Origin of the sequence: Amycolatopsis sp. NPDC051128 (assembly GCF_040682715.1) — a bacterium.
In the GTDB taxonomy this organism is placed as follows: domain Bacteria; phylum Actinomycetota; class Actinomycetes; order Mycobacteriales; family Pseudonocardiaceae; genus Amycolatopsis.
Genome location: NZ_JBFBBN010000051.1, coordinates 1 through 46,640, shown reverse-complemented (window position 1 = coordinate 46,640; position 46,640 = coordinate 1). Strand labels below are relative to the sequence as shown.

Annotated in this window: 37 protein-coding genes, 1 tRNA gene and 2 pseudogenes; 26 read left to right on the top strand and 14 right to left on the bottom strand. The window is 71.6% G+C overall.

All coding sequences use genetic code 11. The features are described 5' to 3' along the window. A pseudogene (locus AB0M82_RS36510) lies at positions 1–185 on the bottom strand (2-oxo acid dehydrogenase subunit E2); the annotation flags it as partial. 471 nt (positions 186–656) lie between these two features. On the opposite strand from AB0M82_RS36510, the pseudogene AB0M82_RS36505 reads away from it, so the two are divergent. The 4 genes and pseudogenes from AB0M82_RS36505 to AB0M82_RS36490 all read left to right on the top strand — a co-directional run. After that, positions 657–1,112 (top strand): annotated as a pseudogene (locus tag AB0M82_RS36505) (AMP-binding protein); the annotation flags it as partial. 58 nt (positions 1,113–1,170) lie between these two features. Continuing rightward, entirely contained in the window at positions 1,171–1,791 is a 621-nt protein-coding gene (locus tag AB0M82_RS36500; RefSeq protein ID WP_364732073.1) for a TauD/TfdA family dioxygenase, read from the top strand. Further along, positions 1,788–2,408, top strand: a complete 621-nt coding sequence (locus tag AB0M82_RS36495) for an NAD(P)H-dependent oxidoreductase (RefSeq protein WP_364732167.1) — start codon at positions 1,788–1,790, stop codon at positions 2,406–2,408. The genes AB0M82_RS36500 and AB0M82_RS36495 overlap by 4 nt, the downstream gene beginning before the upstream one ends. A gap of 85 nt (positions 2,409–2,493) precedes the next feature. Then, on the top strand, positions 2,494–2,826 hold the full coding sequence (locus tag AB0M82_RS36490; RefSeq protein ID WP_364732070.1) for an antibiotic biosynthesis monooxygenase: 333 nt from the start codon (positions 2,494–2,496) through the stop codon (positions 2,824–2,826). Positions 2,827–2,930: 104 nt separating this feature from the next. On the opposite strand, the gene AB0M82_RS36485 is transcribed toward AB0M82_RS36490, so the two are convergent. Further along, on the bottom strand, positions 2,931–3,497 hold the full coding sequence (locus AB0M82_RS36485) for an isochorismatase family protein (protein ID WP_364732067.1): 567 nt from the start codon (positions 3,495–3,497) through the stop codon (positions 2,931–2,933). A 52-nt stretch (positions 3,498–3,549) separates the two neighbouring features. Between AB0M82_RS36485 and AB0M82_RS36480 the strand changes: the two genes are divergently transcribed. Then, a complete protein-coding gene (locus AB0M82_RS36480) occupies positions 3,550–3,840 on the top strand; it encodes a hypothetical protein (RefSeq protein ID WP_364732065.1) in 291 nt (96 codons plus the stop codon). Here AB0M82_RS36480 and AB0M82_RS36475 read toward each other — a convergent pair. Further along, positions 3,837–4,049, bottom strand: a complete 213-nt coding sequence (locus AB0M82_RS36475) for a DUF2795 domain-containing protein (protein WP_364732062.1) — start codon at positions 4,047–4,049, stop codon at positions 3,837–3,839. The genes AB0M82_RS36480 and AB0M82_RS36475 overlap by 4 nt on opposite strands. A gap of 59 nt (positions 4,050–4,108) precedes the next feature. Continuing rightward, positions 4,109–5,101 carry a selenide, water dikinase SelD gene (gene selD / locus AB0M82_RS36470; RefSeq protein WP_364732059.1) on the bottom strand — a complete coding sequence of 331 codons (993 nt, stop codon included), beginning with the start codon at positions 5,099–5,101 and terminating at the stop codon, positions 4,109–4,111. A 54-nt stretch (positions 5,102–5,155) separates the two neighbouring features. Between selD and AB0M82_RS36465 the strand changes: the two genes are divergently transcribed. The 3 genes from AB0M82_RS36465 (at position 5,156) to AB0M82_RS36455 (ending at position 8,263) form a co-directional block, all read left to right on the top strand. Further along, positions 5,156–5,250, top strand: a tRNA-Sec gene (locus tag AB0M82_RS36465). After that, positions 5,250–6,533: an L-seryl-tRNA(Sec) selenium transferase gene (gene selA, locus AB0M82_RS36460; protein ID WP_364732057.1), complete on the top strand. Its 1,284-nt coding sequence runs from the start codon at positions 5,250–5,252 to the stop codon at positions 6,531–6,533. Before AB0M82_RS36465 ends, selA begins: the two co-directional genes overlap by 1 nt. Then, positions 6,524–8,263 (top strand): SelB C-terminal domain-containing protein, encoded by a 1,740-nt coding sequence (locus tag AB0M82_RS36455; RefSeq protein WP_364732054.1) that lies wholly within the window; start codon positions 6,524–6,526, stop codon positions 8,261–8,263. The genes selA and AB0M82_RS36455 overlap by 10 nt, the downstream gene beginning before the upstream one ends. Before the next feature lie 29 nt (positions 8,264–8,292). On the opposite strand, the gene AB0M82_RS36450 is transcribed toward AB0M82_RS36455, so the two are convergent. The 3 genes from AB0M82_RS36450 to AB0M82_RS36440 form a co-directional block, all read right to left on the bottom strand. Continuing rightward, complete coding sequence (locus tag AB0M82_RS36450) at positions 8,293–9,177, bottom strand: alpha/beta hydrolase (protein ID WP_364732051.1); 885 nt, start codon at positions 9,175–9,177, stop codon at positions 8,293–8,295. 61 nt (positions 9,178–9,238) lie between these two features. Beyond that, positions 9,239–9,421, bottom strand: a complete 183-nt coding sequence (locus AB0M82_RS36445) for a CsbD family protein (protein WP_364732048.1) — start codon at positions 9,419–9,421, stop codon at positions 9,239–9,241. A gap of 94 nt (positions 9,422–9,515) precedes the next feature. Further along, a complete protein-coding gene (locus AB0M82_RS36440) occupies positions 9,516–10,778 on the bottom strand; it encodes a cation:proton antiporter (protein ID WP_364732046.1) in 1,263 nt (420 codons plus the stop codon). Positions 10,779–10,945: 167 nt separating this feature from the next. Here AB0M82_RS36440 and AB0M82_RS36435 point away from each other — a divergent pair, with 167 nt between their 5' ends. From AB0M82_RS36435 to AB0M82_RS36410, 6 genes are all read left to right on the top strand, one after another. Beyond that, complete coding sequence (locus AB0M82_RS36435; RefSeq protein ID WP_364732044.1) at positions 10,946–11,290, top strand: hypothetical protein; 345 nt, start codon at positions 10,946–10,948, stop codon at positions 11,288–11,290. Positions 11,291–11,330: 40 nt separating this feature from the next. Then, a complete protein-coding gene (locus AB0M82_RS36430) occupies positions 11,331–12,668 on the top strand; it encodes a cytochrome P450 (RefSeq protein WP_364732042.1) in 1,338 nt (445 codons plus the stop codon). A gap of 243 nt (positions 12,669–12,911) precedes the next feature. Further along, positions 12,912–15,497 carry a glycosyltransferase gene (locus AB0M82_RS36425; protein WP_364732041.1) on the top strand — a complete coding sequence of 862 codons (2,586 nt, stop codon included), beginning with the start codon at positions 12,912–12,914 and terminating at the stop codon, positions 15,495–15,497. Further along, complete coding sequence (locus AB0M82_RS36420) at positions 15,497–16,945, top strand: radical SAM protein (RefSeq protein WP_364732039.1); 1,449 nt, start codon at positions 15,497–15,499, stop codon at positions 16,943–16,945. Before AB0M82_RS36425 ends, AB0M82_RS36420 begins: the two co-directional genes overlap by 1 nt. A 392-nt stretch (positions 16,946–17,337) precedes the next feature. Further along, positions 17,338–18,609 carry a GDSL-type esterase/lipase family protein gene (locus AB0M82_RS36415; protein WP_364732037.1) on the top strand — a complete coding sequence of 424 codons (1,272 nt, stop codon included), beginning with the start codon at positions 17,338–17,340 and terminating at the stop codon, positions 18,607–18,609. 56 nt (positions 18,610–18,665) lie between these two features. Then, entirely contained in the window at positions 18,666–19,079 is a 414-nt protein-coding gene (locus AB0M82_RS36410) for a hypothetical protein (protein WP_364732164.1), read from the top strand. A gap of 148 nt (positions 19,080–19,227) precedes the next feature. Here the strand turns inward: AB0M82_RS36410 and AB0M82_RS36405 are convergent, their stop codons facing one another. Both AB0M82_RS36405 and AB0M82_RS36400 read right to left on the bottom strand, forming a co-directional pair. Further along, positions 19,228–20,046: an SAM-dependent methyltransferase gene (locus AB0M82_RS36405; RefSeq protein WP_364732035.1), complete on the bottom strand. Its 819-nt coding sequence runs from the start codon at positions 20,044–20,046 to the stop codon at positions 19,228–19,230. A gap of 252 nt (positions 20,047–20,298) precedes the next feature. Then, entirely contained in the window at positions 20,299–22,173 is a 1,875-nt protein-coding gene (locus AB0M82_RS36400; RefSeq protein WP_364732033.1) for a Calx-beta domain-containing protein, read from the bottom strand. A 506-nt stretch (positions 22,174–22,679) separates the two neighbouring features. Here AB0M82_RS36400 and AB0M82_RS36395 point away from each other — a divergent pair. From AB0M82_RS36395 to AB0M82_RS36345, 11 genes are all read left to right on the top strand, one after another. Then, entirely contained in the window at positions 22,680–23,852 is a 1,173-nt protein-coding gene (locus AB0M82_RS36395) for an ROK family transcriptional regulator (RefSeq protein WP_364732161.1), read from the top strand. 202 nt (positions 23,853–24,054) lie between these two features. Then, a complete protein-coding gene (locus AB0M82_RS36390; RefSeq protein WP_364732032.1) occupies positions 24,055–25,248 on the top strand; it encodes an ROK family transcriptional regulator in 1,194 nt (397 codons plus the stop codon). A gap of 73 nt (positions 25,249–25,321) precedes the next feature. Further along, positions 25,322–26,821 carry a sugar ABC transporter ATP-binding protein gene (locus tag AB0M82_RS36385; RefSeq protein WP_364732030.1) on the top strand — a complete coding sequence of 500 codons (1,500 nt, stop codon included), beginning with the start codon at positions 25,322–25,324 and terminating at the stop codon, positions 26,819–26,821. Beyond that, a complete protein-coding gene (locus AB0M82_RS36380; RefSeq protein ID WP_364732029.1) occupies positions 26,818–27,825 on the top strand; it encodes an ABC transporter permease in 1,008 nt (335 codons plus the stop codon). Before AB0M82_RS36385 ends, AB0M82_RS36380 begins: the two co-directional genes overlap by 4 nt. 24 nt (positions 27,826–27,849) lie before the next feature. Next, on the top strand, positions 27,850–28,905 hold the full coding sequence (locus AB0M82_RS36375) for a substrate-binding domain-containing protein (protein WP_364732027.1): 1,056 nt from the start codon (positions 27,850–27,852) through the stop codon (positions 28,903–28,905). A 31-nt stretch (positions 28,906–28,936) separates the two neighbouring features. Next, entirely contained in the window at positions 28,937–30,082 is a 1,146-nt protein-coding gene (locus AB0M82_RS36370) for a Gfo/Idh/MocA family oxidoreductase (protein WP_364732026.1), read from the top strand. Beyond that, positions 30,079–31,083, top strand: a complete 1,005-nt coding sequence (locus AB0M82_RS36365) for a sugar phosphate isomerase/epimerase family protein (protein WP_364732025.1) — start codon at positions 30,079–30,081, stop codon at positions 31,081–31,083. The genes AB0M82_RS36370 and AB0M82_RS36365 overlap by 4 nt, the downstream gene beginning before the upstream one ends. Positions 31,084–31,092: 9 nt before the next feature. Further along, complete coding sequence (locus AB0M82_RS36360) at positions 31,093–31,944, top strand: sugar phosphate isomerase/epimerase (RefSeq protein ID WP_364732023.1); 852 nt, start codon at positions 31,093–31,095, stop codon at positions 31,942–31,944. 19 nt (positions 31,945–31,963) lie between these two features. Further along, positions 31,964–32,953 (top strand): multicopper oxidase domain-containing protein, encoded by a 990-nt coding sequence (locus tag AB0M82_RS36355; protein ID WP_364732022.1) that lies wholly within the window; start codon positions 31,964–31,966, stop codon positions 32,951–32,953. Next, the gene (locus AB0M82_RS36350; protein WP_364732021.1) at positions 32,950–36,894 is read left to right on the top strand and encodes a ThuA domain-containing protein; all 3,945 of its coding nucleotides are present in this window, start codon (positions 32,950–32,952) and stop codon (positions 36,892–36,894) included. Before AB0M82_RS36355 ends, AB0M82_RS36350 begins: the two co-directional genes overlap by 4 nt. Before the next feature lie 57 nt (positions 36,895–36,951). After that, complete coding sequence (locus tag AB0M82_RS36345) at positions 36,952–38,769, top strand: copper-binding protein (RefSeq protein ID WP_364732020.1); 1,818 nt, start codon at positions 36,952–36,954, stop codon at positions 38,767–38,769. 57 nt (positions 38,770–38,826) lie between these two features. Here AB0M82_RS36345 and AB0M82_RS36340 read toward each other — a convergent pair whose 3' ends face one another. The 3 genes from AB0M82_RS36340 to AB0M82_RS36330 all read right to left on the bottom strand — a co-directional run bounded on the left by AB0M82_RS36340 (position 38,827) and on the right by AB0M82_RS36330 (position 40,240). After that, positions 38,827–39,309, bottom strand: a complete 483-nt coding sequence (locus tag AB0M82_RS36340) for a penicillin acylase family protein (protein WP_364732018.1) — start codon at positions 39,307–39,309, stop codon at positions 38,827–38,829. 201 nt (positions 39,310–39,510) lie between these two features. Then, the gene (locus AB0M82_RS36335) at positions 39,511–39,738 is read right to left on the bottom strand and encodes a hypothetical protein (RefSeq protein WP_364732017.1); all 228 of its coding nucleotides are present in this window, start codon (positions 39,736–39,738) and stop codon (positions 39,511–39,513) included. 151 nt (positions 39,739–39,889) lie between these two features. Next, the gene (locus AB0M82_RS36330) at positions 39,890–40,240 is read right to left on the bottom strand and encodes a hypothetical protein (protein WP_364732015.1); all 351 of its coding nucleotides are present in this window, start codon (positions 40,238–40,240) and stop codon (positions 39,890–39,892) included. A gap of 81 nt (positions 40,241–40,321) precedes the next feature. Here AB0M82_RS36330 and AB0M82_RS36325 point away from each other — a divergent pair, with 81 nt between their 5' ends. Then, on the top strand, positions 40,322–43,135 hold the full coding sequence (locus AB0M82_RS36325; RefSeq protein ID WP_364732013.1) for a BTAD domain-containing putative transcriptional regulator: 2,814 nt from the start codon (positions 40,322–40,324) through the stop codon (positions 43,133–43,135). A 418-nt stretch (positions 43,136–43,553) separates the two neighbouring features. On the opposite strand, the gene AB0M82_RS36320 is transcribed toward AB0M82_RS36325, so the two are convergent. Both AB0M82_RS36320 and AB0M82_RS36315 read right to left on the bottom strand, forming a co-directional pair. Next, positions 43,554–44,735, bottom strand: coding sequence for a cytochrome P450 (locus AB0M82_RS36320; protein WP_364732010.1), 1,182 nt, complete (start codon positions 44,733–44,735; stop codon positions 43,554–43,556). 4 nt (positions 44,736–44,739) lie between these two features. After that, on the bottom strand, positions 44,740–46,113 hold the full coding sequence (locus tag AB0M82_RS36315) for a glutamate decarboxylase (RefSeq protein ID WP_364732009.1): 1,374 nt from the start codon (positions 46,111–46,113) through the stop codon (positions 44,740–44,742). Positions 46,114–46,640: the final 527 nt, after the last annotated feature.

Here is a 46,640-nt window from a genome sequence, read left to right as displayed (position 1 = left end):
GCGTAGGACGCACCGAACGCCACGTTGGGTGTGCTGGACGCGCCGAACGCCACATTGGGTGCGCTGGACGCGCCGAACGCCACATTGGGTGCGCTGGACGCGCCGAACGCCACATTGGGTGCGCTGGACGCACCGAACGCCACATTGGGTGCGCTGGACGCACCGAACGCCACATTGGGGCGCATGAGTCTGGCGCCAGCGTAGGCGCCCCTGGCCCCGGCCCGGCCCGGCCCGGCCCACCTTCGTGGCTGCGCGAAGCGGGCGCGCCACTCTGGATCGATTTCGTGAAAACGTCACTACCGGACGTGGTTCGACATAATCCGCGAATCGGTTGTCGGTGAATATCCGACCGGCTGGAAATACCCTTTTCGTATTGTCACTTCCCGTAGTCGGTCGAGTGATTACGGTGGTCATGAACGCGGCATAGGGTCGGACTCGAAGCCGTCGTTCGCTGGATGACGTGGCAACTTGCTGCTTCTGCTCCAGGATCGACAGGTCATCCGGCACAACTCTGCGGATTGCGTAGTCAAAGTCGGCGTCGTGAGCCTTAACCTTGCGTGATTCTTCACCTTGAATCGCACTGGGGAGTGAATGAAGCCGACGTCACCACCTTGGTTCCCGCGCGCCCAATCGCCGTCGGGAGTCGACTTCCGGCGATGACGCGAGCCGGCTGCATCAGACGTTTCGAAGAAATCGCCCAAAAGTCGCCCAAGCGGATCGCCGTCGTCGAGCACGACTCGGCGGTGACCTACGCCGCGCTGGCCGCACTGGCCGGCGGGTACGCCGCCCGGCTGCTCGACGCCGGGGTCCGGCCGGGCGAGTTCGTCGGCCTGGTCACCGGGCACGGCACGCGGGCGATCGCCGCGATCCTCGGCACCCTGTCCGCCGGGTGCGCCTACGTCCCGCTGGACCCGACGTTCCCGCGGGACCGCCTGGCCCACCAGGTCGCGGCGGCCAGCGTGTCGGCCGTGCTCGCCGACCCCGAGCACGCCGGCCTCGCGGAGATGTTGTGCCGCACCGGGTCCGCGCGCGTCGTCCGGACCGGTGCGGACACCGCGCCGCTGCCGGTGCCCGATCCGGACCCCGACGCGCCGGCCTACGTGCTGTTCACCTCCGGGTCCACCGGCACGCCGAAGGCGGTCGCCCAGACCCACCGCAACCTTGCTGCACGTGGTGGACAACCAGATCGCGACCCTCGGCATCACCGCCGCCGACCGGGTCAGCCTGCTGGCCTCCTTCGGCTTCGACGCGGCGATCCCCGACCTCTACCCGGCGCTGCTGACCGGCGCCGCCGTCGTGCCGGTCGACGTGCGCGCCCACGGCGTCGCCCACGCGGCGCGCGAACTCGCCCGGCACGAGGTGACCGTCTACCACTCGACGCCGACGGTCGTCGAGGACTACTGCGCGCGCAACGGCCAAACCTTCGAGTGGACCGAAGAGGGCCTGCGCACGCGGCACGTCCGGCCGTCCTTCGTGGACGAGCCGCACACGGGTGCCACCGTGTGGTTCAACCAGGCCAACCTCTTCCACGTCTCGAGCCTCGGCGAGGAGGTGAGCGAGGTGTTGCTGGAGCTGTACCCGGAGGCCGACCTGCCGCGCAACGCCTACTTCGCCGACGGCAGCCCGATCCCGGTCGCCGACCTCGACAAGATCCGGGAGGTCTACGACGAGGTGAGCTACGCGTTCCCGTGGCAGGATGGGGACATCATGGTGATCAACAACATGCTGATGGCCCACGGCCGCGAGCCGTTCACCGGCAAGCGGCGCATTCTCGTCGCGATGACGGGATGACCGCCTCCGTCGTGGTCCTGCTGGCTCACCCCCGGCCCGGGAGCTTCAACCACGCGCTCGCCGAGCGGGTGCGCGAGACGCTGACCGGCGCCGGGTTCCCGGTGCGGTTCCACGACCTGTACGCCGAAGGCTTCGACCCGGTGCTCACCGCGGAAGAGGCGTACACCAGCGGCGGCCAGGCCGAGGAGTTCCTCGCCGCCGAAGCGGATCCACTGGTGCGGCGGCACCGCGACGAGCTGCGGGACGCCGGCGGCCTCGTGGCGATTCACCCGAACTGGTGGGGCAAGCCGCCCGCGATCCTCAGCGGCTGGCTCGACCGGATCCTCGTCCCCGGCGTGGCGTACCGCCTCGACGACGCCGGAGGCGCTCCGGAGTCGTTGCTCGGGCTGCGGCGGTTGCTGGTGGTGAACACCTCCGACACCACCGAGGAGCGCGAGCGGACGCTGTTCGGCGACCCGCTCGACGCCATCTGGCGGCGTTGCCTGGCGCCGTACCTCGGCGAACCGGAGGTGCGCCGCCTGGTGCTGCGGGTGGTGGCCGACGCCGGCGTGCAGGAGCGTGCGGCGTGGCTCGACGACACCGAAACGGAGGTGCGACGGCTTTTCGGTGGTCATTGACCGGTTCCGGCCACTTGCGCGACCACCTGCGCGGCGCGTGAGAAAACCGGTTGGGGCCGGGGATCCGGCGACCTAGGCTCGGGCGGTGTCCTTCACCAGACCCGAGCCGCCGTACTACGCGGTGATCGTCAGCAGCGCCCTCGACGCCGACCACCTCGACGGCTACGCGGAGATGGACTCGCGGATGGCCTCGCTGGGCCGGGCCCAGCCCGGATACCTGGGCCGCGAGTCCAAAACCGACGCCGACGGCCGTGAGCTGACGGTGCTGTACTACCGGGACGCCGAGGCGATCGCGGCGTGGAAGCAGCATCCGGAGCACCTTGAGGCGCAGCGGCGCGGCCGGGACCAGTGGTACGCGGACTACCACATCGAGGTGGCGAAGGTGGAGCGCGCGTACGGCTTCAAGCGGCCGGAATAACGGCATCCGCCTCTCGCCGACGAGAGGGATCGGCCGTCGCGAATGACTCATTCGCGACCTCCGAAAGCCGACACCCGCCCGGCGACGAACCAGCCGGAGGCCGCTCAGGCCGGAGCCTTCACCCCGAAGTCCACGTCGGCGGTCTGGACCGTGCCCGCGGTCCGGCCCGGCGCGGTCTGGTACTGCCAATACAAGTTCGTGTGCGCGATGACCTGGCCGGGCGGCGGGGCGCCGTACGCCGACAGGTCCTCCGTCGTGTGCGCGTCGGCCACCAGGACCGCGTCGTAGCCGCGGGCCAGCGCGCCGTGCAGGGTCGAGCGGATGCACGCGTCCGTCTGGGCTCCCGCGACCACCAGCCTGCCGATGCCGCGCGTGGCCAGCACCGGCTCGAGGTCGGTGGCCTCGAACGAGTCGCCGTACTCCTTGTGCACCAGCGGTTCCGGTTCGCGGCGCACGAGTTCGGGCACGTACTGCCAGGTTTCGCTGCCGCGGGGCAGCTCGTCGCTGGTGTGCTGGACCCACACCACCTCGGTGCCGGTCGCGCGGGCCTTCTCCACCAGCGTCGCGACGTTGGCGACGATGGCGTCGCGGTCGTGGGCTGTCTCCATCACGCCGTTCTGGACGTCGACGACGAGCAGGGCGGTGTTCGGACGGTCGGTCAACGTGGTCATGGCGCCACGATAACCGGCACCACCGACATTTTCGGACGTAGCATCAGCCACCATGGACTACGGGATGCTGTTGCTCGGTGTCGTCGTGCTCGTCGTGGTCGTCGCCCTGGGTTCGTCGGCCACGGACCGGCGGCTCACCCGGGTGGACCGCCACCTTTCGCGGGTGGAACGGAAACTGGACGCCAGCGCCGACCGGCTCGGGGTCGTCGTGACCGAGCCGGAACTGGCCGAGGTGACCGCGTTGCTGCGGCAGGGCAAGAAGATCCAGGCGATCAAGGCCTATCGCGAAAGCACGGGCGCGGACCTGAGGGAGGCACGCGACGCCGTGGAGCGGCTCGCCTAGGGCGCCCCGCCGATGTGCTTCGCGGACACCGCTTCCCACACCGCGTCGAAGTCGTTGTACCGGTCGCTGTGCGGCAGGCCGCCGAGCGAGCCGAGCACGGAGTCGCCGCCGCCGGCCGCGGCCGCGCGCCGCAGGAGCTCGTCCCGGCCGCAGGGGTACTCGGTCCCGTCCAGGTGCTGTCGCAGGCTGTCCCGGTCCGGATCAGACATCGCACACCTCCTGTTCGATCTCTCCCGGGCGGCGTACCCGGCGTGCCCGGCGCGGAAACTCAGCCGGCGACGATCGTGTGGTCCGACCGCGGCAGCAGCTCGCCGATCACCGGGTGCCCCGGCAGTTCCCCGGCGACCAGCAGGCCACCCGACGTCTGCGCGTCGGCCAGCAGCAGTGCCTCGTCCTCGGCGATCCGGGACAGGTCGGCGTGCGGGCGCACCCAGTCGAGGTTGCGGTGGGTGCCGCCGCTGACGTACCCGTCGCGCAGGGCTTCGCGCGCGCCGTCGAGGTACGGCACGGCCGCCGGGTCGAGGCGGGCGGTCACGCCGCTCGCCCTGGCCAGCTTGTGCAGGTGGCCGAGCAGGCCGAAGCCGGTGACGTCGGTGGCGCAGACCGCTCCGGCGGCGAGCGCGGCACGGGCGGCGGCGTCGTTCAGCGTCGTCATGACGTCGATCGCCTGCCCGAACCGTTCGCCGGTGGCCTTGTGCCGCGAGTTGAGCACGCCGACGCCGAGCGGCTTGGTGAGCGTCAGCGGCAGGCCGGCGCGGCCGGCGTCGTTGCGCAGCAGCCGCGAAGGGTCGGCGACCCCGGTGACGGCCAGGCCGTACTTGGGCTCGGGGTCGTCGATGCTGTGCCCGCCCGCGAGGTGGCAGCCCGCCCGGCCGCAGACGTCGAGGCCACCGCGCAGCACTTCGGCGGCGAGCTCGAACGGCAGCACCTCCCGCGGCCAGCCGAGCAGGTTGACCGCCACCACCGGCGTGCCGCCCATGGCGTAGACGTCGGAGAGCGCGTTGGCGGCGGCGATCCGGCCCCAGTCGTAGGCGTCGTCGACGACCGGGGTGAAGAAGTCCGTGGTGAGGATGAGCGCGGTGCCGCCGGTGATCCGGACCGCGGCCGCGTCGTCGCCGGTGTCGAGGCCCACCAGCAGCTCGCCGGCCGGCTCGGCGGGCGAGCCGCCGGTGAGGCCGCGGACGGCCGCTTCCAGCTCGCCGGGCGGGATCTTGCAGGCACAGCCGCCGCCGTGCGCGTACTGCGTCAGTCGGTAACCCACCGGTTCATCGTGCCCGCCGCCCGCGTCCTTGGCAGGATGGCTCCCATGGCGCAGGGAGGCGTATCCGGTCTGGTGACCGGCACGGTCTTCAACACCGTCGAGCGGCAGGTTCTGCCACTGGCGGGTTCGATTCCCGTCCGCCTCCGCCATGCCTGACCCCCGCCGCGCGATTCCGCGCACCGACGCGCTCCTGTCCGAGCCCCGGATCGCCGGGTTCACCGGGACACTCGGGCGTGACCTGGTCAAGTCGGTGATCCAGGACGCCCAGCGCGCCGCGCGGGCGGGTGAAATCGCCCCGGACGGCGTCGTCGACGCCGTCCTCGCGCGGCTCCCGGCGAGCGCGTCCTCGCTGCGCCCGGTCGTGAACGCGACCGGTGTCGTCGTGCACACCAACCTCGGCCGGGCCCCGCTCTCGGCCGCCGCGCTCGACGCGCTGACCGCCGCCGGCGGGGCCACCGACGTCGAATTCGACCTCGCGACCGGCGACCGCGCCCGCCGCGGCCGGGGCGCCCTGTCCGCGCTGGCCGCGGCCGTGCCCGACGCGGGCGCGGTGCACGTGGTCAACAACAACGCGGCCGCCCTGCTGCTCTGCGCGCTCGCACTGGCCCCGGGCCGGGAGATCGTCGTCAGCCGGGGCGAGCTGGTCGAGATCGGCGACGGGTTCCGCATCCCCGGCCTGCTGGAGTCGGCCGGCTCGCGGCTGCGCGAGGTCGGCACCACGAACCGGACGTCGGCCAGGGACTACGCCGAGGCGATCGGCCCGGACACCGGATTCGTGCTCAAGGTGCACCCGTCGAACTACCGCGTCACCGGGTTCACCTCGGAAGCGGCCGTCGGCGAGCTGGCGGGCCTCGGCGTGCCGCTCGTCGCCGACATCGGGTCCGGCCTGCTCGCCCCGCACCCGCTCCTGCTGGCCGAACCGGACGCCGCGAGCGCGCTGCGAGCGGGCGCCACGGTCGTCACCGCCAGCGGCGACAAGCTGCTCGGCGGCCCCCAGGCCGGCCTGCTGCTCGGCGACGCCGACGTCGTCGAACGGCTGCGGCGGCACCCGGCCGCGCGGGCCCTGCGGGTCGACAAGCTCACGCTCGCCGCCCTCGAAGCGACGCTGCGCGGGCCGGAACCACCCGTCCGCGCGGCCCTCGAGGCTTCCGTCGAGAGTCTCCGGCTCCGGGCCGAAACCCTGGTCAGGGGCCTGGAAGGCGTGGACGCCCACGTGGTCGGGTCGGTGGCGGCCGTCGGCGGCGGGGGAGCACCCGGCGTGGAGCTGCCCAGCGCCGCGGTGAGCCTGCCCGCCCGGTACGCAGTGGCGCTGCGGACGGGTCACCCCGCGGTGGCCGGCCGGGTCGTGCGCGACCGCTGCCTGCTCGACCTGCGGGCCGTGCGGCCGGAGGAAGACGCGAAGCTGCTGGAAGCCGTCCGCCGATGCGGGTGATCGTCACCGCCGGGCACGTCGACCACGGGAAGTCCACGCTGGTGCGGCGGCTGACCGGGATGGAGCCGGACCGGTGGGCCGAGGAGCGCCGCCGCGGGCTCACCATCGACCTCGGGTTCGCGTGGACCCGGATCGGCGGCGAGGACGTCGCGTTCGTCGACGTGCCGGGTCACGAACGGTTCGTGCCGAACATGCTGGCCGGCGCGGGCCCGGTGCCGGCGGTGCTGTTCGTCGTCGCCGCGGACGAGGGCTGGATGCCCCAGTCGGCCGAGCACCTCGCCGCGCTGGACGCGTTCGGGGTCCGGCACGGCCTGCTCGTCGTCACCAAGGCCGACCGGGCCGATCCGGCGGCCGCGACCGCCGTCGCGCTGCGGGAAATCGAGGCGACGTCGCTGGGCGCCGTGCCGAGCGTCGCCGTCAGCGGGATCACGGGCGCGGGCCTCGACGGGCTGCGCGCGGCGATCGGCGAGCTGACCGGTGGCCTGCCACCGCCCGACCCGGGCGCCGACCTCCGGCTGTGGATCGACCGCGCCTTCACCGTCGCGGGCGCCGGCACGGTCGTCACGGGCACCCTCGCCGCCGGGACGATCGCCGTGGGCGACGAGCTGGAGCTGGGCACGGCGCGGGTGAAGGTCCGCGGCCTGCAGGCGCTCGGCGCACCCCGCGACCGCGTCGGCGCCGTGGCCAGGGTGGCGGTGAACCTGCGCGGCACCGCGCGCGGCGACGTCCGGCGCGGCGACGTCCTGCTCACGCCCGGGCGGTGGCGCGCCACGGCCGGGTTCGACGTCCGGCTGCGCGGCGCGGCCGCCGCCGACCTGCACCGGGACCTGGTGCTGCACCTGGGCACGGCGGCGGTGCCGGTGCGGGTCCGCCCACTGGGGACGGACACCGCGCGGCTCACCACGGCCACCCCGCTGCCGCTGCGCGTGGGTGATCGCGGGCTGGTGCGCGACCCGGGTGAGCACCGGATCGCCGCCGGGTTCGACGTCCTCGACGTCCGCCCGCCACCGCTGTCCCGCCGCGGCGCGGCCCGGGCGCGGGCGAGCGAGCTCGAAGAACCGGACCTCGCCCGGACCTACCTGCGTCGCAACGGTTTCGTCCGGATCGAGGACTTCGCCGCGATGGGCCTGCCCGAGACGGGCGAGCGGCTGGGCGGCTGGCTCGCCGACCCGGAGCGGTTCGCCGGGCTGCGCGCGGAGGCCGAAGAGCTGGTGCGCGGCTGGGACAGCGTCGCCGCGGGCATGCCGGTGGAGGCGCTGCGGCAGCGGCTCGGCCTGCCCGCGGCCGAGCTGGTCGTCCCCCTGCTGAGTACCGGCTTCGAGGTCGCGGGCGGCCTCGTCCGGCGGCCCGGCGCCGGGCTCGCCCCGGCGGTGGAGAAGGCCCTGGAGACGGTGGAGAAGCAGCTCGCGGAGCACCCGTTCCGCGCGCCGGAAGCGGACCAGCTGCGCGCGCTGGGCCTGGGGCGGAAGGAGCTGGCCGCCGCCGTCCGCGTCGGCCGGCTGACGGCGGTCGCGGAGGGCGTCGTGCTCGGCCCGGACGTGGAAGAGCGGGCGGCCGCCGAACTGCGCGGGCTGCCGCAGCCGTTCACGGTTTCGGAGGCGCGCCAAGCCCTCGGCAGCACCCGGCGGGTGATGATCCCGCTGCTGGAACGCCTCGACGCGGCGGGCCGCACGGAATCCCTGGGCGACGGAACCCGCCGCGCGAGTGATGGCGTCCACAAAGGACCCTGAGCACGTCGTGGTCCCGCGGCGGGAACGGCTCAGTCGCCGGGGAGGCCGCTGAAGAAGTCGCCGAGCGCCGACGCCAGTGCTTCCGGGTTGTCCTCCGCCATGTGGTGCCCGGACTTGATGGCGTAGGCGTCGCGCAGGTCCGTGGTCCAGTCGCGCCAGATGGCCGGGATGTCCCCGTGCATCTGCTCGAGGTCGTCGAGGCTCGACCAGAGGATCAGGACGGGGCAGGTGATCCGTCGTCCGGCGGCCTTGTCGGCGTCGTCGTGGGCGCGGTCGACGCCGAGGCCCGCCCGGTAGTCCTCCAGCATCGCGGTGACGGTGGCCGGGTTGTGGATCGCGCGGTGGAAGTCGGCGAAATTCTCCTCGCCGAGCCGCTCCGGCGTGTTCTTCGTGCCGACGTTGTACCAGGCGTCGGGATCCGCGTTGATCGCCCGCTCCGGCCGGTCCGGCTGGGCGAAGAAGAACCAGTGGTACCAGGCCTGGGCGAACTCGGCGTGGACGCGGGCCAAGCTCTCGCCGACCGGGATCGAGTCGAGGATCGCCGCGCCGCGGACCACGTCCGGGTGGTCGAGGGCGAGACGCGTCGCGACCAGCGCACCGCGGTCGTGGCCGGCCACGAAGAACCGCTCGTGCCCCAGCTGCCGCATCAGCGCGACGCAGTCGGCCGCCATGACGCGCTTGCTGTAGGGCGTGTGGTCGTCGTCCGTCGGCGGCTTCGTGGACTCCCCGTAGCCGCGGGTGTCCGGGCAGACGACCGTGAACCGCTCCGCGAGCCGCGGGGCGACGCGGTACCACGTCGTGTGCGTGCGCGGATGCCCGTGCAGCAGCAGGACCGGCGGTCCCGACCCGCCGTGGCGGACCCGCAGGGTGACGTCCCCGACCTCGACGCGGTCGAGTGTGAATCCTTCGAACACGGATTACCCCCAGAGGAGCTGCCGCGCCCCCGGATCCGGTGGCGCGGCAGCGGCGGACGCGTCAGTTCTTGTCCGTGACGCCCTTGACGGCGTCCTTGATCTTCTCGCCTGCCTGCTTCAACGAGCCCTTGGCCTGCTCGGACTTGCCCTCGGCCTGCCACTGCTCGTTGTCGGTGGCGTTACCGACGGCTTCCTTGGCCCGGCCCTTGAGCTCTTCACCCTTGTTCTCGAACTTGTCGTTCATCGGTGCACCTTTCGTCGCGAGGCGACATTTCAGGATCGGCCAGTCGCCAAAAGGGCCTTACCGGTCGGTTACCCCCTCGCTTCGCGCCTACACATCAGCGAGCCGGCAGATGCCCGCCCAGCTGTTCGATCCGCTGGATCGCCGGCTCCGCGAGGATGCCGTGCACCAGCACCGACACGGCGACGGCGAGCGCGCCGACCCGCCACAGCACGTCCTGCTGGGGCATCGGGAGCCGGTTGAGCGCGAAGGCGAGGTAGTAGAGCGTGCCGATGCCGCGGACGCCGAAGAACGCGATCGCCGCGGTGGCCGGCCGCCCGGGTGACGGGGCGCCGAGCAGGCAGAGCCAGCCGACCACCGGCCGGACCACCAGCACCGCGACGACGGCGATCACCACTTCGAGGGGGCGCAGGCCGGCCAGCAGCCCGTCGCCGACGGCCAGCCCGAGCCCGAGCAGGGCGAGCGGGACGAACAGCCGTTCCAGCTGGTGGCCGAACGCGTGCAGGACGCCGTGGTACTCGTGCTCCCGCTCCTGCGTGCGGACCGCGACCGCCGCGACGAACACGGCGACGAACCCGTTGCCGTGGACGACCTCCGAGAGCGCGTAGGGCAGGAAGGCGAGGGCGAGCAGGACCAGCCCGTCGGCGTACTCGGCCAGCCGGATCCGGTCCGACGCCGTCCGGAAGATCGCCCAGCCGAGCAGCCGCCCGGACGCGAGGCCGACCGCGACCCCGATCGCCAGGGGCAGCAGCAGGTCCACGAGCACCCAGGACACGTCCAGTTCGGGCTCGCTGCCCGCCAGCGCCAGGCCGAGCAGGACGAACGGCATGGCCAGGCCGTCGTTGAGGCCGGCTTCCGTGGTCAGCGTGAAGCGGATCTCGTTGTCCCTGGCCAGTTCCGGCTCGACGTCGGGGTGCGGCACGCCGACGTCGCCCGCCAGCACCGGGTCGGTCGGCGCCAGCGCCGAGGCCAGCACCAGCGCCACGCCGGGGGCGAGCGCGAGCCACCAGTGCCCGAGCGCGGCGATCGCCAGGATGGACAGCGGCATGGTCAGCGCGAGCAGCCGCCACGTCGAGCTCCACCGCCGCAGGCCGAACGGCCGGTCGACGGACAGGCCCGCCCCGGCGAGCGAGACCAGGATGCCCAGCTGGGTGAAGGATTCGACGCCGTGCAGGTGGGCGGCCGGGTCGCCCCAGCCGTTGCCGTACGGGGCCGGCAGCGGCAGCAGCCCGAGCACGATCCCGGCGACGAGCATCACCAGCGGCACCGAAAACGGCCGGTCGGCGACGAGCTTCGGCACGATCGCCGCGGCGAGCGCGAGCAGGCCCGCCACGCCGAACAGCACAGTCAACGACGACAACGGGTTTCCTCCTGCCCGCTCGGGCCGCGCCATCGCGGGCGAGGCGAGCGTAAGCCGGGGTTCCGCCGGGCGCAGCGCGATCGCCGGGCGCCACGGGGCCGGGTAGCGTGACGGGAGAAAGGCCTTCCGGTGGTTCCGGCGGGCCGGAAACCCGTGAGGAGGCCGCGGTGACGGGGACGAACGGGGCCGGCGGGGCCTGCCGGTTCTGCGGCGGCAGGCGGGATCCCCGCGTGCCGGGCCGGAACGGGCCGATCTGCGTGGAGTGCGTGCGGGCGGGCCTGCGCGTCGTGCGGGACGGCGCGGACCGGGAGACTGGGACCGGCGACGTGCTGGCGGCGGTGACGTCGCCGCTGGCCGCGGTCTGCGGGTTCTGCGGCCGCCGGGAGCGCCGCACGTTCCTCGGGCTCCGGCGCCCGCTGCTGCGCGTCAGCTGCGCCGCGCGGGACGCGGTGATCTGCGCGGACTGCCTCGACCACGCCGGGGACGCGCTGAACGTCGCGCTGCGCCGCTGAGGGCGTTTCCGGCCCGGTCCGGACGGGTAGCCGGATGCGCATGACGTCCACTCAGGGAAACCTCAAGCGGACCGAACCCGTCACCGCGTCGGTGGTCGAGACCGTCCGGGTCGCGGTCGAGGTGGCACTGCCCACGCTGGCCGGCGGGGTGATCAAGCGACGTCCCACCGCGATGGCGGTGGCGGAGAAGCTGCGGTTCGACCGCCCCGCCGTGAAGCTGCTGGCGCGGCTGCGGGACCGGCACGACGGGCGGCCGCTCAGGCTGCGCGTGCCCGGCCGGCCGGTGGAGCTGGCTCTCGCCGCCGAAGACGTCGGGACGCTGCTGGCCGGGGCGCCGACGCCGTTCAGTCCGTCCACAGTGGAAAAGCGCGCCGCGCTGGGGCACTTCCAGCCTCACGGCGTGCTGATCTCGGACGCCGGCGACCGCCGTCCGCGCCGCCGGTTCACCGAAGCCGTGCTGGAGCCGGGCCGTCCGCTGCACGAGCTCGCGGCGCCGTTCGCGAGGGCGATCGCGGACGAGGCCGCCGTCGTGCTGAGCGAAGCCACGCACGACGGCGAGCTGAGCTGGGACGCCTTCAACGTCGCGTGGTGGCGGCTCGTCCGCCGCGTCGTGCTCGGCGACCAGGCGCGCGACGACGACACGGTCACCGACCAGCTGGCTCGTCTGCGGCTCGACGCGAACTGGGCCTACGTGCACCCCCGGCGCAAGCAGCTGCGCGCCCGGTTCCACGAACGGGTGACCGCGCACCTCGGCCGGGCCGAGCCCGGCAGCCTCGCCGCCGTGATCGCCGAACTCGGCGCCGACGGCAAGGTCAGCCCGGCCGACCAGGTGGCGCACTGGCTGTTCGCGTTCGACGCGGCGGGCATGGTGACGTTCCGGACGCTGGCCCTGCTGGCGACGCACCCGGCGGCGCTGGACCGCGTCCGCGCGGACCTCGACGGCGTCGACCTCGCCGAACCGAACCAGCTGTCCTACCTGCGAGCCTGCGTGCTGGACACGATCCGCCTGTGGCCGACCACGCCGATGGTGCTGCGCGAAACCACCGAGAAGACGTCCTGGGGCCCGGCGGGAACGACGGTGCTGGTCTTCACGCCGTTCTTCCACCGCGACGCGCGGCTGCCCTACGCCGACCGGTTCGAGCCGGACATCTGGCTCGACGGCCGGGCGGACGCGAACCCGGCGCTGGTCCCGTTCAGCGCGGGCCCGGCCGTCTGCCCGGGCCGCGACCTGGTCCAGTTCTGCGCGAGCACGATGCTGGCGAACCTGCTGCGCGGCCACGGCTTCGAGCAGGCGTCCGGACCGGTGCTGTCCCCGGACCGCCCCCTCCCGGCCACCCTCGACAACTTCCACCTCCGCCTCAAGCTCCTCCCGGACTGATACGCCCCAATGTCGCCTTGGGTCAAGGCCGTGAATGGCTCATTGAGGGACTCTATGTCCCTTAATGGGCCATTCACGGCTGTGGGCGAGCACCTGAAACCGGGCCAATCGGGCTAATCGGGCAGCTAGCGCCCGTGGTCAACCACCGCGCGGGCGGGAAAGCGTTTCCGCTCAACCGGCCTTCCGTGATCCGGCCGCCTAGGCTGGAAACGACGGCGAAGCCGAGACGGGGGTTTGACATCGATGTCAGTGCTCTGGGGCGTGTCGTTCGACGCCACTCCGCTGTCCGGGGTCGTGGTCGAGTTCCTCAAGACCGCGCGCCGCCTGGCCGCCCGCGGATACCGCGTCCACCTCGACCTCGGCTACGACATCAAGGCCGACAAGGGCGCCTTCTTCCGGCCCTACCGCGACGAGGCGCGGTTGCTGCCGGAATGGGTCGCCCTCGACCGCGTCGAGGGCGTCGAGGAGATCCCCGGCTACGACAGCGCGTTCGCCGGACGCGTCCTGAGCGAGGTCGTCCAGGCAGGGAAGGACGCCCTGCGCCCGGAAATCGACCGGATCGCCGGCGAGCTGGCCGACCGGATCGTGGCCACCTGGGAACGCCTCGGCGTGACGATGGTGATGGTGGAGAACGGCACCCTGCCGGAGAATCTCACCTACACCGAGGCGCTCTACCGCGCGATCGACGTCTACGGCGCCCGGCACCGGCTCGGCCGGTTCGTGTTCTGGCGCGACCACGACCTGATGTGGCAGAGCGAACCGGGCATCGCCAAGTACGGCTGGTTCCCGTACGCGAGCGTCCCCGCGCCGCGGAATTCGCCGCACATCCACTACTTCGCGCTGCACGAGCAGGCGAAGGCCAGGACGCTGGAGTGGGTGCCGGACCTGGTGAACATCGACGTCCTGCCCAACGCGTTCACCATCGCGCCCGCGCGGATCGACGAGCGCAACGCGGGATTCCGGCGCGACCACGGGATCCCCGACGGCGTCCCGCTGCTCGCCCGGATCACGCGGATCATCCCGCAGAAGCGCCTCGACCGGGATCTCCACCTCCTCGCGCTGTTGCCCGGCACCTGGCTGTTCGTGGCCGGTGACGTCGGCGAGGCGCCCGCCGAGCACGATCGGCTCGCGGGCCTCGCGACCCGGCTCGGCGTGCGCGACCGCGTCGTGTTCGGGGGCTGGCTGACGCCGTACGACACGGCCGTGCCCGGCCGGTACTCGGTGCGTGACCTCCTCGCGCACGCGACGATCGTGTCGTTCCTGACCTCCTACGACTACGAGAGCTACGGAAACCCGATCAGCGAAGCCATCGCTTCCGGCACGCCGTACATCACGAGCGGGTACGAGCTTTACGACGCCGTCTACGGCAGCAAGGGGTTCCGGGCGCCGGTGCTGGACATCCGGACCCGCGACCTGCCGGACGAGGCGTTCGCCCGCGCCGTGGCCGAGCTGATCACCGACGAAGGGAAGCGAGCCGAAGTGGTAGGGGTGAACCAGGAACTGGGGCGGGCACGGTTCGGCACCCGGGTCGTCGACGACCTGGTCGAACGGCTGTACCCGCCGCCGATGCGGCCCGGCACGCGGCTGAGCGTCGTGCTGCCGGTGTACAACGAGGCCGCGAACCTGCGGGAGGTCCTGCGGACTCTGTACGACCAGCGCGACGGCGACGCGCCGCTGGACAAGAGCCGGTACGAGGTCGTCGTCGTCGACAACAACTCGACCGACGACACCGTCGACCTCGCGCACGCCTTCGCGGCCCGGCATCCCGAGCTGGCTCTGCACGTGATCCACGAGCCCGAGCAGGGCGTCTCGTGCGCGCGGCGGGCGGGGATGGACTTCGCCGTGGCGCGCAGCCGGAACCGGCCGGACACCGGCCCGGGGGAGCGGTTCTACCTCGTGTCGGCCGACGCGGACTGCCGCGTCGACGCGCACTGGCTGAGCGAGCTGTTCGCCGCGATGGAGTCGAGCAAGGCCGCGATCGGCGTCTGCGACTACTACTACAACGAGGACCACTTCACCGGCCGGCCGCGGCTGTGGGACGCGATCCAGCGGACGCTGCGGTGCCGCGCCGTCACGTTCGCGCTGTTCGGCGGCTTCCCCGACGGCAAGGGCTTCGCCGTCGAGCGCGACGCCTACGAGCGCGCCGGCGGCATCGAAATCTTCTACCAGCTGCGGGACGGCGAGTTCGTCAACCACCTCTCCGACGACTGGGACTTCGGGATCAAGGTCGCCAGCGGCGGGGACGCGATCACCTACGTGCCGCGCTCGCGGGTCGAGATCAACCCGCGCCGCGTCGACCACGCGATCGACGAGGTCATCGCCGGCCGGGCCTACGGCTCGGACGGCATCATCGTCATGCGCGACATCCGGCCGTCGACACCTGCCCTCGGCGTCGACCTCACCCAAGCCGAAGCGCGGCAGGCGTGGGAGTTCTCGATCAAGGACTTCACCCCGAAGAACACCATCCTGCCGGTGCTGCTGACCCCGGCCCTGCTCGAGGACGACGCCGTCATCGCGTTCTTCGGCGCCGACCTGGCCGCCCGGCTCGCCCGACGGATCGCCGAAATCCGCGACGAGACGCGCGTCGTCGACTTCACGCCGATCCACGCCTACAAGACGCCGTCGTACCGGCTGTACTTCGAGTTCGCCGACGAGCTGTTCGCCTGCCTGCGGCGGCACGTCGGCGAGGACATCGGCTTCCCGCCGCCGTTGCCGCCGTGCCTGGCGGAGGTCCCGGCCGAGCGTTTCGCGGAGTTCGTCCGCTACTACTGCGAAGACCGGGAATCCGGAGAAGCCCACAACTATTTCGGCAACGGAGGGGTGTTCTGATGACGCTCGCCTACGAAGCGGCGCTCGGCTCGCTGCACGGCATCGACCCCGCGTGGCCCCGGCCCGCCGTGCTCGACGTCCTCTCGCTGCCGGAAAACCGGCATCTGCTGGACTTCGTGCAGGAGGATCCGTTCGGGGCGCACGTGTTCCCCGGCAACGAGCCGGCCTCCCCTCTCGAGTTCCTGCGCGATCTCGACGCGCAGCTGGCGTCCAGTGGCCCGATCCACCTGTGGTCGTACATCCCGACGTGCGCGTACCGCTGCCGGTTCTGCCAGTACCCGGTGGTGCTGGTCAAGGGGAAACCCGAAGTGGCGTACGAGAAAGCCAAGCACTGGGTCGACCTCAACATCCGTGAGGCGCGGCTGTGGCTGGCCGCCGTGCCGCACCTGGCCGGCGCCGAGGTGGGCGAGTTCAACGTGTTCGGCGGCACGCCGTCGCTGCTGCCGGAGCCGGAGATCCGCCGGCTGCTGGACTTCTACCGCGAGAACTTCGGGTTCACCGCGGACACCACGGTCCGCTTCGAGGGCGACCCGAGCACGTTCACCCCGGCGAAGCTCGACCTGCTGCGGGAACTGGGGTGCACCAAGCTGTCCAGCGGTGTCCAGTCGTTCGACGACCACGTCCTGGAGCTGTGCGGGCGCGAGCACAGTGCCCGGATGTGCGTCGACTTCGTCCGCAATGCCCGGGCGGCCGGGTTCGAGTGGGTCAGCATCGACCTCATGTACGGCCTGCTCGACCAGAGCCTCGCCAGCGTCCGCCGCGACCTCGACGTCGTGCTGGAGAACGAGGTCACGGCCGTGGTGTGCACGAAGCTGCACCTGGCGTCCTACAGCGACACGCGCACCGGCGTCACCGGCGAGAAGCCGGCGGCGTGGCAGCTGCCGTCCTACCGGGACAAGCTGGTGCGCGACGGCCACCGCTGGCCGACGCTCGGCGAGCAGTACCAGATGCGGGAGCTGCTCACCGAAGGGCTGCGGTCGGCGGGCTACACGGAGCACCCGACGATGTACTTCGCGCGGGGCGGGCTGGGACCCGAGAAGTGGAAGGCCATCATGGTCGACCAGGACAAGCAGGAGGCCGAGGTCGCGATCGGCCTGGGCGGCAGCTCGAGCTGCCGCGCGTCGGAGGCGATCACCGACGTGAACTCCCGGCGCTACATCGAAACCGTGGAGTCCGGCCGGATCCCGCTCGGCTCGGCGACCCGGTTCACGCCGGAAGCCCAGGAGGCGCGGGCGGTGAAGATGGCGCTGACGACGTTGCGGCCCCTGCGGGATTCGCTCCACGCCGCGAGGTTCCCGGGGCGCTCGCTGTTCTCCGAGCCGTGGCTGGGCAAGTTCCGTTCCCTGGCCGCGCGGGGACTGGTCAGGCTGCGGCCGGACGACGGCGTGATCGAGCTGACCCCGGAAGGCGAGGTGCTGGTCGAGGCGATCATCACCACCGAGCTGTGACCGCCGAGGTTCACCGGTTCGGGACCGCGCGTCCCGTGCGCGCGGCCCGGCTCAAGCGCCCCAATGTGGCGTTGGGTGCGTTGGATGCAACCAAAGCCGCATTGGGTGCGCTGGACGCACCGAACGCCACATTGGGTGCGCTGGACGCAACCAAAGCCACATTGGGTGCGTTGGACGCACCGAACGCCACATTGGGTGCGTTGGACGCAACCAAAGCCACATTGGGTGCGTTGGACGCAACCAAAGCCACATGGGGGCGCTTCCCGGCCGCTGACAAGATCGGACACGACCGCCCTGGCGGCCTTGTCGCCGCGGGCGCGGCTCCCTACGATCGGCCGGGAGGCGGTGACGCCGGTGTCATCCGTGAGTCCTTTGTGGACCGAGGAGGCGCTGTGCGGCCACCCTGCCGGATCGCTGTCCTGGCCGCGGTTTCCGTCCTCGCGGTCGCGACCGTCGGCGCCTCCGCGCCGGGGGCCGCCGGGTCCGGGCCCGCTTGGTTCACCTCCTGGGCGCAGTCGCAGGACGGCCGGGCCGACGGCCCCGTGACCGGCCAGACGCTGCGGATGATCACCCGCCTCAGCCAGGGCGGCGACGCGGTGCGCGTCCGGCTGCAGAACACCTTCGGCGCCGGGCCGCTGACCGTCGGGCACGCCACCGCCGGTCCCGGCGCGGGCGGCGCGGCCGTGACCACGACGCGGGAACTCACCTTCGCCGGCCGCCGCGCCGTCACGATCCCCGTGGGCGGCGAGGTGTGGAGCGACGAGACGAAACTCGTGACGCGCCCGGACACGAACCTGGCCGTGAGCATGTCCGTCGAAGGCGCCGCCGTTCCCGGCCGCCACGGCACCGCGCTGCGGGACAACTACCTCACCGAACCCGGCTCCGGCGACCACGCCGCCGACGCTGGGGCCGCGGCCTTCACCCGCACCGTCGGCGCCACCTACGTCGTCAGCGCCGTCGACGTGCACAACACCGCGCTGAAGGGCACGGTTGTCCCGTTCGGCAGCTCGGTCGTCGACGGCGTCGGCAGCACCAACTGCGGTCCCGGCTGCACCCGGCCCGGGGCCGACCGGCGCTGGACCGACGACCTCGCGCGGCGCATCGTCGCGGAACTGCCCGCGTCGGCGCAGCTGGCCGTGGCCAACGCCGGCGTCTCGGGGACCACCAGCGCGAAGACGTGCCCCGCCGCGCCGCCGTCGGTCGCCGGGCTCGACGCGGCGAGCCGGCTCGACCGGGACGTGCTCGCGCTGCACGGCGTCACCGCCGTCATCTACTACTACGGCACCAACGACCTCGCCTACGGCTGTGACGGCACGACGATCCTGGAGAGCTACCGCGAAGTCTTCCGCCGCGTGCGCGCCGCCGGGATCGCCGTCCACGTCACGCCGAGCACGCCCCGGCCGGGATACACCGACCAGGCCAACCTCGCCCGGCACGAGATCGCGCTGTACGTCAAGCGCGGGAACGGCTGCGGCGGCGCGTGTTCCGGCGTCGTGGACTTCGACGAGGTGCTCAAGGACCCGCTGAAGCCCAACAGCATCCTCCCGGCCTACGACAACGGCGACGGCGTCCACGCCAACGCCGCCGGCCAGCAGGCCTTGGCCGACTTCGTCCCGCTGGCCCTGCTCGCCCGGTCGGGGCCGGTTCGCCACACGATGGGGTGACCCGGCGAGTCGGAGCGGCGGACCTGTGCCCGTGGTTCCCCAAAGTACGTCCGGTGATGAACAACTCGATGGACGACGCGGGGTGCTGCCTGCTGTCGGTGGCCTGGAACGTCGCCCCGCTGATCGAAGGGCGGCCGGACTCCCGCCGCGGCGAAATCCGGCGCACCGTCGTGGCCGTGTGCCGGGCCGCCGGGCACGGCGCGCGGGACTGGGCCTCCCGGCACGGGACGGGGACCGAAGCCGAGTACCGACCGTTCCTCCAGCTTGCCGACGTCGCCTACGAGATCGCCACGCTCCTGCAGCTCGTCGAGGACTTCCTGGTCCCGGACCTGGAGCGCGAGCACCGCCGCTGGGCCGAGATCGAAGAGTTGACGACCCGGCTGGCCGAGCTCGGCGGGTGGACATCGGCGTTCTTCGGCGCGGATCGCGAGTTGTCAGGAACCTCCCGACGCCAGTCAGGTCCGTCCTGACGACGGAGGCGCAGGTGCGGCAGAACCTGGCCGCGTGGGTCGGCAAGGGGCGGGCGCTGGGCGGCACGTGGTCGCAGATCGGCTAGGCGCTCGGCATGACCCGGCAGTCGGCGTGGGGACGGTTCTCCGGCGAGGAGTGAGTGTCCACTCAGGACGCCGGCTTGATCCCGACCCCCGCGTAGAGGCCGTCGTCCTCCCGATCCACGACGGCGGCCAGCCGGTCCGGGTGCCAGTTCGCGGAGGTCGTCAGCCCCGGCTCGACCAGTTCGAAGCCGTCGAAGAGGGCGAGCACCTCGTCTCGCGATCGCGGGTAGATGTGGTCCTGCGTCGACCGCATGGTCTCGGCGACCCGTGGGTCGCGCAGCACCGCGAAGTCGTTGGTCAGGTGGGTGAGGGCGAGGTGGCTGCCGGGCGCGAGCGCGTCGCGGTAGGCGGCGAACACCGCGCGGACGTCCGGCTCGGGTGGCAGGTAGTGCCCGAGCGTGATCGCCAGCAGCCCCACGGGTTCGCGCGGGTCGAGCAGCCGCTTGACCGGTTCGGACCCGAGCACCCCGGCCGGGTCGGTGGCGTCGGCTTCGAGCGCCGAGGCGTTCGGGTTGTCCTTGAGCAGCATGAGACTGTGGGCCACGGCGACGGGTTCGTAGTCGACGTACACCACGCGCGAGGCCGGGTCGACCTCCTGCGCGACTTCGTGGACGTTGCCGACGGTCGGGATCCCGGAGCCGAGGTCCAGGAACTGCCGGATCCCCTGCGCGAGCATGAACCGCACGGCGCGCCGCAGGAAGGCGCGGTTGCGCCGGGCGACGGCGGCGACCTGCGGCTGGATGGCTTCGAGCCGGTGCGCGACCGCCCGGTCGGCGGCCAGGTTGTGCGCCCCGCCGAGCAGGTAGTCGTAGATGCGGGCCGCGCTGGGCCGGGAAAGGTCGGCACCGGGCGGGATCCAGGCCGCCCCCTCCTGCTCGCTCACGCTCGTCCCCTCGCAGATCGTCACGGGCCGATCCACCTTAGCGGCGGCGGGGGCGGCCGAATTCACGCGACCGGTGGAACGACCAGCCGCGGCAGCGGGGAGTACTCCTTTTGCCGGGCACGGTGAACCGGACGCCGGACCGCCGCTGCGGCGAACCGGTGAACCGCGCGAATGGGACGGAGATCCGTACCAAGGCGGGTGAGGCGCCTGCCGGGGCGGGCGGCGACCGCCCGCCCCGGCAGGTTCACCGGGTCAGCGCCGGCAGGGGTTGCCCGCCGGGTGCGCGGTGGTGCCGTGCACGTCGGCCTGGGACTCCGCCAGCACGATCTTCGCAAGCGGGGTCTCCAGGGCGACTGCCTGCTGCTTCACGACGCCGTTCTCGATGGTCTGGCCGTTGAGCTTCAGCGAGCCGATGACCAGCGCGATGGTCAGCGGTGCCGAACCCACCGTGACCGCGACACCGTTGATCTTCAGCGAGGCGACGTTCGAGCTGCCGGTCAGCACCGGGGCGAGCCCGCCCGGAGCCGGCTGGCAGGTCGCGGCCGCCTCGGACCGGATCACGCCCAGCTCGATGGTCAGCCCGATCGTGCTGATCACCGTCTTGTCGATCTTCGCCGACGCCCACGCGTGGTCACCGGCCGCCGGGGCCACCGACTGGTTGTCCGGCGTGAGATCGGTCGACGCGGTCAACGCGTGCGTCTGCACCTTGATCAGGCCGGCGTTGAGCGTCGCGTCGAGGACGGTCTTGCTGTCGTCGGCGCAGGGCAGGTTCGCCGGATTCGCCACCGCCGCGGTGACGCCGATGACGTTCGCGCCGGTGCCGGTGCAGGAGAAGACGCCGTCGCGGTCGTCGTCGACGATCGTGCCGATCCCGACCGGGTCGACCAGCCCGGCGCCGACCGGGGCGGACAGCGTCACGGTGAACGTCTCGTTCGGTTCGTCGACGGTGTCCGGGTTGACCAGCACGGTCACCGGCTTGGACGTCTCACCCGGCGCGAAGGTGACGTCGCCGCTCGCCGCCTGGTAGTCGGCCGGTGCGGTGGCGGTGCCGTTCGCGGTGGCGTAGTGGACCGTCACCGGGTTCGGGCTGGTGCCGCCGAGCAGCGACACGGTGAAGGTGGCCGGCACCGGCGCGCCGCCGGAGCCTTCGTCCACCGTGACGTCGTTGATGCTCAGGCCGAGCACGCGCACGGTCGTCGTCTCGACGTAGCCGCGGGACACGCCGTCGACCAGGTAGTCGACCGAGCAGTGGTAGGTGCCCGGCGCGGCACTGGCCGCGGCGGTGATGGTCTCGGTGAACGTCGCGACGTCACCGCTGGTCACCTTGACGCTCGCCGGGGCGTTGGTGACGGTCAGCTGGGGGTCGCAGCTGACGACGTGCGGGGTCACCGTGACCTCGATGGACTTGATGCCGTCGAGGATGGCCTGCGACACCTGGTTCGACGGCACGTTGTTGAGCAGCGCGCCACCGGTGGCCGTGGCGATGGCACTGGCCTGCCCGGTGTAGTCCAGTGCGCCGACGTTGACCGCCACCACGCGGATGTTCGCCGCCTGGAGCGCGGCGATCGTCTGCGCCAGGGTGTGCCCGCCGCTCGGGTCGTGCGACGGCGCGTCGCCGAACCAGGCGATGATCCGGGTGCCGTCCGGGCGGAAGGCGACCGCGCCGGTGGCCAGCTCGTAGAGCGCGTTGAGGTCGGCTTCCGGCGTGTCTCCGCCGCCGGAGGCCACCCACTGGTTCGTGCCGGCCTGGACCGCCGCGGTGTCCGCGGTGATGCCCTGGTTGACCTTGAACGGGACCGCATCGGTGAAGTCTTTGTACTCGGCGACGCCGAACTGGGCGGTCGGCTGCACGGCGAGCACGTCGCTGGTGATGGCGTTCGCGTTGGCGCGGACGTTGGCGATCGCGCCGCCCATGCTGCCGGTGGTGTCGGCGAGCAGCACGAGATCGGGATTCGGCGGCACGGTGGAGGTGGTCACGTGCTTGGTGATGTTGGTGCTCTGCCCAGGGGCGAGCGTGACGTCGACGGTGGCGGGATCGACCCCCGGCGGTGCGGCGGCCGCCACCGCGGCCGGGGCGAGCAGGGCGCTGACTGCGGTCAGCGCGACGAACACTGATCTGCGCGACATGGAATTCCCTTTCCGGATTCCTGAGGTTTCCGGAGAGAGACGAAATCGGCGGCGATCTGTTAGCCGGGCGCGCGAACTTCACCCGAAGCGCCTGTGTCAAGGCCCTCAACGGGTTGCCGCGGTGAATCTGGTCTACCCCGACGATGGCCGCACTGGGCCAGAACGCTGAGGACCCGGCGCGCAGAATCACGCTTTGGAGCGACGACGTGCGCTAATCGCGCGACAGTCAGTATGCACAGATTGGCGAACGGAGGCGGTTTCCGGTCGCCGGCGGGCCGATTGCCCCTGGAAGTCGTAACGCGGAGCGCGGTGTCATCGCCGTTTTTCACAGGATTCCTGGTATTCGCGTTCCGGCTGGGAGCCATCGATGATTCCCGCGCCCGCTCGCGGCCATCGGCGGCCGTTTTCGTCGAAGAGGCCACGATCCGTCGTCCCGCCCGGTGGGGGCGCCCGGGATCGTAGCTAGGCTGACGCGAATGAGCGCGGTATCCGGCACGGAGCACCCGATGGTCGAAACCCGGCACCAGACCCGGCTGCTCACCCTGCTCCGGGACGAGGGCCCGATGTCGCGGGTCGAGCTGGGCGAGCGGCTCGAACTGCCGCGCGCCCGGGTGGGTGCCGAAGTGGCCCGGCTCGGCGAGGTCGGGCTCGTGGAGACCGCGGGGCCGTCCGCCAGCCGCGGCGGGCGCCGGTCGACGCTGGTCCGGCTGGCCGGCGACCTCCGGGTGCTCGCGGTGGACGTCGGGGCGACGTCGGTGGGGGTGGCCGTGACCGACGCTTCGTGCGAGGTGCTCGCGCACACCGTCGAGGACTGCGACGTGCGGCAGGGGCCGCATCCGGTGCTGCGGCGGGTGGCCGAGCTCGCGGCGAAGGTGCGGGACGAGGCGCCCGGCAGGCTGGTCGCGGCGGGCATCGGGCTGCCGGGGCCGGTCAGCTTCGCCGAGGGGATGGCGGTCGCGCCGCCGATCATGCCCGGCTGGGACCGGTTCAACGTGCGGGATCACCTCGGCGGGCTCTGGGGCTGCCCGGTCGCGGTGGACAACGACGTCAACGCGATGGCACTCGGGGAGCGGCACGCCGGGGTCGCGCGGTCGACCGACGACCTGATGTTCGTCAAGATCGGCACCGGGATCGGCTGCGGGATCGTGCTCGGCGGCAAGGTGTACCGCGGGGTCGTCGGCACGGCGGGCGACATCGGGCACATCCGGCTCGACGACTACGGCCCGACCTGCGCCTGCGGTGAGGTCGGCTGCCTGGAGGCCTACTTCGGCGGGGCCGCGCTGGCCCGCGACGGGCTCGCGCTGGCCCGCAGCGGACGTTCGGCGTACCTCGCCGAGGTCGCCGCCGACCGCGGGGCGGTCACCGCCCGGGACGTGGGCCTGGCCGCCGCGGCGGGCGACTTCGGCGCCGTCAACCTGATCCGGGACGGCGGGCGCCGGCTCGGCCAGGTCGTCGCCTCGCTGGTCTCCTTCATCAACCCGGGGATGGTGGTGATCGGCGGCGGGGTGGCGCAGCTCGGGCACCAGCTGCTCGCCGAACTGCGCAGCGCGGTATACCGGCGCTCGCTGCCGTTGGCGACCGGGAACCTCCCGATCGTGCTGTCCGAGCTCGGCGACACGGCGGGCGTGATCGGCACCGCCTGGTCCGCGACCGACCGGGCCTTCACGCTCAGCAGTTGAACGCGCCACTTCCGTAACGCTCAATCCGAACAGACTTTTGCACTTCCGCATCGAAAGTCTGCTCGGATTCGTGCGTCTATCCGGGTGAAAACGGAACTTGACCCCTCTTTCTCACCTTGACGGGTGATCGACGTCACCCTACTTTCGCTTCCTGCGTGACAAAGTCTGTTCCGTGTGCAGCACCTGTGGGGGCATCGTGGCCGTGACCGGTACCAGGCGAGCCGACCAGGCGAGCCCGCGTACGGCGAACTTGGCCGCGGTCTTGCGAGCGCTGCGCGCGGGCCCCCTGTCGCGTACGCAGCTGGCCGCCCGCTGCGGTGTCGCGAAGTCGGCGGTCCCCGGTCTGCTCGCCGAGCTCGCGGACCGGGGCCTCGTCCGGCCCGCCGGTGTCCTCCCCGGCAACGGCCGGCCGAGCCGGCTGGTCGAACTGGACGGCGAAGACGCGTACGCGCTGGCTCTGCGCGTCGAGGCCGACCGGCTGTCGGCGGTGGTCGCCGACCTGTCCGGCCGCGTCGTGGCCGAGCACGCCGAGACCGTCGACGTCGCCGCGGCCGGGCTCCAGCGAGGCATGGACGAACTCGCCCACCTCGCGCACCGGGTGCTGCCCGGCCCGCCGGTCGGCGTCGCGATCTCGGTGCCCGGGCTGGTCGATCCGGCCGCCGCCGTGCTGCGCTTCGCCCCGGCCCTGCGCTGGCGCGACGCGGAGATCGCCGGCCTGATGGCGGCCCGGCTGAACCTCCCCGTCGACGCGGTCGCCGTGGACAACGAAGCCAACCTGGGCGCGCTCGCCGAGTCGCTCACCGAGGCCGGCGAGCTGTTCTACCTCAGCGGCGGGACGGCCGTGGGCGGCGGCCTCGTGTCCGGCGGCGCGATCCAGCGGGGCGCGCGCGGCTTCGCGGGCGAGGTCGGGCACATCGCCGTCGACCCGTCCGGCGACCGGTGTTCCTGCGGCCGGACGGGCTGCCTGGAGACGAAGGCGAACCTCGCCGCGGTGCTGCGCGCGGCCGCGTCACCGGGCGATCCGCTGCACGATCCCGCCGTCGGTGTCGAGGGCCGGGTCGCGCTGCTTCAGCACCGCGTCCGGCGCGGCGAGCAGCGCGCGGTCACGGCGGTGCACGAGCTCGGCGTCGCCCTCGGTGTCGCACTGTCCACTGTGGTCGATGTGCTCGACCCGGACGTCGTCGTGCTCGGTGGCTACTTCGCGGAGCTCGGGGAGTGGCTGGTGGAACCGGTCCGCGTCGAGCTCGCCGCGCACGCCCAGTCCGGACTGCACGCCCGGGTCGTGCCGTCGGGGCTCGGTATCCGGGCTCCGTTGCACGGGGCCGCCCACCGGGCCGCCGAACGGCTTTTCGCCGACCCGACGCTCGCCCCCGTCACCGAGGAGGCCACGGTATGAGCGAGCTTGCGAGCGAATCATTCAACACTGCGCTTCCGGCTCAGGCGGCACCGAGCGCCAGCGAGGTGTGCGCATGAGCCTGCTTTCCGTCCGCGGGATCGTGAAGACCTTCCCCGGTGTGCGCGCGCTCGACGGCGTCGACCTCGACGTCGAACCGGGCGAGGTGCACTGCCTGCTCGGGCAGAACGGCGCGGGGAAGTCGACGCTGATCAAGGTCCTGTCCGGGGCGCACCGGCCGGACGCGGGCGAAATCACCTGGCAGGGGCAACGCGTCGAGCTCGGCTCGCCGGTCGACGCCCTGCGGCTGGGCATCGCCACCATGTACCAGGAGCTCGACCTGGTGCCCGCGCTTTCGGTGGCGGACAACATCTTCCTCGGCCACGAGCGCGCCCGGCTCGGGTTCACCCGGGTCTCGCAGGCCCGTGACGAAGCCGCGCGGCTGATGGCCCGGCTGGGCCATCCCGGCATCCGGCCGTGGCACGAGGTGGGCCGGCTGTCCGCCGCCGGCCAGCAGCTGGTGTCGATGGCCCGCGCGCTGGCCCACGACGCCCGGCTGCTCGTGATGGACGAACCCACCGCCGCGCTGGCCGGCGAGGAGGCCGACAACCTCTTCCGCATCGTCGGCGAGCTCACCGCCGACGGCGTCGCGGTGGTCTACATCTCGCACCGGCTCGAGGAGCTGCGCCGGATCGGGCACCGGGTGACCGTGCTCAAGGACGGCCGGACGGTCGGCACCGGGCTCGACGCCCGCACCACGCCGACCGCGGATCTCGTCGCGCTGATGGCCGGGCGCAAGGTCGAAACCGTCTTCGGGCCACGCCACGACGGCCACGCCAGGACCACCGCCGTGCTCGAAGTCGACGGGCTCTCCCGGAAAGGGGAGTTCGAGGACGTGAGCTTCACCGTCCACGCCGGCGAAGTCGTCGGCATCGCCGGGCTGGTCGGATCCGGCCGCAGCGAGCTGCTGGAGACGATCTTCGGCGCCCGCCGTCCCGACCGCGGAACCGTGGTGGCCGAGGGGAAACCGCTCCGCCCCGGCAGCGTGCTCGCCGCCGTCAAGGCGGGCATCGGGCTGGCCCCGGAGGAACGCAAGAGCCAGGGCCTCCTGCTGGACCTGCCGGTGGCGCACAACGTGACGCTGGCCAGCCTCGGCCGCTACGCGAAGTTCGGGTTCACCGAGCGTGCCAAGGAACTGGACGACGCCGGCGCGAGCCTGCGGCGCCTCGACCTGCGGCCCGCCGACCCGCGGCGGATCGTCCGCACGCTGTCCGGCGGCAACCAGCAGAAGGCGGTGCTCGCGCGCTGGCTGGTGCGCGGCTGCCGGGTGCTGCTGCTGGACGAGCCGACGCGCGGCGTCGACGTCGGCGCCCGCGCCGAGCTGTACCGGCTGATCGACGAGCTGGCCGCGAGCGGCGTCGCGATCGTGCTGGTGTCCAGCGAGATCCCCGAGGTGCTCGGGCTGTCCGACCGGGTGCTGGTGCTGCGCGAGGGCCGGGTCCTCGCCGACCGGCCCTCCGCCGGCCTCACCGAGGCCGGGGTGCTCGACGTGATTCTCGAGGGGAGCGCGGCATGACCGACACCGAAGCGCCACCGGCGGAGGCGCGGAAGGCGGTGACCACCGACGGACGGCGGTTCGCCTTCCGGGCCGATCCGCGCCTGCTCGGCCTGGCCGGGGTGCTCGTCGTGCTGTGCCTGGTCGGCCAGTTCACCCGGCCCGAGCTGTTCTTCACCGAAAGCAACATCTCCACGATCCTGCGGCTGGCCGCGGCGATCGGCGTGGTCAGCGTCGGCATGACGTTCGTGATCATCAGCGGCGGCATCGACCTGTCCGTCGGCTCCATCGTCGCGTTGTCGAGCGTCTGGCTCACCACCCTGGCCACCCAGTCCTACGGGCCGTGGGTGATGGTTCTCTGCGGGCTCGCGGTCGGCCTCGGCTGCGGGCTGGTCAACGGCGTGCTCGTGGCCTACGGCAAGGTCGTGCCGTTCATCGCGACACTAGCGATGTACGTCTCGGCGCGCGGGCTCGCCGAGCGGATCAGCGGCCGCCGCACGCAGGTGGTCGCCGACCAGGACTTCCTCGCCTTCTTCCGCGGCGACCTGCTGGGGATCCCGGTGCTGATCTGGCTCTTCGCGCTGGTGTTCGCGGTCGGCTGGGTCCTGCTCAACCGCACCACCTTCGGCCGCCGGACGTACGCGGTCGGCGGCAACGTCGAGGCGTCGCGGCTCGCCGGGATCAACGTCAAGCGGCACCTCGCGCTCGTCTACGGCGTGGCCGGGCTGTGCTGCGGGATCGCCGCGCTCATGGTCGTCGCGCGGACGACGGCGGGCGCGTCGACCAACGGCATGTTCTACGAGCTCGACGCGATCGCGGCCGTGGTCATCGGCGGCACGCTGCTCACCGGCGGCCGCGGTTCGCTGATCGGCACCCTCATCGGCGTGCTGATCTTCACGGTGCTGTCGAACCTCTTCACGCTCAACAACCTGGACACCGACATCCAGAACATCGCCAAAGGCGTGATCATCGTGCTCGCCGTGCTCTTGCAGTTCCGGGCCAGGAAAGCCAGGACCGGTCCGTAGCCTCACAGATCAACGGAGGTCGTCATGACCGAACACCCCTTCCTCGGCCGCCGGGGTTTCCTGCTCGGCGGTGCCGCGGTCGGCGCCGGCGCGCTGCTGGCCGGCTGCACGTCGAACACGCCGTCGAACCAGCAGTCGAACGCGCCGGTCGCGAACGCGGCCAACGACACCCAGCCCGGGAAGCCGATCACCATCGGCTTCTCCGCGCCGGCCGCCGACCACGGCTGGATCGCGGCGATCACCAAGAACGCCCGGGCGCAGGCGCAGAAGTTCAGCGAGGTGAAGTTCACCGCCACCGAGGGCACCAACGACGTCAACCAGCAGATCTCCCAGGTCGAGACCCTGATCAACGCGAAGGTCGACGTGCTGGTGATCCTGCCCTTCGACGGCAAGGCGCTCACCTCCGTCGGGCAGCAGGCGATCGACGCGGGGATCCCGGTGATCAACCTGGATCGCGTCTTCGACACGCCGCTCGCGTACCGGACGTGGATCGGCGGGGACAACTACCGGATGGGCGTCAACGCCGGCAACTACATCGCGAAACAGCTGAAGGCGAGGAACGTCGCGAACCCGATCATCGGCGAGGTCGCCGGGATCGACTCGCTGCCGCTGACCCAGGAACGCAGCAAGGGGTTCTCGGACGCGCTGGCCCGCGCCGGGTTCAAGGTCGGCCCGCGGGTTTCGGCCCAGTTCACGCCCGAGTCCGGCGAGCAGCAGACGGCGAACCTGCTGCAGAGCGCGGCCAAGCTGGACGCGCTGTGGAACCACGACGACGACCAGGGGGTCGGCGTCAACGCGGCCATCGAGAACGCGGGCCGCAAGGAGTTCCTGATGGTCGGCGGCGCGGGTTCGAAGAACATGATGACGCTGATCAAGGCCGACGCGTCGCCGATCAAGGCGACCGTGCTCTACAGCCCGTCGATGGCCTCGACCGCCGTCTCACTGGCGCGCCTGCTCGGGCAGACGAAGGGGATCGGCGACTTCGCCGAGCACGACATCCCGGCCGAGATCACCACGTACTCCGCGGTGGTCACCAAGGAGAACGTCGACCAGTACGCCGACGTCGGCTTCGATTCCTGAGCCGTCGGCCACCGAGAACAGAGGGAGGGGCATGAGCCCGGCACGGGACACGATCGGGATCGGCATGGTGGGCCACGCGTTCATGGGCGCGGTGCATTCGCACGCCTGGCGCAGCGTCCACCGGTTCTTCGACCCACCGCTGGTGCCGAGACTCGCCGTGCTCGCCGGCCGGGACGAGGCCCGGGCCACGGCGGCGGCGCGGCGGTTCGGCTGGGCCGGCGTCGAGACGGACTGGCGGCAGCTGATCGCGCGCGACGACGTCGACCTGGTCGACATCTGCACGCCGGGGGACACCCACGCGGAGATCGCGATCGCCGCGCTGGAAGCCGGGAAGCACGTGCTGTGCGAGAAGCCCCTCGCCAACTCGGTCGCGGAGGCCGAGGCGATGGCGGAGGCGGCGCGGAAGGCCCGTGAACGCGGGGTACGGGCCATGGTCGCGTTCAACTACCGCCGGGTGCCCGCGCTCGCGCACGCCAGGAACCTCGTCGCGAGCGGGGCGCTCGGCGAGATCCGGCACGTGCGGTCGGTCTACCTGCAGGACTGGCTGTCCGACCCGCGGGCGCCGATGACCTGGCGGCTGCGTCGCGAGTCCGCCGGTTCGGGCGCGCTGGGCGACCTCGGCGCGCACATCGTCGACGCCGCGCAGTTCGTCACCGGCGAAGTGATCACCGGCGTCTCCGCGCTGACGAACACGTTCGTGAAGCAGCGGCCGTCCGAGAACGGCGGAACGGACGAGGTGACGGTCGACGACACCGCGTTGTTCCTGGCGCGGCTTTCTTCGGGAGCCGTCGCGAGTTTCGAAGCCACCCGGTTCGCGCTGGGCCGCAAGAACGCGATGCGGCTGGAGGTCAACGGGTCGAAGGCGAGCCTGGCGTTCGACTTCGAGTCGATGAACGAACTCCAGTGGTACGAGGGAGCCGGCACCGAGGCGGGCTTTCGCCGCATCCTCGTCACCGAGCCCGAGCACCCGTACGTCGGGGTGTGGTGGCCGCCCGGCCACCTGCTCGGCTACGAGCACACGTTCACCAACGAGGTCGCCGACCTGCTTGCCGCCATCAGCGCGGGTACCGATCCCGAGCCGGGCTTCGACGACGGCCTGCGCGTCCAGCGGGTGCTGCACGCCGTCGAGAAGAGTGCGGCCGCAGAAGCGAACTGGACACCGGTGGAGGAGAAATGAGCCGTCCTGTCACGTTGTTCACCGGCCAGTGGGCCGATCTGCCGTTCACCGAAGTCTGCAAGCTCGCCGCGGAGTGGGGCTACGACGGGCTGGAGATCGCCTGCTCGGGCGACCACTTCGAGGTGGACCGCGCACTGTCCGAAGAGGACTACGTGCCGGGACGGCTGGCGCTGCTCGCCGAGCACGGCCTCAAGGTGTGGGCGATCTCGAACCACCTCGTCGGACAGGCCGTCTGCGACGACCCGATCGACCACCGACACCAGGCGATCGTCCCGTCCCGGATCTGGGGTGACGGCGAGCCCGAGGGCGTCCGGCAGCGGGCGGCCGCGGAGATGGCCGCCACCGCCCGCGCGGCGGCGAAGCTCGGCGTCGACACGGTGATCGGCTTCACCGGGTCGAAGATCTGGAAGTACGTGGCGATGTTTCCGCCGGTCACGCGCGATGACATCGATGACGGCTACGCGGACTTCGCCCGCCGGTGGAACCCGATCCTCGACGTCTTCGATGAGGTCGGCGTCCGGTTCGCGCACGAGGTGCACCCTTCGGAGATCGCGTACGACTACTGGACCACCAAACGGGCCCTCGAAGCCGTCGATCACCGGCCCGCCTTCGGGCTGAACTGGGACCCGTCGCACTTCGTCTGGCAGGACCTCGACCCGGTGGGGTTCATCCTCGACTTCGCCGACCGGATCTACCACGTCGACTGCAAGGACACGAGGAAGCGCTTCGACGGCCGCAACGGCAGGCTCGGCTCGCACCTGGCGTGGGCGGATCCGCGCCGGGGCTGGGACTTCGTGTCCGTCGGCCACGGCGACGTCCCCTGGGAGGACTGCTTCCGGGCGCTGAACTCGATCGGCTACACCGGCCCGATCTCCGTGGAGTGGGAAGACGCCGGGATGGACCGGCTCCGTGGCGCGGCGGAGGCGGTGAAGTACCTGCCCGAGCACCTGTTCGACCAGCCGTCGGCGGCTTTCGACGCGGCTTTCAGCAACCAGAGATGAGGGAGTTCCATGTGCGGTCCGCAAGCTGAGCAATACTCCCGAAGGACGATTCTCAATGTGGCGACGGCGGCTCTCGCGGTAGGTGCCGCAGTCGCGTTGCCCGGCACCGCGGACGCCGCCACGGCCCGGCGCCGGATCCCGCTCGACAAGATCAGCATCCAGCTCTACTCCCTGCGGTCGCTGCTGCAGAACGACCCGGAAGGCACGCTCTCCGCGCTGGCCGACATCGGCTACCGGAAGGTCGAGCTGGCCGGGACGTACGGCCGCGGCGCGACCGAGTTCCGTGCCATCCTCGACCGCTGCCACCTCAAGGCGTCCTCGACGCACGTCGGCATCGACGGTGATCTGAACCAGGCCATCGCCGACGCGAAGATCCTGGGCAACACCCTCGCCAACGTGCCGTACGCGAAGTTCGCCACCATCGCCGAGTGGGAGGCTTTCGCGGGCCGTGTCAACACCGCCGCGGCCGCCTTCCGGAAGGCGGGGATCGAGCTCGGCTACCACAACCACGCCCACGAGTTCGCCCCGATCGGCGGCGTACTGCCGTACGACGTGCTCACCGCGAAGACGAACAAGCGAACTGTCCACCTGGAGATCGACCTGTTCTGGGCGGTGACCGGCGGGGCCGACCCGGTGCGGCTGTTCCGGCAGCACTATCCGCGCGTGACGCAGTACCACGTCAAGGACATGACCGCGGACGGGCAGATGACCGACCCCGGCACCGGCGTCATCGACTTCCGGCGCATCTTCGCCGCTTCCTGCCACGACATCCGTGAATTCATCGTCGAGCACGACCAGCCCACCGATCCGCTGAACACGGCGAAGGTCGGGTTCGAATACCTCCGCACCGTGCGTTTCTGAGCCCCCGGGGGAAAACGACATGCGAGTGTCACGTCGGTCGATGCTGGCCGGAACCGCCGCGGGCGTGCTCGCGCCCGCCGTCGGGGTCGCCGGGACAGCGTCGGCCGCGGGCCTGACCCGCCAGATCACCATCTACGCCGAAGCGCTGCCCGGCGGCCTCTACGGCTACGGCCTCGAACCGGGCAAGGCCACGATCCCGGGGCCGCTGCTGGAGGTCTACGAGGGCGACACCCTCGAGATCGAGCTGGTCAACCGGACCGACCAGCGGCTGTCGATCCACCCGCACGGCGTCACCTACGACACCGCGTCGGACGGCGCCCCGCTCAACGCGTCCTTCAACAAGCCCCGCGAAACACGGACCTACACCTGGCGCACGCGGACCCGCTACGACGCCGGCGGCGGGTTCTGGATGCCGGGCAGCGCCGGGTACTGGCACTACCACGACCACGCGATGGGCACCGACCACGGCACCGCCGGCCTCGCCCGCGGGCTGTACGGCGGGCTGATCGTGCGCAAGCGCGGCGACCTGCTGCCGAGCAAGCAATACACCGTCGTGTTCAACGAGATGATGATCAACCACGCGATGGCGCCCGACACGCCGATGTTCGAGGCGCGCCTCGGCGAGCGCGTCGAGTGGGTCTGCATCGGGTACGGCAGCCTGCCGCACACGTTCCACCTGCACGGACACCGTTGGGCCGATACCCGTACCGGGATGCTCCGCGGCGCAGATGACAACGCTGCCATCGTCGACAACAAGAACCTCGACCCCGGCAGCTCGTTCGGCTTTCAGGTGCTCGCCGGCGAAGGCTCCGGGCCGGGGGCGTGGATGTACCACTGCCACGTCCAGACCCACTCCGACGGCGGGATGGTGGGCCTCTTCCTGGTCCGCAACGCCGACGGCGGGATGCCCGGCGGCGCGCAGGACGCGATCGACCGGTTCAAGGAGCACGGCCACACCGGGCACGACATGAACCCCGATTCCCGTACGCACGCAGGAGGGGAGCTATGAAACGACGATGGTTCGGCAGGCGCGGGGCGCTCGTGCTCGCCATCGGGGCGGTCCTCGCGGCCGGGGCCCCGCTGATGGCGATGCCGGTGGCCCAAGCGGCCCCTGCGGCGAACGTCGCGGTGAACGTGCTGGTCTTCCACGGCGCGGCCGCCGATCAGAAGGACCCGGTGCTCCGCGCGGCGGACGCGATCGCGCGGCTGGGCGGCGACAACGGCATCACGGTGACGGCGTCCTCGGACCCCGCCGTGTTCAGCACCGCCAACCTGGCGCGCTACCGCGGTGTGGTGTTCCTGTCCGCGCAGGGCGTGACGCTCGCGCGTGAGCAGGAAGCCGCGCTGCAGGCCTACATGAAGGCGGGCGGCGGTTTCCTCGGCATCTCCGACGCCGCCCGCGCGCAGGACTCGTCCGCGTGGTTCACCGGGCTGATCGGGGCGCGCCCGGTCGGCGCCCGCCCGACGCCCGATGCGGTGGCGGCGGTGACCGCGAGCGGGGAGAACCCGCCGAACGAGACCAAGGAAAAGCTGGCCGACAACAACGAGAACACCAAGTGGCTGACGTTCGCGACGACCGGCTGGGTGGCCTACAAGATGGCCACCCCGGTCGCGGTCAGCAGCTACTCACTGGTCTCGGCGAACGACTACCCCGGCCGGAACCCGAAGAACTGGACCCTGCAGGGCTCCGCGGACGGCGCCACCTGGACCGACCTGGACACGCGCACGAACGAGACGTTCACCGAGCCGTTCCAGACGAGGACGTTCACCTTCGCCAACACCACGGTCTACCCGAACTACCGGCTGAACATCACCGCGAACGCCGGTGAGCCGATCATCCAGCTCGCGGACCTCAAGCTCTTCAAGGACACCTCGACGACCCCGCCGCCGCCCGAGCCCGCGCCGCAGCAGGCCGTCGTCGACGTCCTCGACGCCCAGCATCCGGCGACCAAGGGGCTGCCGCAGAACTGGACGCGCACGGACCGCTGGCTCGCCTGGGAGACCAACCCGGTCGGCACCGTCCACACCGTCGCCCAGGTCGAGGAGAAGGGCTACCAGCCGGGGGTCGGCGCGAACGGCGCGTTCCACCCGATCTCGTGGTGCCGCGACTACGACGGCGGCCGCTCCTTCTACACCGGCATGGGCCGCACCGAAGCGTCCTACGGCGAAGGCCGGTTCCGCGACCACCTGCTCGGCGCCCTGCGCTGGACGACCGGGATGGTGCGCGGCGACTGCCAGGCCGGGATCGCCGCGAACTACAAGATCGAGCGGCTGACCGGCAAGAACGCCGCGGGCCAGCTCGACCAGATCGGCGAGCCGCACGGGCTCACCATCGCCCCGGACGGCAAGGTGTTCTACATCGGCAAGGCGGCCTGCCCGACCGGGCCGGTGGTCAGCTGGGACGACCCGAACGTCGGCCTCGGCTGCGGCACGATCCACCAGTGGGACCCCGTCACCAAGAAGGTCAAGCTGCTCACGACGTTGCGGGTGATGGGCAACCGCGGTAGCGGCGACGAGCTCGTCAAGAACGAAGAGGGCCTGCTCGGGATGGTGCTGGACCCGAAGTTCACCGAGAACGGCTGGTTCTACGCCTACTGGATGCCGCACGAGTCGATCGACCGCGACAAGCGGATCGGCAAGCGCACGATCTCGCGGTTCACCTACAACGCGACCGCGCAGACGATCGACCAGGCCACGCGCAAGGACCTGCTGTCCTGGGACGTGCAGATCCACAGCTGCTGCCACGCCGGCGGCGGCATGGCGTTCGACAAGGACGGCAACCTCTACGTCGGGTCCGGGGACAACAACTCCTCGGGCGGTTCGAACGGCTACTCGGGCAACAACTGGACGCTCGAGTACAAGGGCCTTTCGTTCCAGGACGCGCGCCGCACGGCGGGCAACACGAACGACTTCGGCGGCAAGATCCTGCGGATCCACCCGGAGGCGAACGGGACGTACACGATCCCGCAGGGCAACCTGTTCCCGAACGGTCCCGCGGACAAGACGCGCCCGGAGATCTACGTGATGGGCGTCCGGAACATCTCGAGGCTGCAGATCGACCCGGTGCACAACTGGATGACCGCGGGCTGGGTCGGCCCGGACGCGACGTCGCCCAGCCCCGAGCTCGGGCCGGCGAAGTACGAGACGGCGACGATCATCACCGAGGCGGGCAACCACGGCTGGCCGTACTGCATGGGCAACCGGCAGCCCTACCGCGACCGCAGCAGCACGAACGCCGCGGAGCTGACCGGCTGGTACGACTGCGACAACCCGATCAACACCTCGCCCCGCAACACCGGGCTGGTCAACCTGCCGCCGATCAAGGACAACATGATCTGGTACTCGCCGGACGGCGGCGGCCCGGTCTTCCCGAAGCGGCCGGGCTCGTCGATTCCGACGTACAACGCGGCGGACGCCACCTACACCCAGCCGTACCTGCGGGGCGGCGGCCAGGCGATCATGTCCGGGCCGACGTACCACCGCTCGCTGGTCAACACGAACAGCGGCGTCGCGTGGCCGGCGTACTGGGACAACAAGTGGTTCATCGGCGACGAGGCCAACGCGCAGAACCGGGTCGCGGTGACCGTCGACCCGGCGGGCGTGCCGACGCACCAGCCGCCGGTGTTCGCCGAGACGTTCCGGCAGATCATCCCCGGCGGGGCGGGCGACACCCGGGTGCAGAGCTGGATGGACGCCAAGTTCGGGCCGGACGGCGCGCTGTACGTGCTCGACTACGGCAACGGGTTCTTCTCCCTGGACGCCAACCAGAAGCTGCTCAAGATCAGCTACACCGGTGGCGCCCCGACCCCGGCGCCGGCGGCGTCGTCGACGATGGTGCAGAACAAGGCGCTGACGGCGGCGTTCACCGGCTCGAAGTCCGGCGGCGTGTCCTACCGCTGGGAGTTCGGCGACGGCTCGGTGTCCACCCAGGCCGACCCGCGGCACACCTACCCGCGCACCGGGATCTTCACCGCCAAGCTGACCGTGACCTACGCGGACGGCGAAGCGGTGACCACCCGGACCGCGGTGAACGTCGGCTGCGCGGTGGCCGACCCGAGTCCGGTGGTGACCTTGGGCGACGCCATCACGAAGGTGCCGAACCGCAACGCCGGTGGTGGCTGCACGGTCGACGACTTCATCGACGACGAAAGCACGTGGAGCACGCACGCCGCCTTCGTCAACCACGTCGAGCAGGCCACCGAGACGCTCTCCGACCTCGGGGTCTTGAACGACGCCGAGGTGGCCGAGCTGAACGCGGCGGCCGCGGCGTCCCCGATCGGGAAGCCGGGCACCACCGGCTACGACGCGATCTTCGACGGCACGGCCGAGTCGTTGCGCGGCTGGGCACAGGCACCGTCCGGGCAGTTCACCTTGCAGCCCGACGGGTCCATCCGGGCGTCCGGCGGGCTGGGCATGCTCTGGTACGCCCAGCGGCAGTTCACCGACTTTTCGGTGAAGGTGCAGTTCAAGGACATCGCCCCGGATCCGAACCGGGCCAACAGCGGGGTCTTCGTCCGGTTCCCGGATCCGCGAACTCCCGTCGAGCAGCGGCCACCAGGCAGCTGCGGGACGGTCGGCTCGGCGCGGACGTCGCAGGCGTGGGTCGCGATCTACTGCGGCCACGAGATCCAGATCTACGACGGCGACAGCGGCGAGCCGCAGAAGACCGGCTCGGTCTACAACTTCGACCCGCGTCCGCTCGACCAGGCGGGGGCGCGGCCGAAGGGCACGTGGAACGAGTACGAGATCAAGGTCGTCGGGCAGCACTACACGATGATCCGCAACGGCGTGGTGATCAACGAGTTCGACAACACGCCGGGTCAGCAGTCCTCACGCGCCGGCGATCCGCCGACCGACCTGCGGCAGTTCGTCAGCGGGTTCATCGGGCTGCAGAACCACAGTGACAACGACCTGATCGAGTTCCGCAACATCCGGGTGCGGCAGCTGTAGCGCGATGGGGGCCGGGCACGCGCCCGGCCCCCATCCCTCCCAGGAAGGTTTCCCGCGATGTCCCCACGCCTGATCGCCGTGCTGCTGGCCGCTTTCCTGGCCTGGCTCGGGCTCGCCACCCCCGCGGTGGCGGCGCCGGTCCAGACCCTGACCTGGACCGGGAACAACAGCACCACCGAATACGCGTCCGCGCCGACGGGCGCGCTGCCCGGCGAGACCACGATCGTTTTCGAGAACAGCGAAGCCACCGGCAACACGACGGGGATGTCGCACACCCTGACGTTCGACACCTCGACGCCGGGCTACAACCACGACGTCACCCTGAACATCCTGGCCAACCCGTTCGACCCCGCGAACGGGCGACACGAGGCGGTCGTGACGCTCACCCCCGGCAAGTACCGCTACTACTGCACCATCCCCGGGCACTCGGCGATGGCGGGGGAGTTCGTCGTCTCCGGCGGCGGCGACACGATCCCGCCGACGGTGAGCGCTTCCGTGACGGGGGACAAGGACCCGTCCGGCAACTACGTCGGGTCGGCGACGGTTTCGTTGACCGCGACGGACGCGGGCTCCGGGGTCGCGTCGGTGGAATACCAGCTCGACGGCGGTACCTGGACTCCCTACTCGGCACCGGTGGTGGTGTCGTCGCTGGGCACGCACATGGTCCACTACCGGGCCACGGACGTCGCCGGGAACACGTCCGCCGAAGCCATGGAACACTTCACGATCGTCGAACGGCAGGGTGACGGCACTCCGCCGACGGTGACCGCGTCGATCGCCGGCTCGCAGGACGCGTCCGGCAGCTACGTCGACGTCGCCACCGCGACCATCACGGCCACCGACACCGGCTCCGGCGTGGCCGCCGTGGAGTACAAGCTGGACGACGGTGCGTGGACCGCTTACACCGCACCGGTTCCGGTGACCGCGGCGGGAACGCACATGCTTTCCTATCGCGCTCGTGACGTCGCCGGGAACACCTCGCCGGAAGGGATGGCCCACTTCACGGTGGTGAAGAGCGACACGACCGCGCCGGTCGTCACGGCTTCGGTGGGTGGTACGCGGGACGCCGACGGCAACTACGTCGGCAAGGCGGTCGTCACGGTCACCGCCTCGGACACCGGCTCCGGCATCGCCTCCGTGGAGTACCGGGTGGACGGCGGCGCGTGGACCGCCTACGCCGCACCGGTTCCCGTGTCTTCGCCGGGCGCGCACACGGTGGGCTACCGTGCTCGGGATGTCGCGGGGAACACGTCTCCCGAGGGATCTGCGTCCTTTGTCGTGGTCGCCGGTGGGGACACCACCGCGCCCACCGTGTCGATGCAGGTCAGCGGGAAGCAGGACGGCAACTGGAACTACGTGGGACAGGCGAGGGTGACGGTGACCGCCACCGACCCGGAGTCCGGTGTGGACTTCATCGAGTACAAAGTAGACAGTGGAGCGTGGGCGCGCTATGCGGCCCCGGTGGTGGTGTCCGCGCTCGGCGCGCACACGGTGCGTTCGAGGGCCACGGACGTCGCCGGGAACGTCTCAGCGGAGGCGCCGGGGACGTTCACCGTGGTCGCGGCCGCGCCGCCGCCGGACGCCTGCCCGTCCTCGGACACCCGGGAGACGGTGGTGATCGGCGGGATCGACAGCCAGGTCGAGAACATCGACATCGGCAACGGCTGCACGATCAACGACGTCATCGACGAGAACGCGGAGTACGCGTCCCACGACCGGTTCGTGAAGCACGTGAAGGCGGTGACACAGGAACTGGTCGGCGACGGGGTGCTGTCGTCGGGTGACCGGAACCGCATCGTGACGGCCGCGATCGAGTCCGGCGTCGGCGGCGCTCCCGCCGCCGGTCGCGGACCCGATGTGAAGAAGCGGTTGTAGCCGGCCGGCCCGGGTAGGCGCGCTCGTCGCCTACCCGGCCCAGATCGGCGCCGGCTCTCAGCCGCCCTGCCGGAGGTGAACGACCCGAAGCTGCGGCGAGGCGAGAACGTCCCGCTCGCAGAACCGTTCGGTCACCCATTGCTTGCGCGAGTAGAGCTTCGTCTGGTCGCTGTAGTGCGGTGACGTCGGATCACCGGACTGCGAGTAGGCCAGCAGCGTCGTGGTGTCCGGACACCGGTCGCCGTCGAACGCGACGACGTGCAGATAGGTCGCGCCCTGCAGCATCTCCGTGTATCCGGCGGCCGGATCCCAGATCCCGCCGATGGAGTTGAACACCCCGAGCCGGGCCGTGCCGCCACCGATGGGAATCCGCTCCCCGTCGCGGACGACGTAGTGGTGGTCACCGAACGGCGCGTCCAGCGCGATGCCGGCGGCCCGCAGCTCGGCGACCGCGTCGGTCAATGCCTGGGCGACGGCGGGGCTCGCCGTGTTGAGCGTGTTCGGCGTGTTCACCGGGTCGTCGGCGGAGAACGGCGGCATGTTTCTCTCGTCCCCCGTTCAGCAGCGCGATGACCAGCGGCTTGGCGCCCATCCGGTCCCCGATGTCCGCCGCGGTGACCACGACCGCGAGGCGAGCGCCGGTCCGCGTTCGAGGATTACATGTAACGGGGCGGATTCTGGGTGGCCGGTGGGTTTTCCATCCCCCAGGAACGGAGAACCCACCGGGTAATCACTGCCCGATCACCAGCGGATGCCGACGACGGATGGGCCCGCCGGACCGGCGACCGTCGCGAGGAGGGTCCCCGCCGGTACGCCGCTGCAGGTCCAGGACCGCACGCCGCCCGCGGCCGAGAACCTCGTGCTGCACCGGTAACCGTGCGGCCCGTCGATACCCCAGATCGCGGTTCCGGAGCCGCCGGTGTCCGCGTCGATCGACACGGTGCCGCCGGGGAATCCGTGCCCGCTCACCGAACAGCTCGATCCGGTGCAGCTGGCACTGCTGCCGGCTGCGAACGCCACGCCTGAGGCCAACATGATGGCCAGGGGAGTGGTCACGAGAACCGCCCCGGCCCGGATGAATGATCTTTTCACGACATCTCCTCCACTGATAGCGTCGAAATCACCAGCGCAGGCCGACCGCGGTGGGCCCGGAGGGCCCGTTCACGCCCGCCACGTAGGTGCCGGCCGGAGCATTGCGGCAGACGTAGGAGCGGACCCCGCCGGAAGCGGGGAAGGATCCGTTGCACTGGTAGTTGTTCGGCCCGGTGACCGCGTAGACCCCGGTGCCGCTGCCGGACACGTCCACGTCCACCGAGATCGTCCCGCCCGGGAAGTTGATCACGCCGACCTGGCACGTCTTCGCCGAGCAGTGCGCGCTCCCGCCGGCCGCGAAGGCGGTGAGCGGGAACGCGATCGCGGCCGCGACCGCGAAGACCCCGGCAACCCCGCCACGCACAAGATTTGTTCGCACCTGACTCCCATCCCTGAAGCAACCGCTGCGGAAGTCACCCTGCCCGGCCGTCCGTGTGAACCCCTTGCCAGACTTCTGCATGTGCCTGGTCACCGCGCTGTTGCCGAGGGAATGCCGATCCGGATCGCCTTGCTCGGCGAGGTGACCGCACAGGCCGGCGTGCGGCCGGTGGACCTCGGGCCCCCGCGGCAGCGGTGTGTGCTGGCGGCGCTGGCGGTGGACGCCGGACAGCTGGTGCCGGCGGATCGGCTGGTGGCCCGGGTCTGGGGCGCCGACACCCCTCGGCGAGGCCGGGCGACGCTGCACAGCCACATCTCCCGCCTGCGCGGGGCGTTCGCCGGCACCTTGACCATCGCGCGCCGCTCCGATGGCTACGCCCTGGAGATCGACCAGGACGAGCCCGCGGTCGACCTGCTCCGCTTCCGCGCGCTGCGAGCCCAGGCCGAGGGCGCCGGGGACGACTTCCGCACCGTGGCGCTACTGACCGAGGCGGTCGCGCTGTGGCGCGGAGCACCGCTGACCGGCCTGAGCGGGGATTGGGTGGAGGCCGAGCGCGACCGGTGGCAGCAGGAACTGTGGGCGGTGGAACAGGATCTGGTCGACGCCCAGCTGCGTACCGGCCGAGGCGAGGAGCTGGTGGCCCGCCTGCTGGCACGGGCGGCGCGGCATCCGCTCGACGAGCGGGTGGCCGGCCAGTACATGCTGGCGCTGCACCGCGCCGGGCGTTCGGCGGACGCACTGGACCACTTCCGGCGGCTACGGGACCGCCTGATCGAGGAGCTGGGCACCGACCCCCGCGCCGAGCTGCAGGCACTGCACCGCCGGATCCTGGCCGCCGACCCCGGCCTGAACGCGGCACCCGGGCCCGGGGTGACCGTGGCGCCGGTGCTTCCCCGGCAGTTGCCGGCCGCGCCCGCGCCGTTCGTCGGTCGTCAGGACGAGCTGGACCGGCTCGACGCTGCCCTCGCGCCCGGCGGCCCCGCCGACGGAGTGGCGCGAATCTCCGCGATCAGTGGAGCCGGGGGCATCGGCAAGACCTGGCTGGCCCTGCGCTGGGCGCACCGGAACCTCGACCGATTCCCCGACGGGCAGTTGTTCGTCGACCTTCATGGTTTCAGTCCTGCCGGACAACAACCGGCCCGTCCGGTCGACGTGCTCGGCGGCTTCCTCGAGGCTTTGGGCGTCGGCCGGGACCAGCAGCCCGCTGACGTCGAGCGCCGCGCCGGCCTTTACCGGACGCTGGTCGCCGACCGGCGCCTGCTGGTGCTGCTCGACAACGCCGCCGCGACCGAACAGGTCACCGCCCTCCTCCCCGGCGGCGGCCGCTGCACCGTGCTCATCACCGGCCGCACCCAGCTGCGCGGGCTCATCGCTCGCCATGGCGCCCGTCCGGTGCCCCTCGACGTGCTCACCGACGCCGAAGCACGCACCCTGCTTGCCACCGCCCTCGGCCCCGGCCGCGCGACAACGGCCGCGCCGGTGCTCGCGGAGCTGGCCGAGCTGTGCGGCGGGCTTCCCCTGGCGCTGGGGCTGATCGCCGCCCGCGCCGCCGCCGACCCGCGTCTGCCTCTCGGCGACGTCGTCGCCGACCTCCGGACCCTCGGCCTGGAGGTCCTCGACTCCGAAGACCCCACAGATCCCACGGCGAGCCTGCCCACCGTGCTGTCCTGGTCGCTGCGGCACCTCACCGAGCAGCAACGCACCGCGTTCGCCCTGCTGAGCATCGCGCCTGGTCCCGACATCGGCCTGCCCGCCGTCGCCTGCCTCACCGGTCTGACCGAGCGGGAGGCGCGCGCGACGATGCGAGCGCTGGCCGACGCGTCGCTCCTCGATCGCACCCCCGGCAGCCGGTACGGCATGCACGACCTGGTGCGCGCCTACGCCACCACTCTCGCCGCCGATCTGCCGGCTGAGGTGCGGGAAACGGCGTCGCGCCGGGTCCTGGACTTCTACGCCCGCACGGTGCACACCGCCGACCGGCTGCTGAACCCCCACCGCGACCCCGTCCCCCTCGAGCTGCCCGACGCTCACGCACACCCGCTCCCCGACGCGGCGGCGGCCCTGGCGTGGTGCGACGCCGAGCACGCCTGTCTCCTCGCCGCGCAACACACGGCGGCCGGCCACGACTGGCACGCGACGGTTTGGCACCTGGCCTGGGGCCTGCACACGTTCCACTACCGGCGCGGCCACCGCCACGACCACCTCGCCGTGTGGCAGGCCGCCGCCGACGCCGCCGAGCATCTGCCCGGCCCGGACCTCGTCATCTTCACCCACCAAGCCCTCGGCCTGACCCACGGCCAGCTGGACCACCACGAGGACGCCCTGCACCACCTGCACCAGGCCCTCACCTTCGCCGAGAAACACCACGCCACCGGCCACGAGGCCCACACCCACCGGCTGCTCGCGCGAGCGTGGACCCAGCAAGGCGACGACCGGAAGGCCCTGGACCACGCGCGTTGCGCCCTGCACCTCTACCGCGGCCTCGACCAGCCGGTCGGGGAAGCCGACGCGCTCAACTCGGTGGGCTGGCGCGCGGCCCGCCTGGGCGACTACGAAACCGCTCGCGACCACTGCCAGGCCGCCCTGGCCCTGCACCAGCGCCTGCAGGACCCCACCGGCGAGGCAGCCACCGAGGACAGCCTGGGCTATATCGACCACCACAGTGGTCACCACGAGCGCGCCATCGCCCACTACCAGCGGGCCATCACCATGCTCCGCGATCTCGGCAACACGTACGAAACTCCGGGCGTGCTCGAATCCTGCGGCCATCCGCACCTCGCCCTCGGCGACGTCCACCAGGCCCGGACGACCTGGCGGGAAGCCCTGCGGCTGTTCCGGGAGCAAGGCCGGCACGACGACGTCCGCCGCGTGCAACGCCGGCTCGACGACCTCTGATCGGCGATCGCTGCCCACACCCTGGAACGCCCCAGCAGCAGTCGATTCGTCCTTGGCGCGTGAGTAACCGGCGACGGCCCGGCGACGATCCGATCTACCTCATCAGCCGGTGACCCGGCGACAGCCTCGCCAACCACCGCCACCCTGCCTGGCCTCGCGCTCCAAGCCCACCGCCGACCCGACATCCGCGCCACCGAACTCACCGGCCGCCACCGCCAGATCTACGCCGCCACCTACGGCGACCCACCCGCTGCGACCGCCGTAGTAGCCGCACTTACCGACGCGACCACGCCGGCAACCTCGACCGCAACGCCGTCAACCACATCCCGCCGAACAACCCGACGAAACAAGAGATGATCAGCGAGCAGCGCCGTTTTCGCGGCCGGCCCTGACCAGCTCGAACGACAGATGCCGGGCATCACACGGGTGCAGGGGCCAGGGCCGCGTCCCACACCGCTTCGAGCCGTCCCGGCAGCCGCAGCTTCCAGCCGTGTGGCGCCGCCGCCTCGCCGGGTGCCGGCCGGAGGCCGGGCAGGTGATCGAACAGGACGTCCAGCGCCGTGCCGGCCAGGGCGGTGACCACCAGATGTGCGGGGCAATGGTGGGGTCCGGCGCCGAAGCCCAGGTGGGCGCGGACGTCGCGACGCAGGTCGAACCGGTCGGGGTCGGTGAAGACCGTTTCGTCGCGGTTGGCCGAGGCGACGGCGGCGGCGATCATGCTGCCCGCCGCGATTTCCCGGCCGGCCAGCGTCACCGTCCGGGTGGTGCGCCGGCCGAGCACCCCGACCGGTCCGCTCCACCGCAGCGCCTCCCGCACCGCCGCGCCGAGCCGGGCCCGGTCGGCGCGGACCTCGGCGAGCCGGCCGGGTGCCGACCACAACGCCACCAGCGTCCACCCTGCCAGCCAGCCGGGCTCGAGCACGCTCAGCCCGAGGTGCTTGAGCACGGGCACCACGTCGGCGTCCGGTCGGGCCCGGCCGGACGGCCGGTTGCGGTGCAGCAGGTGTGAAGTCACCGAGGTGTCCGGCTGTTCACGCAACCGGTGGACGAGCGCGGTCACGGCCGCGTCATCGGCCAGGACCGCGGTCGCGGCCCGGTCCACCGCCGCGTCTCGGCCGAAGTTGTTCGCTCCTTCCGTCAGCGCCGTGCCCCAGCGACGCAACGAATCGGCGCCTGTGCCCACGAACCCCAGCAGCGCGGTCACGGCAGTCGTCGCGACCGGTTCGAAGTAGTCCGCGGCCAGGTCGGCCCGGCCGGCCGGGAAGATCTCCCCGGCGATCCGGCGGGCGACCGGCCGGGCGACGGCGTCGACGAAGCCGCCGACCCCGTCGGCGGCGAAGTCGGGCTCGATCGCCTCCCGCACGTCGTCGTGGGACCTGCCCTCCCGCATGAGCAGCGGTGTTCCGCCGCACAGCGCGACCATCGGCGACCCGGGCTGGTCGGTGGTGAAGCGCTCGGTGTCGGTCAGGACCGTGTGGACGTCGCGCCAGCGGGTCACCAGCCACTGGCGCGCCTCCGGCACCCACGTGACCGGCTCGCTCTCGCGCAGCCGGGCATAGGCCGGGTAGGGGTCGGTTTCCAGTTCCGCGAGCGTGACCACGAGGTCAGTCGGCGAATGTCGGCACGGTCGAGACTTCGGGCAGCGGGTACGGGTGCCCGGCCAGGCGTCCGGTGTGCTTGACGAGGCTTTCGAGGAACCGCGCCGCGAGGTCGAGCGTGAACCCCTGCCGGCACACCACGCGGATCACGTCCACGTGCTCCAGGTTCGGTGGCAAGCTGTACGCCGGTACGTGCCAGCCGTCGCCCTTGAGCGCCTCGGACAGGTGGTACACCGTGAAGCCCACCTCCTGCGGGTCACGCAGCCGCAGCGCCACCACTGGCAGATCCTCGCCGTCGGCGATGACCTCGTACGGTCCGATGGCCGCGATGTTCGTCGCGACGTACCGCGCGACCTCCTGGCAGCGCTCGGCGATCAGCTGGTAGCCGGCGAGGCCGTTGCGCAGGAACTCGTAGTACTGCGCGATCACGCCGGAGGCCGGCCGGGAGAAGTTCAGGGTGAACGTGGGGTGGTGGCCGCCGAGGACGTTGCAGTCGAAGACGAGCGACTCCGGCAGGTATTCCGGATCGCGCCACAGGCACCATCCGGATCCCGGGTAGACCAGGCCGAACTTGTGCCCGGAAGCGTTGATCGACACCACTCGCCGCAGCGCGAAGTCCCACGTGAAGTCGACGTCGAGGAACGGTGCGACGAACCCGCCGCTGGCCGCGTCGACGTGCAGCGGCACGTCGACGCCCCGATCGGCCGCCACGCCGTCGAGGGCGGCCGCGATGTCGGCGATCGGGTCGTACCGCCCGTCCTGCGTGCTGCCCAGGACCGCGACGACCCCGATCGTGTTCTCGTCGACCGCGGCGGCGGTCAACGCGGGATCCAGTGTCGTGCGACCCTCGGTCAGCGGCACCATCCGCGCCTCGACGTCCCAGTAGTTGCAGAACTTCGGCCAGCACACGTGGACATGGGTGCCGAACACCATGTTGGGCCGTCCCGTGCCGCCCTGTTCCCGCCAGCGGCGCAGCATGGCCAGGCCCGCGAGCATGGCCGCCTCCGAACTGCCGCTGGTGGAGCAGCCGACGAAGCGGCCGTCGTCCTCGTGCCACAAGTTCGCGAGCGCGTTGATGCACTCCTGCTCGATGTGTGAGCTGGCCGGGTACTCCTCGCGGTTCATCAGGTTGATCGAGGCGGTTTCGGCGTAGAGCTGCTCCAGTTCCGGCTCGGCGGACGTGGTGCAGAACGTGGCGAGGTTGAGCGCCGCCCGCCCGTCGAGCAGCAACCGCGACCGCACGATGGCGGCGGCGACGCTCGCGGGCATCGGGTTTTCCGGCAGGCGGCCCTTCGGAATGACGTCCTCGCCGATTCGTTGCGCGAACACGGGAGCGATCTGCAGATCCTGCTCGTCGGTGAGAACCCGCTGCAAACTCATGGCAACCTCCGAAATTCCCGGGGATTCGACGGACCCGACTTCCCCAGCCCCGGTGTCACGCTGGTTCCCAGAAGCGGCCAAGCCGATGGTCGGCGTTGGATATGGTGACAGGTTCTCCGGAGGCTGGGAATCCCGTCGGCGAGGTGCAACCCGAACGGGTCGTCTGTGCGCTGAACCGGATGACGACCATTCACGTATTGTTCCGACGCCGGTGGAGGAAGGACCGAAACCGGTACGGCGGCGGCACTTGCTGTTCGGGTTGTTTTGCTGGTCGCGGCGGCTGCTGCTGACCGACGCCTTCGCCGCGTTGTCCAAAAAGGATGGATGCCGCGGTGGCGCCGGTGGACCGGAACGCCGAATGGCGGCTCGGCGCCGGCGGCCCGCGCGATCGCCCGCGGACCGCCGAGGTCGCAAGTTGTTTGACGTTCGGGTCGAGCGCCCCAATGTGGCGTTGGGTGCGTCCAGTGCACCCAATGTGGCGTTGGGTGCGTCAGACGCAACCAACGCCACATTGGGGCTGTGCCAGC

Coding starts and splice junctions, on each gene's coding strand:
- AB0M82_RS36495 (WP_364732167.1), top strand. CDS start 1,788: ATGACCGCCTCCGTCGTGGTCCTGCTGGCTCACCCCCGGCCCGGGAGC.
- AB0M82_RS36485 (WP_364732067.1), bottom strand. CDS start 3,497: ATGACCACGTTGACCGACCGTCCGAACACCGCCCTGCTCGTCGTCGAC.
- AB0M82_RS36480 (WP_364732065.1), top strand. CDS start 3,550: ATGGACTACGGGATGCTGTTGCTCGGTGTCGTCGTGCTCGTCGTGGTC.
- AB0M82_RS36475 (WP_364732062.1), bottom strand. CDS start 4,049: ATGTCTGATCCGGACCGGGACAGCCTGCGACAGCACCTGGACGGGACC.
- selA (WP_364732057.1), top strand. CDS start 5,250: ATGCCTGACCCCCGCCGCGCGATTCCGCGCACCGACGCGCTCCTGTCC.
- AB0M82_RS36455 (WP_364732054.1), top strand. CDS start 6,524: ATGCGGGTGATCGTCACCGCCGGGCACGTCGACCACGGGAAGTCCACG.
- AB0M82_RS36445 (WP_364732048.1), bottom strand. CDS start 9,421: ATGAACGACAAGTTCGAGAACAAGGGTGAAGAGCTCAAGGGCCGGGCC.
- AB0M82_RS36430 (WP_364732042.1), top strand. CDS start 11,331: ATGACGTCCACTCAGGGAAACCTCAAGCGGACCGAACCCGTCACCGCG.
- AB0M82_RS36425 (WP_364732041.1), top strand. CDS start 12,912: ATGTCAGTGCTCTGGGGCGTGTCGTTCGACGCCACTCCGCTGTCCGGG.
- AB0M82_RS36420 (WP_364732039.1), top strand. CDS start 15,497: ATGACGCTCGCCTACGAAGCGGCGCTCGGCTCGCTGCACGGCATCGAC.
- AB0M82_RS36410 (WP_364732164.1), top strand. CDS start 18,666: ATGAACAACTCGATGGACGACGCGGGGTGCTGCCTGCTGTCGGTGGCC.
- AB0M82_RS36400 (WP_364732033.1), bottom strand. CDS start 22,173: ATGTCGCGCAGATCAGTGTTCGTCGCGCTGACCGCAGTCAGCGCCCTG.
- AB0M82_RS36395 (WP_364732161.1), top strand. CDS start 22,680: ATGGTCGAAACCCGGCACCAGACCCGGCTGCTCACCCTGCTCCGGGAC.
- AB0M82_RS36385 (WP_364732030.1), top strand. CDS start 25,322: ATGAGCCTGCTTTCCGTCCGCGGGATCGTGAAGACCTTCCCCGGTGTG.
- AB0M82_RS36380 (WP_364732029.1), top strand. CDS start 26,818: ATGACCGACACCGAAGCGCCACCGGCGGAGGCGCGGAAGGCGGTGACC.
- AB0M82_RS36375 (WP_364732027.1), top strand. CDS start 27,850: ATGACCGAACACCCCTTCCTCGGCCGCCGGGGTTTCCTGCTCGGCGGT.
- AB0M82_RS36370 (WP_364732026.1), top strand. CDS start 28,937: ATGAGCCCGGCACGGGACACGATCGGGATCGGCATGGTGGGCCACGCG.
- AB0M82_RS36365 (WP_364732025.1), top strand. CDS start 30,079: ATGAGCCGTCCTGTCACGTTGTTCACCGGCCAGTGGGCCGATCTGCCG.
- AB0M82_RS36360 (WP_364732023.1), top strand. CDS start 31,093: ATGTGCGGTCCGCAAGCTGAGCAATACTCCCGAAGGACGATTCTCAAT.
- AB0M82_RS36355 (WP_364732022.1), top strand. CDS start 31,964: ATGCGAGTGTCACGTCGGTCGATGCTGGCCGGAACCGCCGCGGGCGTG.
- AB0M82_RS36350 (WP_364732021.1), top strand. CDS start 32,950: ATGAAACGACGATGGTTCGGCAGGCGCGGGGCGCTCGTGCTCGCCATC.
- AB0M82_RS36345 (WP_364732020.1), top strand. CDS start 36,952: ATGTCCCCACGCCTGATCGCCGTGCTGCTGGCCGCTTTCCTGGCCTGG.
- AB0M82_RS36340 (WP_364732018.1), bottom strand. CDS start 39,309: ATGCCGCCGTTCTCCGCCGACGACCCGGTGAACACGCCGAACACGCTC.
- AB0M82_RS36315 (WP_364732009.1), bottom strand. CDS start 46,113: ATGAGTTTGCAGCGGGTTCTCACCGACGAGCAGGATCTGCAGATCGCT.